General features: G+C 67.3%; 48 protein-coding genes and 1 tRNA gene (1 of these 49 running past the window's edge). 32 read left to right on the top strand and 17 right to left on the bottom strand.

Going from position 1 to position 57,671, the window contains the following annotated elements:
- The 5 genes in view from HMPREF3113_RS02485 to HMPREF3113_RS02465 are tightly spaced (at most 6 nt apart) and all read right to left on the bottom strand, a layout consistent with a single transcriptional unit that may run on beyond the window.
- Nucleotides 1-483, bottom strand: the 5' portion of a protein-coding gene (locus HMPREF3113_RS02485; protein WP_070470627.1) for a 2-dehydro-3-deoxygalactonokinase. It extends 396 nt beyond the left edge of the window; 483 of the gene's 879 nt are visible here — the first part of the coding sequence; it begins with the start codon at nt 481-483; its stop codon lies off the left edge, out of view.
- Entirely contained in the window at nt 480-1,385 is a 906-nt protein-coding gene (locus HMPREF3113_RS02480) for an SMP-30/gluconolactonase/LRE family protein (protein WP_070470625.1), read from the bottom strand. The genes HMPREF3113_RS02485 and HMPREF3113_RS02480 overlap by 4 nt, the downstream gene beginning before the upstream one ends.
- Nucleotides 1,386-1,391: 6 nt before the next feature.
- A complete protein-coding gene (dgoD, locus tag HMPREF3113_RS02475; RefSeq protein ID WP_019183290.1) occupies nt 1,392-2,540 on the bottom strand; it encodes a galactonate dehydratase in 1,149 nt (382 codons plus the stop codon).
- Nucleotides 2,537-3,157: a 2-dehydro-3-deoxy-6-phosphogalactonate aldolase gene (locus tag HMPREF3113_RS02470; protein ID WP_019183289.1), complete on the bottom strand. Its 621-nt coding sequence runs from the start codon at nt 3,155-3,157 to the stop codon at nt 2,537-2,539. Before HMPREF3113_RS02470 ends, dgoD begins: the two co-directional genes overlap by 4 nt.
- Before the next feature lie 2 nt (nt 3,158-3,159).
- Nucleotides 3,160-3,909: an SDR family oxidoreductase gene (locus HMPREF3113_RS02465; protein WP_019183288.1), complete on the bottom strand. Its 750-nt coding sequence runs from the start codon at nt 3,907-3,909 to the stop codon at nt 3,160-3,162.
- A gap of 238 nt (nt 3,910-4,147) precedes the next feature.
- Between HMPREF3113_RS02465 and HMPREF3113_RS02460 the strand changes: the two genes are divergently transcribed.
- From HMPREF3113_RS02460 to HMPREF3113_RS02415, 10 genes are all read left to right on the top strand, one after another.
- Complete coding sequence (locus HMPREF3113_RS02460) at nt 4,148-5,110, top strand: LysR substrate-binding domain-containing protein (RefSeq protein ID WP_026069792.1); 963 nt, start codon at nt 4,148-4,150, stop codon at nt 5,108-5,110.
- Between the two features lie 356 nt (nt 5,111-5,466).
- Nucleotides 5,467-8,073 carry a TonB-dependent receptor gene (locus HMPREF3113_RS02455; RefSeq protein ID WP_254665227.1) on the top strand — a complete coding sequence of 869 codons (2,607 nt, stop codon included), beginning with the start codon at nt 5,467-5,469 and terminating at the stop codon, nt 8,071-8,073.
- 125 nt (nt 8,074-8,198) lie between these two features.
- Nucleotides 8,199-10,436 (top strand): cellulase, encoded by a 2,238-nt coding sequence (locus HMPREF3113_RS02450; RefSeq protein WP_070470620.1) that lies wholly within the window; start codon nt 8,199-8,201, stop codon nt 10,434-10,436.
- Nucleotides 10,433-12,340, top strand: coding sequence for a sialate O-acetylesterase (locus tag HMPREF3113_RS02445; protein ID WP_070470618.1), 1,908 nt, complete (start codon nt 10,433-10,435; stop codon nt 12,338-12,340). Before HMPREF3113_RS02450 ends, HMPREF3113_RS02445 begins: the two co-directional genes overlap by 4 nt.
- Before the next feature lie 17 nt (nt 12,341-12,357).
- Nucleotides 12,358-14,067 carry a DUF5597 domain-containing protein gene (locus tag HMPREF3113_RS02440; RefSeq protein WP_070470616.1) on the top strand — a complete coding sequence of 570 codons (1,710 nt, stop codon included), beginning with the start codon at nt 12,358-12,360 and terminating at the stop codon, nt 14,065-14,067.
- A gap of 46 nt (nt 14,068-14,113) precedes the next feature.
- Complete coding sequence (locus tag HMPREF3113_RS02435; protein ID WP_070470614.1) at nt 14,114-16,960, top strand: TIM-barrel domain-containing protein; 2,847 nt, start codon at nt 14,114-14,116, stop codon at nt 16,958-16,960.
- Nucleotides 16,961-17,061: 101 nt separating this feature from the next.
- Entirely contained in the window at nt 17,062-19,440 is a 2,379-nt protein-coding gene (locus tag HMPREF3113_RS02430; protein ID WP_070470611.1) for a glycoside hydrolase family 95 protein, read from the top strand.
- Nucleotides 19,437-20,960, top strand: a complete 1,524-nt coding sequence (xylB, locus tag HMPREF3113_RS02425; RefSeq protein WP_070470610.1) for a xylulokinase — start codon at nt 19,437-19,439, stop codon at nt 20,958-20,960. Before HMPREF3113_RS02430 ends, xylB begins: the two co-directional genes overlap by 4 nt.
- Nucleotides 20,957-22,297 (top strand): xylose isomerase, encoded by a 1,341-nt coding sequence (xylA, locus tag HMPREF3113_RS02420; RefSeq protein ID WP_070470608.1) that lies wholly within the window; start codon nt 20,957-20,959, stop codon nt 22,295-22,297. The genes xylB and xylA overlap by 4 nt, the downstream gene beginning before the upstream one ends.
- Nucleotides 22,298-22,328: 31 nt before the next feature.
- A complete protein-coding gene (locus HMPREF3113_RS02415) occupies nt 22,329-23,759 on the top strand; it encodes a sugar porter family MFS transporter (protein ID WP_070470606.1) in 1,431 nt (476 codons plus the stop codon).
- A 147-nt stretch (nt 23,760-23,906) separates the two neighbouring features.
- Here the strand turns inward: HMPREF3113_RS02415 and HMPREF3113_RS02410 are convergent.
- Nucleotides 23,907-23,981 (bottom strand) — tRNA-Glu (locus HMPREF3113_RS02410).
- 50 nt (nt 23,982-24,031) lie between these two features.
- Here HMPREF3113_RS02410 and pcnB point away from each other — a divergent pair.
- The 8 genes from pcnB (at nt 24,032) to HMPREF3113_RS02370 (ending at nt 34,276) form a co-directional block, all read left to right on the top strand.
- A complete protein-coding gene (pcnB, locus tag HMPREF3113_RS02405; RefSeq protein WP_070470603.1) occupies nt 24,032-25,399 on the top strand; it encodes a polynucleotide adenylyltransferase PcnB in 1,368 nt (455 codons plus the stop codon).
- A gap of 3 nt (nt 25,400-25,402) precedes the next feature.
- A complete protein-coding gene (gene folK / locus HMPREF3113_RS02400) occupies nt 25,403-25,891 on the top strand; it encodes a 2-amino-4-hydroxy-6-hydroxymethyldihydropteridine diphosphokinase (RefSeq protein WP_070470601.1) in 489 nt (162 codons plus the stop codon).
- A 31-nt stretch (nt 25,892-25,922) separates the two neighbouring features.
- Entirely contained in the window at nt 25,923-26,738 is an 816-nt protein-coding gene (gene panB, locus HMPREF3113_RS02395) for a 3-methyl-2-oxobutanoate hydroxymethyltransferase (RefSeq protein ID WP_019183275.1), read from the top strand.
- Entirely contained in the window at nt 26,735-27,577 is an 843-nt protein-coding gene (gene panC, locus HMPREF3113_RS02390; protein WP_019183274.1) for a pantoate--beta-alanine ligase, read from the top strand. The genes panB and panC overlap by 4 nt, the downstream gene beginning before the upstream one ends.
- Nucleotides 27,578-27,788: 211 nt before the next feature.
- Nucleotides 27,789-28,169, top strand: a complete 381-nt coding sequence (gene panD, locus HMPREF3113_RS02385; protein ID WP_070470599.1) for an aspartate 1-decarboxylase — start codon at nt 27,789-27,791, stop codon at nt 28,167-28,169.
- On the top strand, nt 28,166-29,680 hold the full coding sequence (gene pgi, locus HMPREF3113_RS02380) for a glucose-6-phosphate isomerase (RefSeq protein WP_070470597.1): 1,515 nt from the start codon (nt 28,166-28,168) through the stop codon (nt 29,678-29,680). The genes panD and pgi overlap by 4 nt, the downstream gene beginning before the upstream one ends.
- A 336-nt stretch (nt 29,681-30,016) precedes the next feature.
- Nucleotides 30,017-32,617 (top strand): glycoside hydrolase family 3 protein, encoded by a 2,601-nt coding sequence (locus tag HMPREF3113_RS02375; protein WP_070470595.1) that lies wholly within the window; start codon nt 30,017-30,019, stop codon nt 32,615-32,617.
- A gap of 96 nt (nt 32,618-32,713) precedes the next feature.
- The gene (locus tag HMPREF3113_RS02370; RefSeq protein ID WP_070470593.1) at nt 32,714-34,276 is read left to right on the top strand and encodes a sodium/sugar symporter; all 1,563 of its coding nucleotides are present in this window, start codon (nt 32,714-32,716) and stop codon (nt 34,274-34,276) included.
- 84 nt (nt 34,277-34,360) lie between these two features.
- Here HMPREF3113_RS02370 and HMPREF3113_RS02365 read toward each other — a convergent pair whose 3' ends face one another.
- The gene (locus tag HMPREF3113_RS02365) at nt 34,361-34,945 is read right to left on the bottom strand and encodes a response regulator transcription factor (RefSeq protein WP_019183269.1); all 585 of its coding nucleotides are present in this window, start codon (nt 34,943-34,945) and stop codon (nt 34,361-34,363) included.
- A complete protein-coding gene (locus HMPREF3113_RS02360; RefSeq protein ID WP_070470591.1) occupies nt 34,942-36,168 on the bottom strand; it encodes an ATP-binding protein in 1,227 nt (408 codons plus the stop codon). Before HMPREF3113_RS02360 ends, HMPREF3113_RS02365 begins: the two co-directional genes overlap by 4 nt.
- A 144-nt stretch (nt 36,169-36,312) precedes the next feature.
- Here HMPREF3113_RS02360 and ispG point away from each other — a divergent pair, with 144 nt between their 5' ends.
- The 3 genes from ispG to HMPREF3113_RS02345 all read left to right on the top strand — a co-directional run bounded on the left by ispG (nt 36,313) and on the right by HMPREF3113_RS02345 (nt 39,135).
- Nucleotides 36,313-37,578, top strand: coding sequence for a flavodoxin-dependent (E)-4-hydroxy-3-methylbut-2-enyl-diphosphate synthase (ispG, locus tag HMPREF3113_RS02355; RefSeq protein ID WP_070470589.1), 1,266 nt, complete (start codon nt 36,313-36,315; stop codon nt 37,576-37,578).
- Nucleotides 37,559-38,287, top strand: a complete 729-nt coding sequence (locus HMPREF3113_RS02350) for a phosphatase PAP2 family protein (RefSeq protein ID WP_070470587.1) — start codon at nt 37,559-37,561, stop codon at nt 38,285-38,287. Before ispG ends, HMPREF3113_RS02350 begins: the two co-directional genes overlap by 20 nt.
- A 200-nt stretch (nt 38,288-38,487) precedes the next feature.
- On the top strand, nt 38,488-39,135 hold the full coding sequence (locus HMPREF3113_RS02345) for a response regulator (RefSeq protein WP_019183265.1): 648 nt from the start codon (nt 38,488-38,490) through the stop codon (nt 39,133-39,135).
- Nucleotides 39,136-39,189: 54 nt separating this feature from the next.
- Here HMPREF3113_RS02345 and HMPREF3113_RS02340 read toward each other — a convergent pair whose 3' ends face one another.
- From HMPREF3113_RS02340 to zwf, 5 genes are all read right to left on the bottom strand, one after another.
- Complete coding sequence (locus tag HMPREF3113_RS02340; protein WP_070470585.1) at nt 39,190-39,849, bottom strand: bifunctional 4-hydroxy-2-oxoglutarate aldolase/2-dehydro-3-deoxy-phosphogluconate aldolase; 660 nt, start codon at nt 39,847-39,849, stop codon at nt 39,190-39,192.
- A gap of 193 nt (nt 39,850-40,042) precedes the next feature.
- Nucleotides 40,043-41,959, bottom strand: coding sequence for a phosphogluconate dehydratase (gene edd / locus HMPREF3113_RS02335; RefSeq protein ID WP_019183263.1), 1,917 nt, complete (start codon nt 41,957-41,959; stop codon nt 40,043-40,045).
- A gap of 45 nt (nt 41,960-42,004) precedes the next feature.
- A complete protein-coding gene (gene pgl / locus HMPREF3113_RS02330; protein WP_070470583.1) occupies nt 42,005-42,727 on the bottom strand; it encodes a 6-phosphogluconolactonase in 723 nt (240 codons plus the stop codon).
- On the bottom strand, nt 42,724-43,731 hold the full coding sequence (gene glk, locus HMPREF3113_RS02325) for a glucokinase (RefSeq protein WP_070470581.1): 1,008 nt from the start codon (nt 43,729-43,731) through the stop codon (nt 42,724-42,726). Before glk ends, pgl begins: the two co-directional genes overlap by 4 nt.
- On the bottom strand, nt 43,728-45,167 hold the full coding sequence (zwf, locus tag HMPREF3113_RS02320; RefSeq protein ID WP_019183260.1) for a glucose-6-phosphate dehydrogenase: 1,440 nt from the start codon (nt 45,165-45,167) through the stop codon (nt 43,728-43,730). Before zwf ends, glk begins: the two co-directional genes overlap by 4 nt.
- Nucleotides 45,168-45,521: 354 nt before the next feature.
- On the opposite strand from zwf, the gene ugpC reads away from it, so the two are divergent.
- Nucleotides 45,522-46,613 carry an ABC transporter ATP-binding protein gene (ugpC, locus tag HMPREF3113_RS02315; protein WP_070470579.1) on the top strand — a complete coding sequence of 364 codons (1,092 nt, stop codon included), beginning with the start codon at nt 45,522-45,524 and terminating at the stop codon, nt 46,611-46,613.
- A 197-nt stretch (nt 46,614-46,810) separates the two neighbouring features.
- Here ugpC and HMPREF3113_RS02310 read toward each other — a convergent pair whose 3' ends face one another.
- Nucleotides 46,811-47,680: a CAF17-like 4Fe-4S cluster assembly/insertion protein YgfZ gene (locus tag HMPREF3113_RS02310; RefSeq protein ID WP_070470576.1), complete on the bottom strand. Its 870-nt coding sequence runs from the start codon at nt 47,678-47,680 to the stop codon at nt 46,811-46,813.
- A 39-nt stretch (nt 47,681-47,719) separates the two neighbouring features.
- On the opposite strand from HMPREF3113_RS02310, the gene HMPREF3113_RS18285 reads away from it, so the two are divergent.
- From HMPREF3113_RS18285 to HMPREF3113_RS02265, 10 genes are all read left to right on the top strand, one after another.
- Nucleotides 47,720-47,893: a DUF1674 domain-containing protein gene (locus HMPREF3113_RS18285; RefSeq protein WP_080114829.1), complete on the top strand. Its 174-nt coding sequence runs from the start codon at nt 47,720-47,722 to the stop codon at nt 47,891-47,893.
- A 56-nt stretch (nt 47,894-47,949) separates the two neighbouring features.
- Nucleotides 47,950-48,342, top strand: coding sequence for a succinate dehydrogenase, cytochrome b556 subunit (gene sdhC, locus HMPREF3113_RS02305; protein WP_019183256.1), 393 nt, complete (start codon nt 47,950-47,952; stop codon nt 48,340-48,342).
- Nucleotides 48,339-48,725, top strand: coding sequence for a succinate dehydrogenase, hydrophobic membrane anchor protein (sdhD, locus tag HMPREF3113_RS02300; RefSeq protein ID WP_019183255.1), 387 nt, complete (start codon nt 48,339-48,341; stop codon nt 48,723-48,725). Before sdhC ends, sdhD begins: the two co-directional genes overlap by 4 nt.
- Before the next feature lie 31 nt (nt 48,726-48,756).
- Nucleotides 48,757-50,547 (top strand): succinate dehydrogenase flavoprotein subunit, encoded by a 1,791-nt coding sequence (sdhA, locus tag HMPREF3113_RS02295; protein WP_019183254.1) that lies wholly within the window; start codon nt 48,757-48,759, stop codon nt 50,545-50,547.
- A gap of 163 nt (nt 50,548-50,710) precedes the next feature.
- Nucleotides 50,711-51,496 carry a succinate dehydrogenase iron-sulfur subunit gene (locus HMPREF3113_RS02290; protein WP_019183253.1) on the top strand — a complete coding sequence of 262 codons (786 nt, stop codon included), beginning with the start codon at nt 50,711-50,713 and terminating at the stop codon, nt 51,494-51,496.
- A gap of 193 nt (nt 51,497-51,689) precedes the next feature.
- Nucleotides 51,690-51,938: an FAD assembly factor SdhE gene (locus HMPREF3113_RS02285; RefSeq protein WP_070470574.1), complete on the top strand. Its 249-nt coding sequence runs from the start codon at nt 51,690-51,692 to the stop codon at nt 51,936-51,938.
- Entirely contained in the window at nt 51,889-52,338 is a 450-nt protein-coding gene (locus HMPREF3113_RS02280; RefSeq protein WP_070470572.1) for a hypothetical protein, read from the top strand. Before HMPREF3113_RS02285 ends, HMPREF3113_RS02280 begins: the two co-directional genes overlap by 50 nt.
- 23 nt (nt 52,339-52,361) lie before the next feature.
- Complete coding sequence (locus HMPREF3113_RS02275; RefSeq protein WP_019183250.1) at nt 52,362-53,603, top strand: lipoprotein-releasing ABC transporter permease subunit; 1,242 nt, start codon at nt 52,362-52,364, stop codon at nt 53,601-53,603.
- The gene (gene lolD / locus HMPREF3113_RS02270; RefSeq protein WP_019183249.1) at nt 53,596-54,309 is read left to right on the top strand and encodes a lipoprotein-releasing ABC transporter ATP-binding protein LolD; all 714 of its coding nucleotides are present in this window, start codon (nt 53,596-53,598) and stop codon (nt 54,307-54,309) included. The genes HMPREF3113_RS02275 and lolD overlap by 8 nt, the downstream gene beginning before the upstream one ends.
- Before the next feature lie 105 nt (nt 54,310-54,414).
- A complete protein-coding gene (locus tag HMPREF3113_RS02265; RefSeq protein WP_070470570.1) occupies nt 54,415-54,879 on the top strand; it encodes a DUF6491 family protein in 465 nt (154 codons plus the stop codon).
- Nucleotides 54,880-55,050: 171 nt separating this feature from the next.
- Here HMPREF3113_RS02265 and HMPREF3113_RS02260 read toward each other — a convergent pair whose 3' ends face one another.
- From HMPREF3113_RS02260 to ftsY, 3 genes are all read right to left on the bottom strand, one after another.
- Nucleotides 55,051-55,320, bottom strand: a complete 270-nt coding sequence (locus tag HMPREF3113_RS02260) for an oxidative damage protection protein (protein WP_019183247.1) — start codon at nt 55,318-55,320, stop codon at nt 55,051-55,053.
- 4 nt (nt 55,321-55,324) lie between these two features.
- Nucleotides 55,325-56,464, bottom strand: coding sequence for an A/G-specific adenine glycosylase (gene mutY / locus HMPREF3113_RS02255; protein ID WP_070470568.1), 1,140 nt, complete (start codon nt 56,462-56,464; stop codon nt 55,325-55,327).
- Between the two features lie 132 nt (nt 56,465-56,596).
- Nucleotides 56,597-57,671 (bottom strand): signal recognition particle-docking protein FtsY (gene ftsY, locus HMPREF3113_RS02250; RefSeq protein WP_070470567.1); only part of this gene is annotated, 1,075 nt, incomplete at its 5' end.

Below are 57,671 nucleotides of genomic sequence, written 5' to 3'. Positions count from 1 at the left end.
GGTCATGGCGGTCGCAAAACCGGTGATCGCCCCATCGTGCAGCGTTGCCCACTTGCTGTGCGTACCAGGCAGGCAGACATGGGCGTGGCCTGCGCGGGTGTCCAGGCCGAATAATTGCGTTTCTTCGCCGCGCATCACATCCGGCGTCCCGCCCGCGCCCTGGACGGCCACGCCAGGCACGAACCAGAGATCACGGCCAGGCAGCCGTGCATCGTGATGCAACTGCAGCGCTGCGGCGAGATCGGCCAGCCCGGCCGGGCAGGGCAGGTAGGCCTGCTCGATCCAGCCATTGCGGCTGCCGATCATCCCGCTGAGCAGGATCGTGCTGTCCGGCCAGCCATCGACCAGCCCGGCCAGCACGTCGGCGTAGTTGCCATCGCAGTGCAGTATTCCGCGCGCACTGGAGCGCTGCTCAAGGGTGGCACCGTGCTGGTCCAGCCGGTAGCCGCGCAGGCTGCTGCTGCCCCAGTCAACGGCGATCATCCGCGGATCCGGCTCTCGGGCAGGCCAGGCTGCGCCTGGCGCGCGCTGAACAGGCTGCCGGCGTGCGTGCTTGCGGCCAATTCCTCCGGCGTGTGGTCCAGCCGCGAGCTGATCACGTACAAGGTACGCAGGTCATTGCCGCCGAAAGCCACGCAGGTGGGGTGTTTGACCGGCACCGGCTGGACCTGCAGCAGGGTGCCATCGGGTGCATAGCAGCTGACCTGGCGCGCGCGCCATTGCGCGTTCCATACCCGTCCGGCCGCATCGACGGCCGAGCCATCCGGTTCGGCCGCCGTATCGGCCAGGGCGGTGAATTCGCGCACGTTACGGGTGCTGGCCTGCTCGGGGTCGTAATCGCAGGCCATGATCCGCGGCGATACCGAGTCGCACCAGTACATCGTGCGGCCATCCAGGCTGAAGCTGATCGCATTGGAAATCACGATGCCCGGCAGCGGCAGCTCGCGCAGGCCGTGGCGGGTGGAGTACTGGTAGAAGCGGCCATCGGCAGCGCGCTCGGGGTGCTCGTTCATGGTGCCGAACACGAAATTGCCGTGACGATCGGCGCGGCCATCATTGCTGCGGGTATAGGGCTTGTAGGGCTCCACATCGGCAAGCCACTGCAGGGGCAGGGTGTCGTCGGTGGCGCTGGCAAGATCTGCGCGGTGCAGCGAGCTGACCAACGCCACCAGCAAGGTGCCGTCGTCGAACAGGCCGATGCAGCCGGGGCGGTCAGGCAGCACCCAGTAGCGGCGGGCGCCGCGCGCGGGGTGGTGCTCCCACAGCCGGCGCTCGGCGATGTCGATCCACAACACGCTCTGCCGCTGTTCGCACCAGAGCACGCCTTCGCCATGGGTGCAGCGGCTGTCCACCACCAGCGTGGCCGGGGCCAGCTCAACGCTCATCGCCACTCACCATTCGGCAACGGAGCCGTCGCTGTGGCGCCAGATCGGGTTGCGCCAGTCAGGCGGGTTTTCATGGGCATGGCGCAGGCGCTCCTCATCGATTTCCACGCCCAGCCCGGGTTTGGGCAGGGCGGCGATGCTGCCATGGTCGCAGTGGAAGTCATCCTTGTTCAACACGTAATCGAGCAGATCGGCGCCCTGGTTGTAGTGGATGCCGATGCTCTGTTCCTGCAGCACCGCGTTGTGCGAGACGAAATCCAACTGCAGGCAGGCCGCGAGCGCGACCGGGCCCAGCGGGCAGTGCGGCGCGAGCGCGACATCGTAGGCTTCGGCCATCGCCGCGATCTTCAGGCACTCGGTAAGGCCACCGGCATGCGAGAGATCCGGTTGCAGCAACGACAGACCGCCGTTGGCGAGGACCTGCTTGAATTCGAAGCGCGAGTACATGCGCTCACCGGCCGCCAGTGGAATCGAGGTGGCCGCGGCCAGGCGCGGGTAGTACTCGGCCTGCTCCGGAAGGACCGGCTCTTCAACGAACAGGGGCCGGTAAGGCTCAAGCTCCTTGAGCAGGACCCGGGCCATCGGTGCGCCCACCCGGCCATGGAAATCCACGCCGAAATCGATGCTGTCGCCGAATGCATCGCGCAGCGCGGCGACCTTGGCGATGGCGGCATCCACGCGGCGGGGGCTGTCCAGCAGCTGCATCTCTTCGGTGCCGTTGAACTTGAACGTATCAAAGCCGAGCGCGCGGTACCGATGTACCTGCTCGACCAGATCGGCCGGCCGGTCGCCGCCCACCCAGCGGTAGGTCTTCATCCGATCGCGCACCAGGCCCCCCAGCAACTGGTAGACCGGCACGCCGAGCGCCTTGCCCTTGATGTCCCACAGCGCCTGGTCGATGCCGGCGATGGCGCTCATCAAAATCGCGCCGCCGCGGTAGAAGCCGCCGCGGTACATCGTCTGCCACAGGTCGTTGATCCGGGCCGGGTCCTTGCCGATCAGATACGCCGACAGCTCATGCACGGCGGCGTCCACCGTGCGTGCGCGGCCTTCGATCACGGGTTCGCCCCAGCCGACGATGCCCTCATCGGTCTCGATCTTCAGGAACAGCCAACGCGGTGCGGCGTGATAGGTAACCAGTCGGGTGATCTTCATCCGTGCGTAGTCCGGTAGGCCTGGAGGAACGCCTGGGCCTGCTCGCGGGTACGCTGCAGCGGCTGGGCAGGTTGATAGAGATCGCCCCCGATCCCGGCACCGACCGCACCGGCGGCGAGGTAGCTGGCGAGGGAGTCCGGGGTCACGCCGCCGACCACGTACAACGGCAGCTCGCGCGGCAAGACCGAGCGCAGGGCGCGCACGTGGCCGGGGCCATAGGTGGCCGCTGGGAACAGCTTGAGCATCTGCGCACCGGCATCGATCGCATCGAATGCCTCGCTGGCGGTGGCGAACCCGGCCATCACCTGCAGGCCCCGATCCACCGCGTGGCGGATCAGCGCCGGCCGCGTGTTGGGGGTGACGATGAAGCGTGCGCCGATCTCCACCAATGCGTCCACCTGCTGTTCGCGCAGCACGGTGCCGCCCCCGATCCAGGCCTGTGCACCGAACGCGCGCTGCGCGCCGGCGATGCTGTCTTCCCAGCGTGGCGAGTTCAGCGGGACTTCGATCGCATCGAAGCCGGCATCCACCAGTGCGCCGACGTGAGCGAGGGTGTCTTCGGGGGTGATGCCGCGCAGGATCGCGACAAGCGGCAGATGGAAGGTCGGTGCGGTCATGATTACTCGTGGTAAAGCTGGGAACGGCCACCGTCGATCAGGATGTCGGTGGCATTGATGAAGCGGGCTTCGTCACTGGCCAGGAACAGCGCGGTATGCGCCACCTCGCCGGGCTCGCCGATGCGCTTGCAGGGCAGCAGCTGCTCCTGCGCGTGGCGCGTGGCGGCCGGGTCGGCGCTGTTGGCGAACCAGGCTTCGATCCGCGGCACCAGGATCAGCCCCGGCGAAATCGAGTTCACCCGGATGCCCTGCGCCGCATACTCGATGCCCAGCGCTTTGCTCAGCCCGATCAGCCCATGCTTGGCGACCGGGTAGGGGAAGGCGTGCGGGATGATGCGGTGGCCATGCACCGAGGCGATGTTGACGATGGAACCGGCCTGCTGCGCCAGCATCGCCGGCAGCACTGCACGGCACACGTTCCAGGCGCCTTTGAGGTTGAGGTCCAGGCAGCGTTCCCACTGTGCGTCTTCCAGCTGCAGCGGGTCGGCGAAGACATCGGCCCCGGCATTGTTGACCAGCACGTCCACGCGCCCATGCTCGGCGCGGATGGCCTCCACCAGGGCACGCACGGCGGCGGCATCGGTGATGTCGGCCAGGCGATGGTCGATCCGGGCATCCACGGCATGCGGTGGATTGAGATCCAGTCCGATCACCCGGGCGCCGTGCTCGGCGAACAGCGCGGCGGTGGCCGCACCGATGCCGCTGGCCGCGCCGGTCACCAGCGCGATCTTGTCCTGCAGTCGTTTACTCATCGAACAGTGTGTCCAGGGGAGCCAACGGCAGACGGTACGACAAAGCGGGGACGGACAAAGCAAGCTCCAGGAATCGGCGGGCGCGGGGGGCGCTGGCGGGCTGGCAGCCGGGGGCGGCGCAACCATACGATCAGGGTTGCGTGCGAAGGTATTCTTATCAAATGAAATTTTTCGGGATATCTATTCCCCCGTCGAATACCGTGATTCAATGCGGCGATCAACGCAGAACGGATGTGTGATGACCACCGCGCCTGGCCCCTGGACAAATGCCTCCCGGCTCAAGACCCGGCATTTGATGTTGTTGCTGCACCTGCATGAACATGGTTCGGTCCTGCGCGCGGCCGAGGCCGCCGCCATGACCCAGCCGGCCGCGTCCAAGCTGCTGGCGGAGATGGAAGACATGCTCGGGGTGAAACTGTTCGAGCGCCATGCCCGCGGCGTGGAGCCGACCTGGTACGGCCACGTGCTGATCCGGCGCGCACGCTCGGCAATGTCCGAGATCGGGCGGGCCACGGAGGAGATCGCCGCGCTGCGCAGCGGGCATCGGGGCCAGGTGTCGATCGGCACCGTGGTCAACCCGGGCACCAACCTGGTGCCACAGGCGATCGCCGAGGTGAAGCGCGAGTTCCCGGACATCCTGATCCGGGTCGAGATGGACTACAGCCGGCCCCTGGTGGCCCGTCTGCTGGACGGCCAGCTGGACCTGGTGATCGGCCGGATCCTCGGGCCGGAGGGTGCGGCGGACCTGGCCTTCGAAGCGCTGGCCGATGAACCGCATTCGGTGATCGCCCGTGCCGGCCATCCGCTGGCCAACCGCGATGATCTGCACCATGCCGATCTGGCCCGGCATGGCTGGATCCTGCCCCCGGCCGACAGCGTGCTGCGCGCGCGGCTGGACGCGCTGTTCCTGGAACAGGGCCTGCCGATCCCGCAGAACATCATCGAGACCAGTTCATTGCCGGTGATGACCAGCCTGCTGCGCGGCAGCGATCTGCTCGCCGCGCTGCCGGTGGAATCGGTGGCGCCCTACATCCAGGCCAAGCTGCTGACCGTGCTGCCGATCGATGTGGGCGTCCGCATGGAATCGTTCGGGATCATCTACCGGCGCGGCCACGTGCTGCCGCCCGCCGCCGAACGCATGCTGTTGGCCCTGCGTACCACCGCGCGCTGGCTGTATCCGGGGCTCCGCGGGAGCGGCTGACACGGGCCGGGCCCCTGCTGGTATAGGCACCGTGAATGGTATTCTCCGAAGGAATACATCCGGCCCAATATTTTATTGGCATGGAATGGCTCCCGCTGCCTAAGCTGCCCGCCAGCTACCACCCCTCACGAGGGTGGCCGCGATGATCCCCGGGTCGGTTCCACCGGTGTCGGGGTCACCTTAAAACCTGATTGTTACAGGCAGCGCCGCCTTCGCAGCGCTGTCCACCGTCAGCACATGTGTCCTGGGAGGGAAACATCATGTCAGTACGTTGTTGCCGTGGGGCGACAGGCGCATCCGTGCCTGCACGCACCCCCACCGCTGTGCGCCGCCGCGCGCTGGCGGTCTGCGTTTCGATGCTGGTTGCCGGCCAGGCCATGGCGCAACAGAGTGATATCCAGGACGCCACCGCGGCGACCCAGCTGGACACCGTCCAGGTGACCGGCACCCGCAGCAGCGTGACCCGTGCCCAGCAGATCAAACAGAATGCCGAGCAGATCGTGGATTCGATCGTGGCCGAGGACATCGGCAAGCTGCCCGACAACAACGTCGCCGAGGCACTGCAGCGCATCTCCGGCATCCAGATCACCCGCAACTACGGCGAGGGCAGCACGATCGCCATCCGTGGCCTGACCCAGGTGCGCACCGAGCTCAACGGGCGTGACATCTTCACCGCCAATGACGGTCGCGGCCTGAGCTTCGAGGATGTGTCGGCCGAGCTGCTCGGTGGCGTCAATGTCTACAAGAATCCGTCGGCGGAAATGATCGAAGGTGGCCTCGGTGGCACCGTCGACCTGCGTACGCGGCTGCCCTTCGATTACGAGGGCCGCAAAATCGCCGGCAGCCTGCAGTACAACCATTACGATCTGGCCGATGACAGCAAGCCCGCGTTCTCGGGCATGTTCAGCGACCGCTGGCAGACCGGCATCGGCGAAGTCGGCCTGCTGGTGAACTACTCGCAGCAGGCCAGCCCGTTCCGCCAGGACACGATCTCGCTGGAGCCCTGGTATTCGCAGACGGACCTGCCCGGCTTCGAAGGGACCGAGGTATTCGTCCCGCATGGTGCCGGCGTCAACACCACCGTGGGTGAGCGCAAGCGCCGCACCGGCGCGGTGGCGCTGCAGTGGCGCCCGCGCGATGACATCGAGGTGCAGGCGCAGGTGCTGCGCTCGGACTACGATTTCCGCTGGCAGGACTATTCCTTCTTCGCCTACAGCGGCGGCGATGCCATGCAGGGCGCGCGCGATATCGTGGTCAACGACCGCAACGAACTGGTCAGTGGCGTATTCCAGAATACCCCGGCCGATTCCAACACCAGCCTGACCCAGCGCAAGTCGATCACCACCGACTACTCGCTCGGCGCGAAGTGGACGGTGAGCCCGAGCCTGACCCTGAGCACCGATGTCCAGTACGTCGATGCCACCACCAAGGGGACGCGCTACATCGTGGGCACCGGCATGAACGCCACGCCGTTCTACACGATCGACCTCAGTGGCGACCTGCCGTACCTGGCGGTGACCGATGCAGTCGGCAACCAGGGGTACCTCACCGATCCGGCCAACTACGTTGGCTGGAAGTTCCACCTGGACAACAAGGACGACAACAAGGGCACCGAGTTCGCGTGGCGCTCGGACATGGACCTGGCGTTCGAGGATGGCTTCGCCCGCAGCTTCAAGGCCGGCGTGCGCTACACCGACCGCAAGGCCGAGAACCAGGGCAATGTCTGGCGCTTCATGTGGCTGGGCGCGCCGTTCGCCGATTTCCCGAACGTGGGACTGGTGCCGAACCCGATCACCGACTTCTTCCGCGGCAAAAGCTACACCTTCGGGCCGACCCTGAGTGCCTCCGATGCCGCGGTGGAGAATTACGAGCAGACCCTGGCCGCGTTCGGTGCCGATCCGCTGGAATTCTCGCCGAACAACATCAACAACCAGCGCGAAAAGACCTACGCCGCGTACGGCGTCCTTCGCTTCGGTGCGGATGACTGGGGCGTCCCGTTCGATGGCAACATCGGCGTGCGCGTGGTGCGGACCGAGGTGACCTCCGACGGCGTGCGTACCGGGACCGACATCGAAGGCGGTGGCCTGCTGCCGGTCAATGTCGAGCAGTCCTACACCGATGTGCTGCCCAGCCTCAACCTGCGCTGGATGTTCACCGACCAGCTGCAGCTGCGCTTTGCCGCCTCCAAGGGCATTTCGCGCCCGGGCTTCGACAAGCTCAACCCGAACCTGAGCCTGAGCGCGGCCGATGCCGGGGGTGGCGTGACCCGGCGCACCGGTTCGGCCGGCAATCCCAACCTCAAGCCGATGGAGGCCACCCAGTTCGATACGTCGCTGGAGTGGTACTTCGGCCAAGGCTCGATGATGTACGGCACCGCCTTCTACAAGAAGGTCGATGGGTTCATCGCCAACGCCGTGTTCAACGAGGTCTACGCCGGCGAGAACTGGGAGATCACCCGCCCGGTGAATGGCGATGACGGCAAGATCAAGGGCGTGGAGGTGGGCTACACCCAGTTCTTCGACTTCCTGCCGGGCTGGATGAGCCATTTCGGCCTGCAGACCAACTACACCTATGTCGACTCCAAGGCGCCCAGCCCGAATGCCACCGATACCAATGGCAGCCAGTTGGTGGTGCCGCTGGAGGGGCTCTCCAAGAACAGCTACAACGTCATCCTCAGCTATGAAGTCCCGCGCTTCCAGGCGCGCGTGGCCTACAACTGGCGCAGCGACTGGCTGATCACCACGGCCGGCAACGGCACCGGCAACCTGCCTGTCTACAACAAGGGCTTTGGCCAGCTGGACGCCTCGCTGCGGTTCAACATCAACGAGGTGTGGTCGGTGTCGCTGGACGGCATGAACCTGCTCGATACCCGCAACGAAAGCTACCTGGGCTACACCACGCGCTACCGCGACTTCGTGATCAACGATCGTCGCTACGGCATCACCCTGCGCGCCAGCCTGTAACGCGTGACCGTCTGCGGGCCTTCCTGCTTCGTGGCACCTCCCCAGCACGAAGCAGGGAGGACCGCAGCTTCTGTTCCAGGCGTGTGGACATTGGGCCGCATGCCGCTCCACCGGGAGGCCCGTGCATGACCCCCGCCGATTGGCTGATCTGGACCGTGCGCGCATCGGTCCGCCCGCGTCACTGCCGGGCAGGGTGGCTGGTGCTGCTGCTGGCCGTGTTTCCGGTTCTCGCCACCGCGGCGCCCTACCAGTGGCGCAACGTGGCCATCGGTGGCGGTGGCTTCGTGACCGGGCTGGTCTTCCATCCGGCCGAACCGGACCTGCTGTACGCGCGCACCGATGTCGGCGGTGCCTACCGTTGGGATCAGGCCAGCGGCCGCTGGAGCGCATTGACCGACTGGCTCGGTCGTGACGATGCCAATCTCACCGGTATCGAAAGCCTGGCCGTGGACCCGCGCGACCCGCAGCGTGTCTATCTGGCCGCAGGCACCTATACCAACCCCCGCGTGGGCAATGGCGCGATCCTGCGTTCGTCCGATCGGGGGGCCACGTTCGCGCGCACCGATCTTCCCTTCAAACTCGGTGGCAACGAGCTTTCGCGCGGCAATGGCGAGCGACTGGCCGTGGACCCCCATCAAGGCGGCATTCTTCTGCTCGGCTCACGCAGCAATGGCCTGTGGCGCAGTGACGACCATGGTGCGCACTGGCAGGAAGTGACGACCTTCCCGGCGATCGCGCGCAGCGCGCAGGCCAGCGCGCCGGCCTGGAACGGCACGCAGCAGATCGGCATCGTGTTCGTGCAGTTCGATGCGCGCAGTGGCCGCGCTGGCAGCCCTACACCCGTGATCTACGCTGGCGTATCGACGACGACGGGCCCGGCGATTTTCCGCTCCACGGATGGTGGGCGCGCCTGGCAGCCACTGCCCGGGCAACCGACCGGTCTGCGTCCCACCCGCATGGCGCAGGGCAGCGACGGTCGCCTCTACATCGCCTATGCGGATCTGCCCGGCCCGGACCGCATGGGCAACGGGGCGCTGTGGCGTTTCGACATCAAGCAGGCTCGGTGGCAGGACATCAGCCCGGTGCCGCAGTCCAGCGACACCCAGGGCGATGGCTTCGGCTGGGGCGCGGTCGCGGTGGAGGCCGGCAACCCGGACGTGGTGATGGCCAGCACCTTCAACCGTTTCGGGCCGCACGACGATATCTTCCGCAGTACCGATGGCGGTCGCAGCTGGACCCCGGTCATCGCGGGCGCGAGGTTCGACCACGGCAACGCGCCATGGACCGCGCACGCCTCCCCGCACTGGATCGCCGATGTGCAGATCGATCCGTTCGATCCGCGCCGGGTGCTGTTCGTCACCGGCTACGGCCTGTGGGCGAGCCGCGATGTCCGCGCGGCCGATCACGGCCAGCCCGTGCAGTGGTGGTTCCAGAATGATGGGTTGGAAGAAACGGTCCCGCTGGACCTGGTCAGCCCGGGGCAGGGCGCACACCTGCTGAGCGCGCTGGGCGATATCGATGGCTTCCGCCACGATGACCTGACCGTGTCGCCATTGCAGTACGCCGGTCCGCGCCTGACCAACAGCGAGAGCATCGACGCTGCCGCGCAGTCACCTTCCCACGTGGTGCGCAGCGGCACCGTGCGCCATCGCCTGCATGACGAGGTCCGTGCGGCCTGGTCGAACGATGGTGGGCGTACGTGGCAGGCGTTCGTCAGCGAACCGCCGGACGGCGAGGGCGCGGGCCGCATCCGCATCGGCAGCGATGGCGGCCGGGTGCTGTGGCACACGCTGCGCGGCAGCCATTGGTACACCGATGACCACGGCCGGCATTGGCAGGCCGTGCGCGGCCTGCCCAACACTGCCGTGGTGGTCGCGGACACCCGCTCGCCTGCGCACTGGTATGGGTACGACGCCGCCAGCGGCGCGTTGCTGCGCAGCGACGATGGTGGCGCCTCGTTCGTCGCCGACCGCGAACGCCTGGCGCCGGCCCCGGTGCTGACGGCCGAGCTGCGCGCCGATCCACAGCAGGGTGGGCTGGTGTATGTCGGTGCCGGTCCGCAGGGGCTGCTGCGCTGGCGCGCGGGTGATCTGCAGCGCGTGGCGGGGGTGGATGCGGTTCACAGCCTCGGCGTCGGCAAGGGTGCCCCGGGTCGTGACGTTGCCAGCGTGTTCGTTGCGGGCACCGTCGAGGGCGTCCATGGGCTCTTCCGTTCCGATGATGGCGGTGCCCGGTGGCTGCGCATCGATGACGCCGCGCACCAGTTCGGTCAGATTCAACGCGTCACCGGGGATCCGCGCCTGCATGGGCGCGTCTACTTCGCCACCGGTGGGCGCGGCATCGTCTATGGAGATCCACAATGAAACGAGCGTGTGCGCTGGCGGTATCGCTGTGGATGGTCACCGCCGCCGTGCAGGCCGAGCCGGTCCTGCCCCGGCTGTTTGCCGACGGCATGGTGCTGCAGCGTGACCAGCCGCTGCCGGTGTGGGGTACGGCCACGCCCGGCGCACGCCTGCAGGTCGGCATCGACGGCGAACGTGCCAGTACCACGGTCGGTACGGACGGTAGCTGGAAGGTCGTGCTGCCGCCGCACGCGGCCGGTGGCCCATTCCAGCTGGAGATCACGGGCGACGGGCGCGCGCTGCAGGTGCGCGATGTCCTGTTCGGCGATGTCTGGCTGGCCAGCGGTCAGTCCAACATGGAATGGCCGCTGCACGATACGCAGGACGCGGCGGCGGCCGTCGCCGCTGCGAGCGACGCGCAGCTGCGTCATTTCAAGATTCCCAAATCCTGGTCCGGGCAGCCGGAAACCACACTGGCCGGTGGCCGCTGGCTGCCGGCGTCCCCCGCCAACGCGGGGAGCTTCTCCGCGGTCGCGTACTACTTCGCGCGCGAGCTGCGGCAGCACGCCGGGGTGCCGATCGGCATCATCGACAGCACCTGGGGCGGCAGCACCATCGAAGCCTGGATGGCCGCCGCGCTGCAGGACATTGATGCAGGCGCGCTGGCCACGCGCATGCAGGCGCAACGCGAGACGGATGCACGCACCCTGGCCAAGGTGCGCCAACGCCTTGCGCAGTGGCACACCTTTGACGAGCAGCCGCAGTGGGCCGCAGCCCGGTTCGACGACCGCGATTGGGAAGCCGCCACGCTCCCGGGGCTATGGGAAACCGGCGGCTATGCCGGCATGGACGGGATCGGCTGGTACCGTGCCGAGTTCACCTTGAGCGCGGCACAGGCTGCGCAGGCCGGCACCCTTGGAGTCGGACGGATCGATGACGCGGACCGCACCTTCGTCAATGGCGTGCAGGTCGGCGCGACGACGATGGCCTGGAACACACCGCGTGTGTATCCGCTGCCCGCCGGCCAACTGCAGGCCGGCCGCAACGTGGTCGCGGTGCGAGTGGAGGACCTGGGCGGTGGTGGTGGCATCCACGGTGAGCCGTCCGAACTGTTCGTGCGCCTGGCCGATGGCAGCCAGGTGCAGCTGCAAGGCTGGCGTTTCCGTCCCGGCAAGGTGACGGTCGCCCTGGACGATGACAAGAACCAGATCCCGACGCTGCTGTACAACCGCATGATCCACCCGTTGCCGCCATTCCCGATCAAGGGGGTGATCTGGTACCAGGGCGAGAGCAATGCCACCGATGCCGGAGCGCTGGCCTATCGGGATCAGTTCAAGGCCTTGATCCAGCAGTGGCGGCAGGACTGGAACGCACCGGCGCTGCCGTTTGTCTGGGTGCAGCTGGCCAGCTTCGGCGCGGGCGCCGATCACGGTGAGCAGAGCCCGTGGGCGTTGCTGCGCGAGTCGCAGTCGGCGGCGCTGTCGCTGCCGCATACCGCGCAGGTGGTGAGCATCGACCTGGGCAATGCGACGGATATCCATCCGCGCAACAAGCGCGATGTCGGCGCACGCCTGGCGCTGGCCGCCCGGCACGCGGCGTATGGCGAAACGCTGACGTACAGCGGTCCGGTGCAGCGCGACGTCCGCTTCGATCGCGGCCAGGCCGTCATCACCTTCGGTCCGATGGGCAGTGTGCTGGCGGTGCGCGGCGGTGGGATGCAGGTACAGGGTTTCACCGTGGCCGGTGCCGACCGCCGGTTCCACCCTGCACAGGCGCGAATCGATGGTGATCGCGTGATTGTCCACAGCGAGGCGGTCGCCACGCCGGTGGCAGTGCGCTATGCCTGGCGGGAGAACCCCGCCGACGCCAACCTGATCAATTCGCAACAGCTGCCGGCGTCGCCGTTCCGCAGCGATACCTGGTGACCACAAGGACCCCGTGCATGTCTCCGACCACATACCCGCTTCCGCTGTTCCCGCGCCGCCTGCTGCTGCCGGCCGCCTTGTTTTGTCTGCTGGCCGCCTGTGAGCAGGCACCGACGCCGACACCGGCCGATGGCGCCACGGCTGCACAGCCTTCCGCGACAGGCAAACCGGCGACGAACGATGACGCCAGGCAGGCGCCGATCCCGCAGTTCACCAGCAAGGATGGCAGGCATGCGCTGCTGGTCGATGGTGAGCCCTTCCTGGTGCTGGGCGCGCAGGTCAACAACTCCAGCAACTACGCCGCAGCGCTGGAGGCAGTGTGGCCGGCGGTGAAGATCATCGGTGCCAATACGGTGCAGGTGCCGATCGCCTGGGAACAGATCGAGCCGGAGGAAGGCAAGTTCGATTTCACCTTCGTCGATACGCTGCTGCAGCAGGCGCGTGAACATGACGTGCGCTTGGTACTGCTGTGGTTTGCCACCTGGAAGAACAACGGCCCGGCCTACGCGCCGCGCTGGGTGAAGACCGATAACACCCGCTTCCCGCGCGTGATCACCCGCGACGGGCGCAGCATCGGTTCGCTGTCGCCGCACGCCCCGGCCACGCTGGAGGCGGATCGCAGGGCCTTCGTTGCCTTCATGCAGCATCTCAAGGCGGCCGATCCACAGCGCACGGTGATCATGGTGCAGCCGGAGAACGAGCCGGGCACCTATGGCAGCGTCCGCGATTTCTCGCCGATGGCGCAGCAACTGTTCGACGGCCCGGTGCCGGCCGAACTGCTGCAGAAGCTCGGCAAGTCACCCGGCACCTGGGCACAGGTGTTCGGTGCCGATGCCGATGAGTTCTTCCATGCCTGGTCGATCGGGCGCTTCATCGATCAGGTCACTGAAGCAGGCAAGGCGGTGTATCCGTTGCCGATGTACGTCAACGGCGCGCTGCGCGGGCCGTTCAATCCCGGGCAGCCGGGCCAGTACGCCAGTGGTGGCCCGACCGACAACGTGCTGGATGTGTGGAAGGCCGCCGGGCCCCATATCGATTTCCTGGCCCCGGACATCTACATGCCCGAGTACCGCATGTACACCACGGTGCTGGCGCGCTATGCGCGGCCGGACAATGCGCTGTTCGTCGCCGAGACCGGCAACGCGCCACCGTATGCACGCTACCTGTTCCCGACGCTGGGCCATGACGGCATCGGCTGGTCCACGTTCGGCATCGATTTCAGCCACTACAGCAACTATCCGCTGGGCGCGAAGAAGGTGGACGAGGCAACGCTGGCGCCGTTCGCTACGGGCTTCCAGCTGGTCAGCCTGGGCATGCGCCAGTTCGCCAAGGCCTCGGCCGAAGGCAAGCTGCATGGCGTGGCCGAAGAAGCCGGCCAGGCCGTGCAGGACGTGCCGCTCAATGCGCGCTGGCGCGCCACCGTCACCTATGGCGTGCCGCAGTTCTGGTTCCAGGGCCAGCCGCCGGGCCATCCCGAGCCGATCGGCAGTGCGCTGATCGCCGAACTTGGCCCGGACGAATTCCTGATCACCGCCCAGCACGCGCGGGTCACCCTGCACCCGGCCGGAGAGGCCACCGCGAACATGGTGCTCGATCGTGTCGAGGAGGGGTTCTACAAGGATGGCCAGTGGCAGTTCCAGCGCAACTGGAACGGCGACCAGACCGATTACGGCTTGAACTTCACCACTGCGCCGCAGCTGCTCAAGGTCACGCTGGCGACGTATTGAACCGGGGGTGCCCGCACCCGCGCAACGAATGAGAAGGGAGCACTGAATGCGTTACATGAGCGTACTGAGCGTGCCGCTGCTGGCATTGCTGGCGTCACCGGCGATGGCCCAGAGCCATCGCGTGCTGGACAACGGTGTGGTGGTGGTGCCGGCCCAGGCCGGCGCGGCCCAGGTCCGGCTGGAACTGGTGGACGACAACATCGTGCGGGTCAGCGCCGATCCGGACGGCGACTTCAAGCGCACCCCCAGCCTGATGCGTGTCCCCGTGCAGGGGAAGCCGCGCTTCACGGTGGAGCAGGGCGGCGGCAACGTGCGCCTGGTTGCCGCCGGCATCAGCGCGGAGATCTCCGAAGCCGATGGCCATGTCAGCTTCCGCGATGCCGAAGGCAAGCCGCTGCTGGCCGAGCGCGCCGGTGGCCGCAGCTTCAGCCCGCTCAGCGTGGAAGGCAAGGCGTACTACAGCGTGCGCCAGCGCTTCGAGTCGCCCAGCGATGAGGCGATCTACGGGTTCGGCCAGCACCAGCAGGGCTGGATGAACCAGAAGGGGCGCGACGTCGAGCTGCTCCAGGGCAACATCGACATGGCGGTGCCGTTCATCGTCTCCAGCCGCAATTACGGTCTGCTCTGGGACAACAATGCGATCACCCGGCTGGGTGACCCGCGTGGGCTGCAGCCGCTGCAGTCTTCCCTTCAGGTGTTCGATGCCAAGGGCAAGGCCGGCGCCTTGACCGCCCGCTACATCGTCGATGGCAAGACCCGCGTCGAGCGTCGCGAGCCGGAGGTGAACTACCAGTACATCAAGGACCTCACCGCGTTCCCGGCCAAGGGCAGGAACGCGGCTGCGGGTGGGCGCTCGCAGGTGGTCTGGGACGGTGCGATCGAGGCGAAGACCGCCGGTCGCCATACCTTCTCCCTGTACGGCAGCGAATACATCAAGCTGTATGTGGACGGCAAGCTGGTGATCGATCGCTGGCGCCAGAACTGGAACCCGTGGCATCACGAGTTCGCGCTCGAACTCACGCCCGGCACCCGCCACCAGATCAAGGTCGAGTGGGACCTGATCGACCCCAGCTACATCGCGCTGCTGCACCGTGATCCGCTGCCGCAGGCCGAAGCGGCCGATCTCTCGCTGTGGTCCGAAGCCGGGCAGATGGTCGACTACTACGTGGTCGCCGGCGGCAACGCCGATCAGGTGATCGCCGGCTATCGCGAACTCACCGGCAAGGCCGTGATGCTGCCCAAGTGGGCGTACGGCTTCTGGCAGAGCCGCGAGCGTTACAAGAGCCAGGATGAACTCCTCGGCGTGCTGGACGAGTACCGCCGCCGCAAGCTGCCGATCGACAACATCGTACTGGACTGGTCGTACTGGCCGGAGGATGCCTGGGGCTCGCACGACTTCGACGCCACCCACTTCCCCGATCCGGATGGCATGGTCAAGCACATCCATGACCAGCACGCGCAGGTCATGATTTCGGTGTGGCCGAAGTTCTACCCGACCACGGCCAACTACAAGGAACTGGACGCGGCCGGCTTCATGTACCAGCGCAACGTCGAGGTGGGCGAGCTGGACTGGATCGGCAAGGGCTACAAGAACTCGTTCTATGATCCGTATGCGGCCAAGGCGCAGCAGATCTACTGGCGCCAGATCAACGAGAAGTTGAACAGCAAGGGCTTCGATGCCTGGTGGATGGACGCCGACGAACCGGACGTGCACTCCAATCTGGATATCGGTGAGCGCAAGGCACGTACCACGCCGACCGCGCTTGGCCCGTCCACCGAGTTCTTCAATTCGTATCCGCTGCCCCACACCCAGGGCGTGTATGAAGGGGATCGCGCCGCCGATGGCCAGCGTGTCTTCATCCTCTCGCGCAAGGGCTATGCCGGCACCCAGCGCAACGCCGTGGCGGTGTGGAGCGGGGATATCGTGTCGCGCTGGGATGACATGCTCGAACAGGTCTCGGCCGGCGTGAATACCGCCATGTCCGGCCTGCCCAACTGGACCTTCGACATCGGCGGCTTCTCCACCGAGAAGCGGTATTCCGAAGAGGATCCGGCGCACCTGCCCGAGTGGCGCGAACTGAATACCCGCTGGTTCCAGTTCGGTGCGTTCGTGCCGCTGTTCCGCTCGCATGGGCAGTACCCGTTCCGTGAAATCTGGAACATCGCGCCGGAAGGCACGCCGTACTACGACAGCATGGTGTACTACAGCCGCCTGCGTTACACGCTGCTGCCCTACATCTACACCCTGGCCGCGGACACGTGGCACCGCGACGGCAGCATCATGCGCGGCCTGCCGATGGACTTCCCGTCGGATCCGGCGGTCCGGGACATCAACGACCAGTACCTGTTCGGGCCATCGCTTCTGGTCGCCCCGGTCACCACGTTCGGCGCGACCTCGCGCAAGGTGTACCTGCCGGCCGGCACCACCTGGCTGGATTACTACACCGGCCAGCGCCTGCAGGGTGGCCGGACCATCGATGCCGCCGCGCCACTGGAACGCATCCCGCTGTACGTGCGCGCGGGCGCGATCATTCCAACCGGCCCGGTGCAGCAGTACGTGGATGAGCAGCCGGACGCGCCGCTGACGGTGGTGGTCTACACCGGTGCGGACGGTGCCTTCTCGCTGTACGAGGACGACGGCCGCAGCTATGGCTATGAGAAGGGGCAGTTCAGCCGTATCCCGCTGCAGTGGAACGAGGCCACGCGCGAACTGCGCATCGGCAAGCGCGAAGGCCAGTGGAAGGGCATGCAGGCGCAGCGCACGATCCAGGTCCGCTTCGTGGATGGACTACGTGCCGATGCCGGTGCGCTGGCCCCGGCCATCGACCAGACCGTGCGCTACGACGGCAAGGCGGTGGTCGTGCCGCAGCGCAAGATGGCAGCCGCGCGCTGATCGCCTACGATGCGGATGACTACCGGTGGACATTTCGCCTTGGAGGGCGTTGAAGTGGCAGCAGGCAGCGCGGGCAAGCCAATGCAGAGCAGGGTGATGCTGTGGAACTGAGCCGTCGCGGTCTGTTCAAAGCGCTCGGGGCCGGGCTGACCCTGTCCGCGACCGGGTGGTCGGCGCAGGCCGGTGCGGTGCCAGGGGCTGCAGCGCGGGGCGACGCCGCTGGGGCGACAGGCGACGCCCTGCAGCTCTGGTACCGCGCGCCCGCCACCGAGTGGGTGCAGGCGCTGCCGACCGGGAACGGTCGATTGGGCGCGATGGTCTGGGGCGGAGTCGCGCACGAACGGATCGGCCTCAACGAGGACACCCTGTATGCCGGGGGGCCCTACGATGCGACCAGTCCGGAGGCCCTGGCAGCCCTGCCGGAGGTGCGCGCGCTGGTCTTCGCCGGGCGTTACGCCGAGGCCGAAGCATTGGCCGACGCCAAGCTGCTGTCGCGGCCTGCCAAGCAGATGCCGTATCAGCCGCTGGCCGATCTGCTGCTGGATTTCGACCGTGCCGACCATATCGACGGGTATCGCCGGTCGCTGGATCTGGACACGGCCGTGGCGACCACCGAATTCCGCAGCGGCGGCGCCTGGCACCGGCGCGAGGTGTTCGTGTCCGAACCGGACCAGTGCATCGTGGTGCGGCTCAGCGCCGACCTGCCGGGCCGGGTCTCGCTGCGGCTGGGCGTGGACAGCCCGCAGGCGGGCGAGGTAGCCGCCGACGAGGGCGGTCTGCTGTTCCACGGGCACAATGCGGGCTTCGCCGGTATTGAAGGCAAGCTGCGTTTTGCGCTGCGGGTGCAGCCGCGACTGCGCGGTGGCACGCTGCGGGTCGCACGCGATCGCCTGCAGGTGGAAGGTGCCGACGAACTGGTGCTGGTGCTGACGGCCGCCACCAGCTTCCGCCGTTTCGACGACGTCAGTGGGGATCCGCAGGCGCTCACCGCGGCGCACCAGTCGCAGGCTGATGCCCATGATTATCCGGCGCTGCTGGCGCGCCATCTGGCCGCGCACCAGGCGCTGTTCCGGCGCGTGTCGATCGATCTGGGCAGCACGCCGGCCGCGCAGCTGCCGACCGATCAGCGCGTGCAGGCCTTCGCCAGCGGCAACGATCCGGCGCTGGCGGCGCTGTATCACCAGTATGGGCGCTACCTGTTGATCTGCAGTTCGCGGCCCGGCTCGCAGCCGGCCAACCTGCAGGGCGTGTGGAACGACCTCATGGCACCGCCGTGGGAGAGCAAGTACACGATCAACATCAATACCGAAATGAACTACTGGCCCAGCGAGACCAATGCGCTGCACGAATGCGTGCAGCCGCTGGAGGAGATGCTGTTCGACCTGGCCCGCACCGGCGCGGTCACGGCGCGGCGCATCTACGATGCCCCGGGCTGGGTGGTGCACAACAATACCGACCTGTGGCGCCAGGCGGGCCCGATCGACGGCGCGCAGTGGAGCCTGTGGCCGATGGGCGGTGTCTGGCTGCTGCAGCAGCTGTGGGACCGCTGGGATTACGGCCGCGATCCAGCCTATCTGCGCCGGATCCATCCGCTGTTCAAGGGTGCGGCCGAGTTTTTCGTGGCCACCCTGCAGCGCGACCCGAACACCGGCGCGATGGTCACCAATCCCTCGATCTCGCCTGAGAACCAGCATCCGTTCGGGGCGGCGATATGCGCCGGCCCGGCGATGGACGCGCAGCTGCTGCGCGATCTGTTCGCGCAGTGCATCCAGATCAGTGCAGCCCTCGGTGTTGATACGGCCTTCGCTGCGCAGTTGAAGACGCTGCGCGCGCAGTTGCCTGCCGATCGGATCGGCAAGGCCGGGCAGCTGCAGGAGTGGCAGCAGGACTGGGACATGGAGGCGCCGGAAATGCACCACCGGCATGTCTCGCATCTGTATGCGCTGCACCCTTCCAGCCAGATCAACATCCGCGACACCCCCGCACTGGCGGCTGCGGCCAAGCGTTCGCTGCAGATCCGCGGCGACGAGGCGACGGGCTGGGGCATCGGCTGGCGGCTCAACCTGTGGGCGCGGCTGGGCGACGGCGAGCACGCGCTGCAGATCCTGAAGATGCTGCTCTCGCCCGAGCGCACCTACCCGAACCTGTTCGACGCGCATCCGCCGTTCCAGATCGACGGCAATTTCGGCGGCACGGCGGGCATCACCGAAATGCTGCTGCAGAGCTGGGGCGGGTCGATCTTCCTGCTGCCTGCCTTGCCGCAGGCCTGGCCCGACGGCCAGGTGCGTGGCCTGCGCGTGCGCAACGCGGCCGGCGTGGACCTGCACTGGCGCGATGGCCGGCTGCAATCGGCCCTGCTGCGCAGTGAGCGCGGGGGCACCTATCAACTCGTGCATGGCGACAGCACGCTGACCGTGGCGCTGCGCGCCGGCGGCCAGCAGCGCATCGGCCTGCGCGGCAATCAACTGGTGAAGCAATGAGTCTGTATGCAGGGCTGGATGTCGGCACCCAGAGCGTCAAGCTGCTGGCCTATGACCCGGCGCTGGGCGAGGTGGTGGCCACGGTCGCCCGGCCGATGCAGCTGGTCAGCCACGACGATGGCACCCGCGAGCAGCAGGCGCAGTGGTGGATCGATGGCATCATCGCCTGCTTCGCCGAGCTCACGGCCGCGCAGCGTGGCCGCATCCGGGCGATCGGCGTTTCCGGCCAGCAGCACGGCTTCGTCCCGATCAACGCACGTGGCGAGGTGATCGCCCCGGTGAAGCTGTGGTGCGATACCAGTACCGCGGCGGACTGCGAGCCGATCATGGCGGCCGTGGGCGGCACCGCCGCCTGCATCGCGCTGGCCGGCAATCCCATCCTCGCCGGTTACACCGCCTCCAAGCTGCCCTGGACGCGCCGCCATCGTGCGCAGGCCTATGCGGAACTGGACGGCATCCTGCTGCCGCACGACTACATCAACTTCTGGCTGACCGGGCAGCGTTACGCCGAGTACGGTGATGCATCCGGCACCGGCTGGCTGGACGTGCGCCAGCGGCGCTGGTCACCCGAACTGCTGCAGGCGATCGACCCGCAGCGCGACCTGGCCGCGCTGCTGTCGCCGCTGGTTCCTCTGGAAACGACCTTCCCCCTGGCGCCGCGGATCGCCGCACTGCTGGGTCTGCCGGCCGACGTGCAGGTCTCCACCGGGGGCGGCGACAACATGATGGCGGCGCTGGGCACCGGCAATGTTGCAGCAGGGCGGCTGACCATGAGCCTGGGCACGTCCGGCACGCTGTTCGCGTATGCCGACCACCCGGTGGTCGACGACGCCGGACGCTGGGCTGCGTTCTGCTCCTCCAGTGGCGGTTGGTTGCCGCTGATCTGCACCATGAACTGCACCGTCGCCACCGAGCGCATGGCGACGCTGTTCGACCTCCCGCGCGGCGGTGGCGAGGCGCTGATGGCGCAGACCGAACCCGGCGCCGGCGGGCTGGTGATGCTGCCGTACTTCAACGGCGAGCGCACCCCCGACCTGCCCAACGCGCGCGCCTGCCTGCACGGCATGGACCTGCACAACACCACGCCGGCGCACTTCTATCGGGCCGCGATGGAAGGCGCCACCTACAGCCTGCGCAACGGCTATGACGCCTTCACCAGCGCGGGCCTGTCCTTCGACACCGTGCTGCTCACCGGCGGCGGCAGCAACAGTGCGGCATGGCGGCAATTGATCGCCGATGTGTTCGATCTGCCGGTGAAGTTGCCCACCCAGGCTGAAGGCGCGGCCTTCGGCGCGGCGCTGCAGGCGCTGTGGGCCTCGCAGCACGGGCAGGGCGGAAGCGACAGCCTGGCCGCAACCGTCGATGCGCATGTGCGTTTCGATGCGGCGCTGTCGGCCACCCCGGATCCGCACACTGTGCCGCGTTACGCAGAACACTACCGGCGTTTCCTCCACCATCTTTCCGAGGTTGGTCCGCTGCTGCGCACCGACCCGTCACCACCGCAAGGATCCGAGCAATGAGCACCTCCGTTTACATCGGCGCAAAGGAATACTTCCCCGGCATCGGCCGCATCCCGTTCGAGGGACGCGACTCGGACAATCCGCTGGCCTACAAGGTGTACGACGCGGACAAGCGCGTGGGCGGCAAGACCATGGCCGAGCACCTGCGCTTCGCGGTGGCGTACTGGCACAGCTTCTGCGCGAGCGGGCATGACCCGTTCGGCCCGGGCACCCGGGTGTATCCGTGGGACGCAGGCAATACCCCGCTGGCGCGCGCGGAAGCCAAGGCCGATGCCGCGTTCGAATTCATCACCAAGCTGGGCGTGCCGTACTACTGCTTCCATGACATCGATCTGGCGCCGGACGCCGACGATATCGCCGAGTACGAGGCCAACCTGCAGCACATGGTCGGCATTGCCGGCGAGCGCCAGAAGGCGACCGGGGTCAAGCTGCTGTGGGGCACCGCCAACCTGTTCTCGCACCCGCGCTACATGAATGGTGCCTCGACCAATCCGGACTTCGCCGTGGTTGCCCGCGCCGCGGTGCAGGTCAAGGCCGCACTCGAGGCCACCGTGGCCCTGGGCGGTGAGAATTACGTGTTCTGGGGCGGCCGCGAAGGCTATGCCTGCCTGTACAACACGGACATGAAGCGCGAGAAGGACAACATGGCGCGCTTCCTTACGCTGGCCCGTGACCATGGGCGCAGCATCGGCTTCACCGGCAATTTCCTGATCGAGCCCAAGCCGATGGAGCCGATGAACCACCAGTACGATTTCGATAGTGCCACGGTGGTCGGCTTCCTGCGCGAGCACGGCCTGGACAAGGATTTCAAGCTCAACATCGAGGCCAACCATGCCACGTTGTCCGGGCATACCTTCGCCCATGACCTGCAGGTCGCCTCCGATGCCGGCCTGCTCGGCAGCATCGACGCCAACCGCGGCAACCCACAGAACGGCTGGGACACCGATCAGTTCCCGACCGACCTGTACGACACCGTCGGGGCGATGCTGGTCGTGCTGCGCCAGGGTGGCCTGGCCCCGGGCGGGTTCAACTTCGATGCCAAGGTGCGGCGCGAGTCGTCCGCGCCGGAAGATCTGTTCGAGGCCCACATCGGCGGCATGGATGCGTTCGCACGCGGCCTGGAGGTGGCGCATGCCCTGATCGAGACCTCGCCGCTGGAAGGCTGGCGCCAGGATCGCTACGCCAGCTTCAGCAGCGGCGCCGGTGCCGAGTTCGCTGCCGGTCGCAGCAGTCTGGATGCGCTGCGCAGCCTGGCGCTGGCCCAGGGGGAACCGCAGCAGCGCAGCGGCCGCCAGGAAAGGTATGAGAACCTGATCAACCAGTACCTGCTGCGCTGACCCGCCGTCCCCTTCCGACCCAGGTATCACCATGTCCAGTGCTTCGCTCACCAGTACCCGCGCCGGCAGCGGCGAGAACACCGGCTTCATCGTCCTGATCAGCTGCGTGGCCACCATCGGTGGCTTCCTGTTCGGGTTCGACAGCGGCGTGATCAATGGCACCGTCGATGGCCTCAAGGACACCTTCCAGTCCAGTTCGGCCGGGATCGGTTTCGAGGTCGCCTCGATGCTGCTCGGTTGCGCCATCGGTGCGTTTTTCGCCGGGCGCCTCGGCGACCGGCTCGGCCGCCGGGGGGTACTGATCATCGCCGCGGTGATGTTCCTGTTCTCCGCGCTTGGCGCGGGCGCGGCGCACAGCTCCACGATGTTCATCATCGCCCGGGTGATCGGCGGCTTCGCGGTCGGCGCGGCCAGCGTGATGTCGCCGGCCTACATCGCCGAGGTGGCATCGGCCCGTTACCGCGGGCGGCTGGCCACGGTGCAGCAGATCGCGATCATCAGCGGCCTGTTCTGTGCCTTCCTGAGCAACTACCTGCTGGCCAAGGCGGCCGGGGCCTCCACCCAGGAACTCTGGCTGGGCCAGGCGGCATGGCGCTGGATGTTCTGGATGCAGGCCATTCCCTCGCTGCTGTTCCTGGGCCTGCTGCTGGTGATCCCGGAGAGCCCGCGCTTTCTGGTGGTCAAAGGGCGCCGTGACCAGGCGCTGGCGGTGCTGACCCGCCTGTATGGACCGGCCGAGGCGCAGGCCAAGATCACCGAGATCGAAGGCTCGCTGTCCCAGGACCAGCACCGGCCAACCTTCTCTGACCTGATCAGCAGGACCACCGGCAAGCTGCGCCCGATCGTCTGGATCGGTATCGGCCTGGCCGTGTTCCAGCAGCTGGTCGGCATCAATGTCGTCTTCTACTACGGCGCGGTGCTGTGGCAGGCGGTGGGCTTCTCGGAGAATGACGCGCTGCTGATCAATGTGCTGTCCGGCGCGCTCAGCATCGGCGCCTGCCTGATCACCGTGGTCCTGATCGATCGCATCGGCCGCAAGCCTTTGTTGTGGGTGGGCTCGGTCGGCATGGCGATCTCCCTGGCGCTGGTTACCATCGCCTTTGCCAGCGGCTCGCTGGATACCGCCGGCAAGCTGCAGCTGACCGACAACATGGGCGTGCTGGCGCTGGTGGCGGCCAATGTATACGTGATCTTCTTCAACATGTCCTGGGGCCCGGTCATGTGGGTGATGCTGGGCGAGATGTTCCCCAACCAGATCCGTGGTTCGGGGCTGGCGGTGGCCGGTGCCGCGCAGTGGACCTCCAATTTCGCGATCACCGTGTCCTTCCCGATCCTGCTGGGCAGCATCGGCCTGGCCGGGGCCTACGGCATCTATACGGTCGCGGCGGTGATCTCGGTGTTCTTCGTACTGCGCTTTGTGAAGGAGACCAAGGGCAAGGAACTGGAGCAGATGGAAGGCTGAACCCCTTCGGAGGTGGCCGGAAGCGTCAGGAAGCCTGGCCGGGGAGGGTGCTCCCCGGCCGATGTCTGCCACGGTGCACGCCGCCGCCGGGACCCTGAACGCAAAAAACCCCGCCGTGGCGGGGTTTTTGGCTATCTGCACCGCGACTGGTGCTCCCTAGGGGACTCGAACCCCTGTTTTAGCCTTGAGAGGGCCACGTCCTAACCTCTAGACGAAGGGAGCAGGCTTTGTCGCGAACTGCGCAGCGCGCTAGTATATGGACCTAGATGCCATTGGGCAATCCCGAAAACTCAACCGGAAGCGCCAACATCAATTCCTCTGCTACATCACCGTTCAGCCTGCGCGTGATCCCGCGCGATCAGCACAACATCTCCCGCAAGGACATCAGCCCCAACGCCCTGCGCGTTCTGTACCGGCTGCGTGATTCCGGGTTTGCCGGTTACCTGGTCGGCGGCGCCGTCCGCGATCTGCTGGTGAACGGCCACCCCAAGGATTTCGACGTTGCCACCGACGCGACGCCCGAGCAGGTCAAGCAGTTGTTCCGCAACTGCCGGCTGATCGGCCGCCGCTTCCGCCTGGCGCACGTGGTGTTCGGCCGCGAGATCATCGAGGTCGCCACCTTCCGCGCCAACATCGACGATGGCAGCGGCGACCGTGAAATGGAAAACGGCATGCTCGTGCGCGACAACGTGTACGGCAGCATCGAAGACGACGCGATCCGCCGCGACTTCACCTGCAACGCCCTGTACTACGCGATCGAGGATTTCTCGGTGCGCGATTACACCGGCGGCTTTGAAGACGTGCAGGCCCGCCTGATGAAGCTGATCGGCGACCCCGAGCAGCGCTACCGCGAAGACCCGGTGCGCATGCTGCGCGCGGTCCGTTTGGCGGCCAAACTGGGCTTCCAGATCGAAGAGGCGACCGCCGAGCCGCTGCCGCGCCTGGCCAACCTCCTGGCCGAGGCCGCCCCGGCGCGCCTGTTCGAAGAAGTGCTCAAGCTGTTCCTGTCCGGGCACGGCGTGGCCAGCTTCGAAGGCCTGGAGCGCTATGGCCTGCTCGACGTCATGTTCCCGGAAAGCGCCGCAGCGCTGCGCAGCAACCGCAGTGGCGCGTTGCGCCGGATGGTCATCGAAGGCCTGCACAACACAGACCTGCGCGTGGCCAATGACGAGCCAGTGTCGCCGTCGTTCCTGTTCGCGCTGCTGCTGTGGCCGGCCTTCTGCCGCGCCCTGGCCAGCCTGCAGAAGCAGGGTATCGCGCTGGAAGAAGCCCAGCGCCGCGCCGCTGATCGCGTGACCCTTCACCAGCTGACCACGATCGCGCTGCCGCGCCGCTTCTCGCTGCCGATGCAGGAGATCTGGCTGCTGCAGGGGCGCTTCAGTTCGCGCCAGCGCAAGCGGGTGATCCGCACGCTGACCCATCCGCGCTTCCGTGCCGCCTACGACTTCCTGGTCCTGCGCCAGGTCGCCTCCAGCGAGCACGAAGCCGATGTTGCGTTCTGGCGCGAAGCGCAGCTGCAGTCCGGCACGGAGCTGGATTCGGCGCTGGATGCCGCCCAGGCCGACGGCGAGGGCGAAGACGGTGCGCCGCGCAAGCGCCGCCGCCGTCGTCGTCGTCCCGGTGGAGCGGCAGGCGAGTAAGCCGTGACCCTGGCCTGTATCGGACTGGGCGCCAACCTCGGCGACGCTGCGCAGACCCTGCGCGAGGCGTTCCAGGCGCTGGCGGCGCTGCCGCAGACGACGCTGCAGGCGCGCTCGCAGCTGTACAGCACGCCGGCCTGGGGTAACGAAGACCAGCCGGCGTTCGTCAACGCCGCCGCCGTGCTGGACACCACCCTGCCTGCGCCGGCGCTGCTGGAGGCCTTGCTGGAGATCGAGCGCCGCTTCGGGCGTGTCCGTGACCCGGCGGTGCACTGGGGCCCTCGCGCGTTGGACCTGGACGTGCTGCTGTATGGCGAAGACGTCATCGATCTGCCGCAGCTGCAGGTGCCGCACCCGTATCTGCACGCGCGCGCGTTCGCACTGCTGCCGCTGGCAGAGATCGCGCCGGAGGCCGTCATTCCCGGTCACGGCCGCGTGCGGGATGCTGTGGTGCGGGTCGAGGCCTGCGGGATCGCTTCAATAGGAGGATAATGCGGGGCTTATCGCCACCGGTTATCAGCTCATGAGTACCCACGCAGACAGCAAGCCCTGGACCGTCCCCGCATTGGCGGAGGCCAAGCGCACGGGGCAGAAGCTGGTGATGTTGACCGCATACGATGCCGGCTTCGCGCGCAGCTTCGACGCCAATGGCGTGGACCTGATCCTGATCGGCGACTCCCTGGGCATGGTGGTGCAGGGGCACGACTCGACCTTGCCGGTGACCACCGACGACATGGTCTACCACACCCGCGCCGTGGCCCGCGTGCTGGAGCGCGCGCTGCTGGTGGCCGATCTGCCGTTCGGCGCCGATGCCACCCCCGAGCGCGCGCTGGACGCCTCGCTGCGCCTGCTGCAGGCCGGTGCGGAAATGGTCAAGATCGAAGGTGCCGGCTTCAAGCTGGACATCATCCGTTACCTGGTCGAGCGGGAGATTCCGGTGTGCTCGCACCTGGGCCTGACCCCGCAGTCGGTGCTGCGCCTGGGCGGTTATCGCGTGCAGGGCCGTGGCGACGCCGCCCAGCAGCTGCGCGATGATGCCAAGGCCGTGGTCGCCGCCGGTGCCAGCCTGATCGTCCTGGAATGCGTGCCCACGCCGGTCGCCGGCCTGGTCACCGCCGAGGTCAGCGTGCCCACCATCGGCATCGGCGCCGGCCCGCAGTGCGATGGCCAGGTACTGGTATTGCATGATTTCCTCGGTCTGGACAGCGGCCATCGCCGTCCCAAGTTCGTCAAGGATTTCCTTGCCGAAGGCGGGTCGGTTGCCGGTGCGGTCCGTGCCTACGCCGACGCCGTGCGCGACGGCTCCTTCCCCGACGCAGAACACGCCTACGCCTCATGATCGAAACCGTCACCGAACTGTCCCGTCTGCGCGCCGTCGTCAACGGCTGGAAGCGCGAGGGCCTGCGCGTCGCGCTGGTCCCGACCATGGGCAACCTGCATGCAGGGCATTATTCGCTGGTCACGCTGGCGCGGCAGTACGCCGACCGCGTGGTCTCCAGCGTCTTCGTCAACCCGACCCAGTTCGGCCCGAACGAGGACTTCACCCGCTACCCGCGTACGCCCGAAGCCGATACCACCGGCCTGGAGCAGGCCGGCTGCGATGTGCTGTGGTTGCCCACCGTTGAATCGATGTACCCGTTCGGCGTCGAGCTGGCGGCCAGCGTCAACGTGCCGGGCATCAGCGGCCTGCTCGAAGGGGCGCACCGCCCGGGCCATTTCGATGGCGTCTGCACCGTGGTCTCGCGCCTGTTCAACCAGGTCCAGCCGGACGTCGCCGCCTTCGGCAAGAAGGACTACCAGCAGCTGGCGGTGATCCGCCAGATGGTGGAAGACCTGGCCTTCCCGATCCAGATCGTCGGCGGCGACATCGTGCGCGAAGACGACGGCCTGGCGATGAGCTCGCGCAACCAGTACCTCAACGCCGAGCAGCGCCCGGTCTCCACCACCATCCACCAGGTGCTGCTGGGGATGCGCGAGGGCTTCATCGCCGGCAAGAGCCGCAGCCTGATCGAAGCCGAGGCGGCGGCTGCCCTGCAGGCGGCCGGTTTCCAGGTCGACTACGCGGTGGTCCGCCTGCCGGACCTGTCCGAGCCGGCCGATGCCAACGACGGCACCCGCGTGGCCTTGATCGCCGCCCGGATCGGCAACACCCGGTTGATCGACAACCTGGAGTTCTGAGGGCTGCGCCCCGCCGGGTAGGGCCACCCCATGGGTGGCTGCCGGGCGATGCCGGACGTGCAGCCACCCATGGGGTGGCTCTACCGGGGCGGCGGGGCGGCCTGAAGATGCTGAACGGTGGGCAGCCCCCTCCCGCGACCGGCGCCGCGCGCCCTGCCGCCCGCCCCCCGGGTGCTAGAATTTCCCTTTCCTTTACCGTTGTCCCGTTGCCATGCACCTGTCCCTGCTGAAGACCAAGATCCACCGCGCCACCGTCACTCACTCCGAGCTGAACTACGAAGGGTCCATCGCCATCGATGACAACCTGCTGGCCGCGACCGGCATCCGCGAGTTCGAGCAGGTGCACATCTGGGACGTGACCAACGGTGCGCGTTTCTCCACCTATGCCATCCGCGCCGAAGCCGGCAGCGGCGTGGTGTCGCTCAACGGCGGCGCCGCGCGCCACGTGCAGGTGGGCGACATCATCATCATCGCCGCCTTCGCCAGCATGAGCGAAGAAGAAGCTGACAGCTTCAAGCCGAAGTTGGTATATGTGGACGGCAAGAACCAGATCTCCCCCACCAACGACCCGATCCCGACACAGGCCGCATGACACAACACAACGGATTCGACCCGCTTCATTCCCATGCCCAGCGCCTGCGCGGCGCGAGCATCCCTTCGTTGATCGCCGCCGAACCGGGCCGCGCACAATCGCTGGGCGTGCGGGTCGGTCCGTTGTATGTCAATTTCGCGCGGCAGAAGTACGACCGCGCGGCCTTGGGCGCACTGCTGCAGCTGGCTGCCGAGCGCGATGTCGCCGGCGGGTTCCAGCGCCTGTTCCGCGGTGAAACGGTCAACGTGACCGAGGGCCGTGCCGCGCTGCACACCGCGTTGCGCGGCGATGCCAGCGGTGCGCCGGTGGCCGGTGAGGCGTTTGCCACCGCCGCCCAGGTGCGCCAGCAGATGGGCGAGCTGATCGCCGCACTGGAAGCGACCGACATCACCGATATCGTCAGCGTCGGCATCGGCGGCTCGGACCTCGGCCCGCGGCTGGTGGCCGATGCACTGCGCCCGGTCACCGGCGCGCGTTTCCGTGTGCATTTCGTTTCCAACGTCGATGGCGCCGCGATGCAGCGCACGCTCGCCACGCTGGACCCGGCCACCACGGCCGGCATCCTGATCTCCAAGACCTTCGGCACCCAGGAAACCCTGCTCAACGGGCAGATCCTGCACGACTGGCTGGGCGGCAGCGAGCGCCTGTATGCGGTAAGTGCCAACCCCGAGCGTGCGGCCAAGGCCTTCTCGATCGCCGCTGGCCGCGTCCTGCCGATGTGGGACTGGGTCGGCGGGCGCTATTCGCTGTGGTCGGCGGTCGGCTTCCCGATCGCGCTGGCGATCGGCTTCAGCCGCTTCGAGCAGCTGCTCGACGGCGCTGCGCAGATGGACGAACACGCGCTGACCGCGCCGCTGCCGCAGAACCTGCCGGTGCTGCATGCGCTGACCGATATCTGGAACCGCAACCTGCTTGGCCACGCCACGCATGCGGTGATGACCTACGACCAGCGCCTGGCGCTGCTGCCGGCCTACCTGCAGCAGCTGGTGATGGAGAGCCTGGGCAAGCGCGTGCAGCTCGATGGCAGCCCGGTCGCCAGCGACACCGTGCCGGTGTGGTGGGGTGGGGCGGGTACCGATGTGCAGCACAGCTTCTTCCAGGCGCTGCACCAGGGCACGAGCGTGATCCCGGCCGATTTCATCGGCTGCGTGCGCAACGATGATCCCTACGTGGTCAACCACCAGGCGCTGATGGCCAACCTGTTGGCGCAGACCGAGGCGCTGGCCAATGGCCAGGGAAGCGAAGATCCGCACCGCGAGTATCCCGGCGGCCGCCCGAGCACGCTGATCCTGCTCGATGCACTGACCCCGCAGTCGCTCGGTGCGCTGATCGCCATGTACGAACACGCCGTGTACGTGCAGTCGCTGATCTGGAACATCAACGCGTTCGACCAGTTCGGCGTGGAGCTGGGCAAGCAGCTGGCCAGCCAGTTGCTGCCGGCGTTGCAGGGGGAAGCGCATGCGATCACCGACCCGGTGACGCTGGAACTGCTGGGCCGGCTCAAGGGCTGAGCATCGGCCCCACCGCATGACCACGAACCGCCGGCCTGCCCGGCGGTTCTGCGTTCTGGGGCCTGCTGCTGCGCGTCCGGATCTGCGCAGTGCGCACCGACCGGGATACTGCAGCGCAACACGGAAAACGCTGACAGGACGGAGAGGTATGCCGTGAGCCGCCGGAATTGCAGGGTGGGGCGTCGGTTTGGCTATAGCACAATCCCATATCAGCGCCGGTCGATGGCATAGCCACTCGCCGGATTGACAGCATCGCGCGCAACACCAAAGGTACGTCGTCATGGCGCGGGGAGTCGCGCCATCCGTCTGCTGCTTGTGCGATACCTGGGAGGGTACATGCCGTTGCTTTCGCTTCGCTCCAACCGGCGGTCGATCCGCCACGCTCTCGCGCTGGCCACGTCGGCCACGATGTTGCTGCTGGCCGCTTGCGGCGGTGACCGGCCTGCCGCGACCACGCCATCGCCCGCGGCCGCCACCGCGGCCGACGCCATCCACCCGCAGAACTGGCCCGAGCTGGCGTGGCCGCTGGCCGAAGACCCGGCGCTGGAGAAGCGCATCGATGCGTTGATGGCCGGCATGAGCGTCGAGCAGAAGGTCGGGCAGACTGTGCAGGGCGATATCGCCAGCATGACCCCCGACGACGTACGCCGGTACCACATCGGCTCGGTGCTGGCCGGCGGCAACTCCGATCCCGGCGGCAAGTACGACGCGCCGCCGTCGGCATGGCTGGCGCTTGCCGATGCCTACTACGAGGCCTCGCTGGATCCGGCCAGCGGCGGTCCCGGCATCCCGATCATCTTCGGCATCGACGCGGTGCACGGGCAGAGCAATATCGTCGGCGCCACGCTGTTTCCGCACAACATCGGCCTGGGCGCGACCCGCAACCCGGACCTGATGCGCCAGATCGGCCAGGTCACCGCCGTGGAAACACGCACCACCGGCATGGAGTGGACCTTCGCCCCCACCGTGGCGGTGCCGCAGGACGACCGCTGGGGCCGCACCTACGAAGGCTATTCCGAGTCGCCGGCGCTGGTGGCCAGCTTCTCTGGCAAGGTGGTCGAAGGTCTGCAGGGCATCCCCGGCCAGCCGGGCTTCCTGGACGGGCACCACGTGATCGCCTCGGTCAAGCACTACGCCGGCGATGGTGGCACCACGAACGGCAAGGACCAGGGCGATACCCAGGTCAGCGAAGCGGTGATGCGCGACGTGCATGCGGCCGGTTACCCGCCCGCCATCCAGGCCGGCGCGCAGACGGTGATGGCCTCGTTCAACAGCTTTAACGGCGTCGCCATGCACGGCCACAAGCCGATGCTGACGGACGTGCTGAAGGGCCGCATGCACTTTGGCGGCTTCGTGGTCGGTGACTGGAACGGCCATGGCAAGGTCGCCGGGTGCACCAATGACAACTGCCCGGCCTCGTTCAATGCCGGCGTGGACATGCTCATGGCGCCCGACAGCTGGAAGGGGATCTATGAGAGCAATGTCGCGGCGGTGAAAGCCGGCGTGATCAGCATGGAACGGCTGGACGAGGCCGTGCGTCGCATCCTGCGGGTCAAGCTGCGGCTGGGCCTGTTCGAGGCCGGCAAGCCCTCCACGCGTCCACTCGGCGGCAAGTTCGAGCTGCTCGGCGCGCCGGAACACCGCGCGATCGCGCGCCAGGCGGTACGCGAATCACTGGTGCTGCTGAAGAACCAGGACGGCGTCCTGCCGCTGGCGCCGAAACAGCGCGTGCTGGTCGCCGGGGATGGCGCAGACGACCTGGGCAAGCAGTCCGGTGGCTGGACACTCAATTGGCAGGGCACCGGGACCAAGCGTGCGGACTACCCGAACGCGGACAGCATCTGGGATGGGCTGAAGCAGCAGGTCACCGCCGCCGGTGGCAGCGCCGAGCTGGCGATCGACGGCAGGTACCGCACCAAACCGGATGTCGCGGTGGTGGTGGTGGGCGAGAACCCGTATGCCGAGTTCCAGGGCGATATCGCCACACTGGCCTACAAGCCGGGCGATGACAGCGACCTGCAGCTGATCAAGCGGCTCAGGAGCGAGGGCATCAAGGTGGTCACGGTGTTCCTCAGTGGCCGTCCGCTGTGGGTGAACCGCGAAATCAACGCATCCGACGCCTTCGTTGCCGCCTGGCTGCCGGGCTCGGAAGGGGCCGGCATCGCCGACGTGCTGCTGCGCAAGCCCGACGGCAGCGTGCAGCACGACTTCAAGGGCACGCTCAGCTTCTCCTGGCCGCGTACCGCCGTGCAGTACCAGAACAATGTCGGCCAGAAGGACTACGACCCGCAGTTCGCGTTCGGCTTCGGCCTGCGCTATGCCGACAACGGCAACCTCGCCGCACTGCCGGAAGCCTCGGGCATCACCGGTGAGCAGGGCGATGCCGGCGTGTATTTCAACAAGGGCAAGCCGGCCGCGGGCCTGGCGATGCGCTTGAGCGGGGTCAAACAGTCCGAGCTGCCGGCCCTGACCTTCCCGGCCGTGCTCAGCGATGCCAGCCTGAAAGTGACGGCCGTCGATCACAAGGCGCAGGAAGACGCGCGCCGCCTGCAGTGGTCGGGGAGTGGCAAGGCGGACATGGCGCTGCTGTCGACGCGACCGCTGGATCTCACCCGCGAGAGCAATGGCGATGTGCAGTTGCTGCTGACCGTGCGCCGCAGCGGCACGATCAGCGGGCCGGTGGGGCTGGCGATCGGTTGCGGCCAGGGGTGCGAGGGTCGGCTGGATCTGGCGGCGACGTTGGGCGCGATCGGCGAGGACGAATGGCAGACGATCGGCGTGCCGTTGAAGTGTTTCGCCGCGGCCGGTGCTGACCTGTCGAAGATCGAGCGCCTGCCGGTGCTGGAGTCTTCAAACGCGCTGGACCTGTCGGTATCGCGCATCGCGCTGGGCACCGGCAATGATGCCCAGACCGTGGTCGCCTGTCCGACCCGGTGAGCCACAGGGCCCCTGCCGCTGGGCAGGGGCTGATCGCCGCCGCGCGCCGCACTTGCCGGCACGCGGGCCGGTGCAACGCTGCACAAGGAGCATGACGTGGGATTGGCAACACTCGATGTGGCAATCGTACTGGTCTACCTGGCCGGCATCTTCGTGCTGGCGCAATGGGTCTCGCGTGAGAAGGCCGGGCACAGCAAGAGTGCCGAAGACTATTTCCTGGCCGGGCGCTCGCTGCCGTGGTGGGCGATCGGCGCGTCGCTGATTGCCGCCAACATTTCGGCCGAACAGATCATCGGCATGTCCGGCTCCGGCTACGCGATCGGCCTGGCCATCGCCTCCTACGAATGGATGGCTGCGCTTACCCTGCTGATCGTGGGCAAGTACTTCCTGCCGATCTTCCTGCGCAACGGCATCTACACGATGCCGCAGTTCCTGCAGCAGCGGTACGGCAACAGGATCCGTACGCTGATGGCGGTGTTCTGGCTGGGCCTGTACGTTTTCGTCAACCTGACCTCGATCCTGTGGCTGGGCTCGATCGCGGTGACCGAGGTCACCGGCATGGACCAGATGCTGGCGCTGGTGCTGATCGGCGTGTTCGCGCTGCTCTACCAGTTGTATGGCGGCCTCAAGGCGGTGGCGCTGACCGATATCGTGCAGGTTTCGCTGCTGATCCTCGGTGGCCTGCTGGTGACCGCGCTGACGCTCAACGCGGTGGGCGGCGACGCCGGCATCCCCGGTGGTTTCCAGAAGCTGTGGGACCAGCACCCGGAACACTTCCAGATGATCCTGCACCCGGACAACCCGTTCTACAAAGACCTGCCGGGGTTGAGCGTGTTGATCGGCGGGCTGTGGATCATGAACCTGAGTTACTGGGGCTTCAACCAGTACATCATCCAGCGCGCGCTGGCGGCCAAGGACATCGGCGAGGCGCAGAAGCGCGTGCTGTTCGCGGCCTTCCTGAAGCTGCTGGTGCCGTTGGTGGTCGTGGTGCCGGGGATCGCGGCGGTGGTGCTGGCACCGGATCTGGGCAAGCCGGACCGCGCCTACCCGGCGATGATGAGCCTGCTGCCCAGTGGCATCCTCGGCCTGGTCTTCGCGGCGCTGGTGGCGGCGATCGTGGCGTCGCTGGCGTCCAAGATCAACTCGGTCGCAACCATCTTCACCCTGGATTTCTACGCCAAGGCACGCCCGCAGAGCAGCCAGGCCACGCTGGTGCGCGTGGGTCGCATCGCAGCAACGGTGTCGGTGCTGGTGGCGATCGCCACGGCACGGCCGCTGCTGGGCAGCTTCGACCAGGGCTTCCAGTACATCCAGGAATTCACCGGCTTCTTCACCCCGGGCATCACGGTGATCTTCCTGCTCGGGCTGTTCTGGAAGAAGGCCAGCGAAGCCGGCGCACTGGCCGCGGCCATCGGCTCGTTCGCCTTGTCGATCGTGCTGAAACTGGTGTGGCCGACGCTGCCCTTCATCGACCGCGTCGGCCTGGTGTTCCTGCTGGCGCTGGTGCTGGCCGTGGTGACGTCGCTGTGGAAGCCGGCGCGCACCGGGCAGGACCTGATCCGTACCGATGACGTGCGCTATGCCACGCCGATGAGTTTCAACATCGGTGGCGCGGCGGTGATCGCGATCCTGATCGCGCTGTACACGGTGTTCTGGTAACCGCGCTGCCCGCATGCGGCCAACGAAAACGGCGGCCTCGCGGTCGCCGTTTTCGTCTTCATGCGCGGTGCTGCAACGGGCCGGTCACCGGCTCGGATCGCGCTCCGGGCTGGGCCGCTTGGCCAGCTTGCGCTGCAGCGAGCGCCGGTGCATGCCGAGCAGGCGCGCGGCGGCGGAGACGTTGCCGCCGGTCTCATGCATCGCCTGCTGGATGTGCTCCCACTGCAGCCGGCTGATCGGCGTCATCGCATCGGGCGGTTCCATGTCGCCATCATCGGCCGGGCCGTCGTCTTCCTCGCCGAGTGCGCGCAGGATCATCGGCACCGTGGCCGGTTTGGGCAGGTAATCGTCGGCGCCGAGTTTGATCGCTTCCACCGCGGTCGCGATGCTGGCATAGCCGGTCACCAGCAGGATCCGCATGTCTTCGCGCAGGGCGCGCAGCGGCTGGATCAAGGCCAGGCCGGACTCGGTGCCGAGCTTGAGATCGATCAACGCGTAGGCGGGCGGCTGCTGGCGGGCCAGCAGCAGCGCCGAGGCGGTGTCGCTGGCGGTGACGGTTTCCAGCCCCTTGCGGGCCAGGCTGCGCTGCAGCGTGCGCAGATACAGTTCGTCGTCGTCGACCAGCAGGCCGTGGCTGGCCTGACCGGGCGCGGGGGTGAAGGCGGTCATGCGGAAGTCTCCCGTGGGGACAAGGGCAGGCGGAAGCCGACGCGGGTGCCGGCACCATTGGCCGGGCGCATCCACAGCTCGCCGTCCAGGCGTTCGATGGTGGCGTGGGACAGCGCCAGGCCGACACCCATGCCGTCGGTCTTGCCGCTGTTGAACAAGGTGCCGGGCAACACGGCCTGGCGGGCATCGAACCCGTGGCCGTAGTCGCGCACTTCGCCGATCAGGTCATCGCCTTCGATGCGCAGCGACAGGTCCACCTGCGGGCGGTCGGCTTTCTCGCCGGCGTCGGCGGCATTGTTGAGCAGCACCATCAGCAGGTGCCCGATACCCGGGTCCAGCGGCAGGGTCAGCGGGGCATCTTCATTGCGATGCAGTGCGATGGTCGGCCGCACCAGCCGCCACTGTTCCAGCACCTGCGGCAAGGTCACCGCATCGCGGTCGGGGGCATCGCCTGCGGCGGGGCGGGCCAGTGCCAGCACGCGCTCGCGGCACTGCACCAGCAGCTCGCGCAGGGTTTCCACGTCATCACGGACCTCGCTGCTTTCGGTCTGGTCGGCGATGTCGTCGGCCAGCAGGGTCATGGTCGCCAGCGGGGTATTGAGTTCATGCGCCACCGAGGCGGCGTGGGTGGCCAGGGCGACGATGCCTTCGTTGCGGACGAAGCGCTCGCGCAGCAGGGCCAGTTCGTGCTCGCGCTGGCGCAGGGCGATCGCCAGCCGGGTGGCGAACACCAGCACCACCGTTGCCGACAGCAGGAAGTTGCAGACCACGCCCCACTGCTGCATCTGCGCACCGGTGAAGTAGCCGCTGGGCAGTGGCAGGCCGAACACGCCGCTGACCGCGTAGCCGATCAGGCAGGCCGCCGCCACGGCCAGGGTCCAGCGCAGGGGCAGGGCGAGCGCAGCCAGGGCGATCAGGATCAGGAACAGCGAGCCGAAGGGGTTGGCGATGCCGCCACTCCAGCCGACCATCCAGGTCAGCACGGTGACATCCACCAGGATGTGGCCGAAGGCGGTGACCGGCGCGGTATCGGGGCCTTGCACACGCAGCTGCGCGTACAGGTTGAACAGGGTCAGCGCGGCGACGCCGGCCCACAGCGGCAGCTGCGGCAGTTCCAGGCCCAGCACCCAGGTGGCGACCAGGATCGTGGCGGCCTGGCCGGCCACGGCCAGCCAGCGCAGGCTGCACAGGGTGCGGAGAAAGGGGGCGTCGGTACCGGTCATCACCGCACATCCTATGCGCTCCCGACAGCGCCTGCCTGCGACAATCGGCCGCATCGGGGCGGGGCGCCGTGCGGCGGGCGCTGAACATGAGCGCCGAGCAACGACAGACACCTACGTGCGCGCTGGGCGCGCTAAAATACGCCGATGCATGACGCCGTGACCCGACCGACCCACCCCGCCGACTCCGCCGTGTGGGCCCGCCGCCAGACCCAGCCCGTCCGTATCGGCGGCGTGGTCGTGGGTGGCGGCCATCCCGTGGTGGTGCAGTCGATGACCAACACCGACACCGCCGATGTCGCCGCCAGCGTGAAGCAGGTGGCCGAACTGTGGCGCGCAGGCTCGGAGATGGTGCGGCTGACCGTCAACAATCCCGAGTCGGCTGCGGCCATCCCGCGGATCGTGGAAAAGCTGCAGATGATGGGGATCGATGTCCCCCTGATCGGCGACTTCCATTACAACGGCCACCAGTTGCTGACCCAGGAGCCGGCCTGCGCCGAAGCCCTGGCCAAGTACCGGATCAATCCGGGCAACGTCGGCTTCGGCAAGAAGAAAGACACCCAGTTCGCGCAGCTGATCGAATTTGCGATCCGCTACAACAAGCCGGTCCGCATCGGCGCCAACTGGGGCTCGCTGGACCAGTCGCTGGCGGCGCGCCTGATGGACGAGAACAGCCAGCGCGCGCAGCCCTGGGATGCCGGGCGCGTGCTGCGTGAGGCGCTGATCCGCTCGGCGCTGGATTCGGCCGAGACCGCCGTGGAACTGGGCCTGCCGCGCGACCGCATTGTGCTGTCGGCCAAGGTCAGTGGGGTGCAGGAGCTGATCGCGGTGTACCGCGACCTGGCCCAGCGCTCGGATTTCGCGCTGCACCTGGGCCTGACCGAAGCCGGCATCGGCAGCAAGGGCATCGTCGCCTCGTCGGCGGCGCTGGCGGTGCTGCTGCAGGAAGGCATCGGCGACACCATCCGCATTTCGCTGACCCCCGAACCGGGCCAGTCGCGCACCGCCGAGGTGATCGTCGCCCAGGAACTGCTGCAGACCACCGGGCAGCGGGCCTTCACGCCGCTGGTCACGGCCTGCCCCGGCTGCGGCCGGACCACCTCGGAGTTCTTCCAGGAGCTGGCCAAGGTCGTGCAGAACCATGTGCGCGAGAAAATGCCGCTCTGGAAGGTGAACCACCCCGGCGCCGAAAGCATGACCCTGGCGGTCATGGGCTGCATCGTCAACGGGCCGGGCGAGTCGCGCCACGCCAACATCGGCATCTCCCTGCCGGGGACCGGCGAGACGCCGGCGGCGCCGGTCTTCGTGGACGGTGAAAAGACGGTCACCTTGCGCGGCGAGAACATCGCCCAGGACTTCGTGGCGCTGATCGACGATTACGTCGAACGCACCTATGTCCGAACGCTCGGATAAGCCGGCGGTGCTGGCTGCCCCGGAGGCGGCGGCCGGTTTCCGCCACTGGATGGGCCGCAACGCCTGGCGCTTCGTGCTGCTGTTCGTGGGCGTGCTGCTGCCCCTGGCCGGGTTCGTCGCCCTGGCCGATGAAGTCCATGAGCTGGAATCGATTTATTTTGATGCGCCGCTGCTGTGGAAGATGCATGGCCTGCATTCGCCGGGGCTGGACCAGTTCTTCGTGCTGCTCTCCAAACTGGGCTACGAGTGGTTCCTGATCCCGGCCGATGTGCTGATCGTGGTCCTGCTGGCCTGGCGCAAACGCTGGCGCGAGGCCAGTTTCGTGGCGATCTGCTTTGCCGGCTCGGCGCTGCTCAACCTGGGCAGCAAGCGCTTCTTCCAGCGCGACCGGCCCAGCCTGTGGGAATCCATCGCCCCGGAAAGCACCTTCAGCTTCCCCAGCGGCCATGCCATGGGCTCGATGACCCTGGCCGTCACCCTGGTGCTGTTGGCCTGGAACACCCGCTGGCGCTGGCCGGTCGCCTTCTCCGCGGTGACCTTTGCGGTGCTGGTCAGCCTGTCCCGGGTCTACCTCGGGGTCCATTACCCCTCCGACATCCTGGCCGGCTGGTGTGCCGCCCTGGTCTGGGTGGTAGGGTGCTTCCTGGTCATGTTCCGCCGTCGCCATCCGTGGCGGCATGCCGCTGAGACGAATACGGCGGTAAACTAGCCGAAAGCGGCATGAAAACGGGCGGCATCCATAGGCTGTTCCACTGGAACGGAAGAGGATGAGAGGCACAGGGGGGAGGGGCAGACAGCACGTCTGTGATGCGTGGAGCAGAACGCGATGATGGGGAGCCTGGTTCCTTGTGATCGACACATCCCGCGGCTAGGCTTGCCCCCGTTCACAGTGTTTGACGAGGTTGGCGGATGACGATTCGAGTGTATCTGGTGGACGATCATGCTCTGGTGCGCACGGGCATGAAGATGATCCTCTCCAACGAGACCGACATCGAGGTGGTCGGTGAGGCGGAGAGTGGCGAAGATGCATTGCCGGATATCCGCCGACTGCGGCCCGACGTCGTGCTGTGCGATCTGCACCTGCCTGGCGTCAGCGGCATGGAAGTGACCGAGCGCGTGGTCCGTGGCGACCACGGTACCCGCGTGGTGATCGTCTCCGTCCTTGAAGATGGGCCGATGCCCAAGCGCCTGCTCGAAGCCGGTGCCTCCGGCTACATCGGCAAGGCCTGCGATGCCCAGGAACTGCTGCGTGCCGTGCGCGATGCAGCGCTCGGCCGTCGTTATCTCGGCAACAGCATCGCGCAGAACCTCGCGTTGTCGAACGTGGAAGGCAACCACTCGCCGTTCGACACCCTGTCCCCGCGCGAGCTGGAAGTGGCGCTGCTGTTGACCCAGGGCCTGCGCCAGGAAGACATCGCCAAACGCCTGAGCCTGAGCGCGAAGACCGTCAACACGCACAAGGCGCGCCTGTTCGAGAAAATGGGCATCAACGACAACATCGCGCTCGCGCGCATGGCCAGCCAGTACGGCCTGGTGGATCCGGCGCGCCCGATGTAATCCACGCGTGGGATGCACGTAAAAAAACGCCCGGGCATGCCCGGGCGTTTTCGTTCAGTGCGCGCGGACCCGCGCCACGATCTTCGCGGCCTGGGCCGCGCTTTCGCGCACCTTGTCCCACTCGCCACGCTCGATCCAACCCCCCGGCACCATCCACGAACCACCGATGCAGACCACGTTTTTCTGCTCCAGGTATTCGGCGGCGGTGTCTTCGGTGATGCCGCCGGTCGGGCACAGCTTCAGATCCGGAATCGGACCGGCCAGGCCCTTGATCATTGCGAGCCCGCCCACGGCCGAGGCCGGGAACAGTTTGCACACCCGGAAGCCGCGCGCATACAGCGCCAGCATCTCCGTCGGCGACGCCGCACCCGGCACCACCGGCAGCGGCGCCTGCGCCAGCGCATCGGCCATGTGCGCCGGCGTACCAGGCGTGACCAGGAAATCGGCGCCCGCATCGATGGACTGCTGCATCTGCTCCACGGTCAACACCGTGCCCGCACCCACCACCACATCCGGCAGCTCGCGCTTGAGCATGGCGAGCGCTTCCATCGCCACCGGCGTACGCAGCGTCAGCTCGATCGCCGGCAGCCCGCCCTCCAGCAACGCCGCACTGACCGCACGGGCCTGGTCCAGCGTATGCACGGTCACCACCGGCAGAATGCCGGTAGCCTTCAACAGGGTTTCAGCGCGTTTCTGATGTTCGGCGATGCTCATGCGTTTCCAATCCTTCTTCCAATAAGTGCGACGCCACAACGCGCCGAAATGTGTCCGGAGGCAGCGGATGGCCCCAACCAGGACCGTAAAGCGGCATGGACGCCGCTTTACGAGCCCCCATGGATGGGTTCACGGCGCGTCCTGGTTGGGGCCGTCCGCTGCCTCAACCAGGACACCTTACCGCTGCGTCAGCTCAGGCGTCCTTCGCCTCATGCGGCGCATCCGCCGCCGCCGCATCATGCCCAAGCTCGTATTCCGCATCGTAGTTCCAGATGCTGCCGTCATCGGCGGCCGGCCCACACGAAATCGACATCGCGCCCTGGTCGGCCGGGCCTACCAGACGGCGGCTCATCGCGAACAGATTGCGGCCCAGATCGTGCCCGGCCGGCGCAGTATTCGGCGCCGGCTCGCGTGCGGCGAACTCCGCCGCATCCACCAGCAGCTCCAGCGTGCCGGCCTCACCATCCAGACGGATGATGTCGCCCTCGCGCACCCGCGCCAGCGGACCGCCGCGCGAGGCTTCCGGCGTCATGTGGATCGCGGCCGGGAACTTGCCCGAGGCACCGGACAGGCGACCATCGGTGACCAGCGCCACGCGGCGGCCCTGGTTCTGCAGCAGGCCCAGCAGCGGCGCCAGCGAATGCAGCTCCGGCATGCCGTTGGCGCGCGGGCCCTGGTAACGCACCACCGCCACGAAATCGTGCGGCAGCACACCGGCGGCGTGCAGCTTGTTCAGCACCTGCGGTGCATCGACCACCACGGCCGGCGCTTCGATCGTGCGGAACTGCGGCTTCACCGCTGACAGCTTGATCAGCGAACGGCCAAGGTTGCCGCGCAGCAGGCGCAGGCCGCCCTGGGCTTCGAACGGATCGGCCACGCCACGCACCACGTCCGGATCGGCGCTCTCGCGCACGCCATCGATGTAGGTCAGCTTGCCGTCGCGCAGCGCCGGTTCCTGGCCGTACTGGTGCATGCCGCCTTCGGCCACGGTCTGCAGGTCGGCGTGCATCAGCCCGGCCTCCATCAACTCGCGGAACACGAACGCGGTGCCACCGGCGGCGGCGAAGCGGTTCACGTCGGCTTCGCCGTTCGGATAGACGCGGGCCAGCAGCGGGATCAGCTGCGAGAGCTGGTCCATGTCGTCCCAGGTCAGCACGATGCCGGCCGCACGCGCCACCGCGATCCAGTGGATGGTGTGGTTGGTCGAGCCGCCGGTGGCCATCAGCGTGACCACCGCATTGACGATCGCGCGCTCGTCGATCAGCCGGCCGAGCGGACGGAAGTCATCGCCCAGTGCGCTGATTTCCAGCGCACGCACCGCTGCCTGGCGGGTCAGCGCATCGCGCAGCGGCGTATCGGGGTTGACGAACGAGGCGCCCGGCAACTGCACGCCCATCGCTTCGAGCAGGGTCTGGTTGGAGTTGGCGGTGCCGTAGAAGGTGCAGGTACCGGCGCCGTGGTACGAGGCGGCCTCGGCCTCCAGCAGTTCCTCGCGGGTCGCCTGGCCGGCCGCATAGCGCTCACGCACTTCGGCCTTCTGCTTGTTCGGGATGCCCGGGGTCATCGGGCCGGCCGGCAGGAAGATCGCCGGCAGGTGGCCGAAGGCCAGCGCACCGATCAGCAGGCCGGGCACGATCTTGTCGCAGACGCCGAGGTAGACGCTGGCGTCGAACATGTCATGGCTCAGGCCGATCGCGGTGGACTGGGCGATCACATCGCGCGAGAACAGCGACAGCTCCATGCCGCCACGGCCCTGGGTGACACCGTCGCACATCGCCGGCACGCCACCGGCCACCTGTGCGGTCGCGCCGAGTTCGCGCGCGGTTTCGCGCAGGATCTCCGGGTAGTGCTCGAACGGCTGGTGCGCCGAGAGCATGTCGTTGTACGCGGTGATGATGCCCAGGTTGGGCGTCACGCCGCCGCGCAGGCGCGACTTGTCGGTCGGGCCGCACGCGGCGAACCCGTGGGCGAGGTTGCCGCAGCTCAGGCGCGAACGGAACGGACCGTCGCGCAGCGCCGCGTCGACACCGGCCAGGTAGGCGGCGCGCGAGGCGACGCTGCGCTGGACGATGCGCTCGGTGATGGCATGGAGTTTGGGATGCAGGCTCATTGGCTACCGGCTATGAGAAGGCGAACGGAACAACACCGGGGCAACTCAGTCACACCAGTGGACGCGCAGTTTCGCGCCGTCGAGATCGATCGCGTTGAGGATGGGATACAGCTGCGGATTGTTGCTTTCCAGCGCGTGCTTGAGCACTTCCAGCTTCTGCTTGCCGCGCAGCAGCAGCAGGCGCTGGCGGCTCTGCTTCAAGCCGTGCGGGGTGAGGGTGATGCGCAGCGGCCACTGGTTGGCACCGGGGCAGCCGGTGGCATCCAGCGCCGCGTAGGGCAGGGTGCTTTCCAGTGCCCGGGTCAGGTCCTTCGACCCCGGGAACAGCGACGCAGTGTGGCCGTCGTTGCCCATGCCCAGCACGCTCAGGCACGGCCGCTGGCTGTGCTGGGCCTGCAGGTTGGCGCTGTAGACGCACTCGGGCAGCGGTTTGCCGACCCGCACCAGCGGATCGAAATGCGCACCGTCGGCACGGTTGAGGAAGCTCTCGCGTACCAGCCAGGCATTGCTGTCGCGATCCTGTGGCGACAGCCAGCGCTCATCGACCAGGCTCACTTCCACCCGGTCCCATTGAACATCCAGCTCGGCCAGTGCCTGGTAGATCGGCGCCGGCGTGGTGCCGCCGGAGAGCAGCATGCGCGCCCGGCCGAATTCGGCGATGTCGCGGTTGAGTTCGGCGGCCATTTCAGCGGCCACGGCCTCGATCCAGCCATCGGCATCGCCGTGACGGATCAGGGTGAAACGGTCGGACGTATCCAGGGTATTCATGCGGTGCCTCCCGGCAGATCGCGTTCCACATCCGCCGCATACGCGGCCGCGCCGAGCAGGCCGGGGCTGGGGTGCATCACGGCCAGTGACGGCACCTTGGACATGATCGAAGAGAAGCGGCCCTTGTGTTCAAAACGCTGGCGGAAGCCGGAATGCTGCAGCGAATCGAGCATCTTCGGCACCAGGCCGCCGGTCAGGAACACGCCGTCCCAGGCGCCCTGCATCAGCACCAGGTCGCCGGCGATCGCGCCGAACACCGCGCAGAACACATCCACGGTCCGCATCGCCTGCGGGTCGCCATGCAGTGCACGCGCGGTGACGTCCACCGGCTGCAGCTGGCCAGGGTCGATGCCGGCCATCTCGCACACGGCGCGATGGATGTTGACCAGACCGGGGCCGCAGATCAGGCGCTCGTTGGAAACGCGCCCGAACTGCTCGGACAGGATCTCCAGAATGCGGATTTCCTCCGGCGTGCCCGGCGGGAAGCTGACGTGGCCACCCTCGGTTTCCAGTGGATAGCAGCGGCCGTGGCGCAGGATCAAGCCGCCCACGCCCAGCCCGGTGCCCGGACCGATCACCGCATAATTGCGCGGCTGGCCGGGCTTGCCCGGCACCCATGCCGCGCCGCCAACCTGGATCACGTCGTGCGGCTGCAGCAGCGAGATCGCCATTGCCTGCGCGGCGAAGTCGTTGATCAGGTGCAGTTCGTCGAAGCCGAGCATGTGCGCGGTGCGCATGCGCGAGATTACCCACGGGTGATTGGTGATGCGTGCCTCGTCACCGTCGACACGGCCGGCCACGGCGAACACACCGCGCTTGGCTTCGGCGCCGATCTGCTCGAGGTAGTGCCGTGCGGCTTCACCGAGCGAGGGGAAGTCAGCGACCGCGAATTCGCGGATGCTGTCCTGCTGCAGCGGCGCGGCCAGCGAGGTATCGGCCAGGGCGAAGCGTGCATTGGTACCGCCGATATCCGCGACGAGGACCGGCTGGGACAAGACCGTCATGCCTGGCCACCGCGGGTTGCGTCGGCATCGGCGTCGGCAGGCAGGAAGCCTGCGGCTTCTTCTGGACCCCACTGACCGGCCGGGTAGGGCTGCAACGGCAGCTTGGCTTCCTTCCACGCATCGCTGACGCTGTCGATCCACGCCCAGGCCGCGCGCACTTCGTCATCGCGCACGAACAGCGCATGGTTGCCGTTGAAGGCATCCAGGAACAGGCGTTCATAAGCGATGCGGCGGTGCAGGCCGGTCGGCACGGACAGTTCCAGTTCCAGCGGATGCAGTTCCAGCGCGCCCCATTCCGGGCCGGCCAGCGAGCTCATCAGGCCCAGCTCGATGTTTTCCTGCGGCTGCAGCTGGAAGGTGATGCGGTTGGGGGTGGCATTGCCGCGGTGCGGGCGCTCGAACAGCCAATGCGTGACCGGCTTGAGCGTGACCACCACGCGGGTGGTGCGCTCGGCCAGGCGCTTGCCGGTGACCAGGTGGAACGGCACGCCGGACCAGCGCCAGTTGTCGATATGCGCGGTGACGCCGGCGAAGGTTTCCACATCGCTGCCTTCCGGCGGCTGGTAGGCCTGCGCAGGCTGGCCGTTGATGGTGCCGGCGGTGTAGCGGCCCCGCACGCTGTCACGCGCGGCATGCTTGGCATCGAGCGGGCGCAGGGCGCGCAGCACTTTGACCTTCTCGTCGCGGATGCGGTCGGCTTCCAGCGACGCCGGCGGTTCCATCGCGACCAGGCACAGCAGCTGCAGGATGTGGCTCTGGACCATGTCGCGCAGCGCGCCGGAGCGGGCGTAGTACGCATCGCGGCCATCCACGCCTTCGCTCTCGGCCACCAGGATGTGCACCGATTCGATGTAGTTGCGGTTCCAGACCGCCTCGAGCAGCGTATTGCCGAAGCGCAGCGCGATCAGGTTCTGCACCGCGGCCTTGCCCAGGTAGTGGTCCAGGCGGAACACGCGGTCTTCGTCGATCCACTGGCCGATCGTGGAGATGATCTCCTCGGCGCTGGCACTGTCGCTGCCGATCGGCTTTTCCAGCATCAGGCGGTGCGGGGCGGCCAGCGCGCCGCCCTTGGCCAAGCCTTCGCAGGTGGAGATGTACAGGCCCGGCGGGATCGCCAGGTAGCTCACGCAGTTGCGGTCGACCAGGTCGTGGACCGATTCGGCCACGGACTCGGGATTGCGCAGGTCCACCGAGCGGTAGTCGATGCGCTGCAGCAGCGAGTGGATATCGTCCTGGCTGGCCATCGGCATGGCCTGCTGCAGGCGCGGGCGCAGGATCTCGCGGAAGGCGTCGGTGTCGTGCGGCGACAACGCCAGCGCACGAACCTTGAAGTCTTCGGGGAGCAGGCCGTCGCCCAGCAATCGCAGCAGCGAGGGGAACAGGTAGCGCTGGGCCAGGTCACCTGTGGCGCCAAACAGGAAAAGGGTGTCGTGCATCGCTCGAGTTTCAGATCCGGGTGACATCGTTGTCAATCGCTTCTCGTCTATGTTCTCGGGGGTCGGGCGGGGTCCTTTGTCTGCTTGTTGCAGGTGCAGCACGCCCCATGGATTCCGCCCGGCATGATGGCCTGCCAACCCGGTGTCGTGGGGGATATCGCATCCTCCCCGGCATCCAGGTCACGGCCGACTATCGGATAGTGCCACGTGAAAACGTTTACATGGCAGAATGCGCAGACTGTATTCGATTGCAGTGGTCGCCGTCATGCGGCACCACGCCATCGACCTGCCATCGGGAGGGCCGAAGGCAGTTCCGCATAACAGCCCGGAGACCGGGCGGACTGGAATGGTGATATGGCAAAAGTGCAGTTGCAGGGCGTTCGCAAGGTCTACGACAACGGTCAGGTGGCCGTGCAGGGCGCGACCTTCGAAGTGGCCGATGGTGAATTGATGGTGCTGGTGGGGCCGTCCGGGTGTGGCAAGTCCACACTGCTGCGCATGGTCGCCGGCCTGGAAGAAATCAGTGGCGGCACGCTGACGATCGGCGACCGCGTGGTCAACGACGTGGCGCCCAAGGATCGTGACATCGCCATGGTGTTCCAGAGCTATGCGCTGTATCCGCACATGACCGTGGCCGAGAACCTGGCCTTCGGTCTGAAGCTGCGCGGCCACGACAAGGCCACGATCAGCAAGCGGGTCAGTGAGGCGGCCCAAACGCTGGGCCTGACCGAGATGCTCGACAAGCTGCCCAAGGCGATGTCCGGCGGCCAGCGCCAGCGCGTTGCGCTGGGCCGCGCGCTGGTGCGCGAGCCGGCGGTGTTCCTGCTCGATGAGCCGCTGTCCAACCTGGACGCCAAACTGCGCCACAGCGTGCGGACCGAAATCGCGCAGCTGCACCGCAAGCTGGGCACCACCATGATCTACGTGACCCACGATCAGGTGGAAGCGATGACCCTGGGCCAGCGCATCGTGGTGCTCAAGGATGGCGTGATCCAGCAGATCGATACCCCGATGGCGCTGTACGACCGCCCGGCCAACCTGTTCGTGGCCGGCTTCCTCGGCAGCCCGGCGATGAACGTGCTGCGCGGCACCCTGCAGCGCACCGACAGCGGCTATGCCGTACAGGACACCGGGCTGACCGCGCCGCTGGGCCAGGCCCGGATCGATCAGGCGTGGGTCGGCAAGGCGATCGCCGTGGGCGTGCGCCCGGAGCATCTGCAGCCGGCCGCGGCCGGGGATGCGGCGGCATTCGAGGCGATGATCGATGGCATCGAGCCGGTCGGCAACGAGATTTTCGTCAACATGACCAGTGGCGGCCAGCCGTTGGTGATGCGCGTGGCACCGCAGGGGTTGCCGTCGGTCGGCGAGCCGATCCGCGTGGCGATCCATCCGCAGGGCCTGCATTTCTTCGATGCAGAGACCGGCGAGCGCTTGAACGACGCGTAAGGCGCGGACGGGTACGGGGTTGCCGGCCAGCGGCCGGCACTACCCGTGCGCGAATCCGGCAGTGCCACCAGATCCGGTAGTGCCACCAGATCGGGCAGTTCCACCAGATGCGGTAGTGCCGGCCGCTGGCCGGCTCCACGCACACCCATCAACGTTCATGGCGTACCGCATCGATCAACGGTCGATGCCTACCGGGTCTACCGCGCCAGACCATCCAGCAACGGCAGGTGGGCGGCCTGGACCCCGCCGACGCTCAACGGCTCCGGCGCGATCTCCAGCGGCAGCACCGCCAGGGCCAGATCACCGGCCACCGAGGCCACCGTGCCGATCGCTGCGTCCTTCTGATGTACCTGCGTGCCGCTGGTCGTGCCCTCCACGACCCGCAGCAGCTGCAGGGCGCGCTTGGCCTTGCCCAGGAAGTGGGTGCGGGCCACGATTTCCTGGCCCGGGTAGCAGCCTTTCTTGACGCTGTACCCGTTCAGGCGGTCCAGGCCCAGCTGCTGCGGCGTCCACTGCTCGCGCTGATCGGCATCCAGGCGCGGCAGGCCGTAACGCAGATCGGCCTGGCGCCAGGCCAGCGCGATATCCGCGCTGTCGGCGTGGGTCGCCACGGCGTCGGCGGCACCGATGCGCAGGCTGCGCGGAAGTGCGTCGCTGCCCAGGTCCAATTCGATGTTTTCGCCGCCAAGTTGCGCAATCGCGCCGCCGGAGGCCGATTCCGGCGCGGTGAAGCTTGCCGCCACGGCAAGATCATTGCGGACCTCGATCCGCACCTTGCGGCGGAAGACAAAACGCTGCAACTGCGACGCAATCGCATCGGCGTCGCCATCGGCGAGCACCACCACGATGCGCTCCTGGTCCAGCCGCAACAGCTGGAACACAGCAATGGTGCGGCCCTTGGCCGTCAGCCAGGCACTCCACTGCCAATGCCGCAGGGGCAGGGCGGTGACATCGCTGGAGAATTGGGCATGGGCGAACGCGGCCGCATCGGCACCGCTGAGACTGAGCAGCTGGTGACCGGGGAGGCGCGAAAAGCCGGCGAAATCGGAGGGCAGGTTGTCAGGCACGTGAACGGGGTCTAAAATTTGTGCGTTGCGAGACCACCCATGATAGGCCAAACAACCCCCTCTCCAGATTCTGAAGCTGAAGGCACGCTGGTACCCGAGGAGCAACCGCTTCCCGAGACTCCGGCATTGCCCTTGGAAATCGGCGGCCGCGGCGGACTTGATCCGGTGCGGTACGGAGATTGGGAGAAAAACGGACGCTGCATCGATTTCTGATCAGCATTGAGCCAACGCGGCATTGCGCCGCCCAGCCGAGACAACGAGCCCAGCGAATGGCCGCCAGAGAACGTCCCCTTTCCCCGCACCTTCAGGTGTATCGCTGGCAGATTCAGATGGCCACCTCGATCCTGCATCGAGCCACCGGCATCTTTCTGTCTGTTGGAGCCCTGATCATTGCCGGCGGCCTGCTCGCCCTGATGATGGGTCCTGAATCCTGGAACTGCTTCACCGGCCATGCCGGCAGCTGGTACGGCAAGCTGTTCCTGTTCGCATGGACCTGGTCCTTCGCCTACCACCTGTGCAATGGCATCCGCCATATCGTGCAGGACTTCGCGATCGGCTTCTCCATTCCCGCCTTCGTGCGCAGCAGCTGGGTCTCGGTCTTCGCCAGCCTGGTGATCACCGCCCTGGTCTGGGCCTACGTCTTCATGGGAGCGGCCGCATGAACAAGTACCGTACCCCGCTGAAGAACGTGCGTGGCCTTGGCGCTGCCAAGACCGGTACCGAGCACTTCGTGATGCAGCGCCTGACCGCCACCGCGCTGGTCGGCCTGACCATCTGGTTCCTGGTGTTCGTGCTGAGCCTGATCGGCGCCGATTACGTGACCGCGACCGACGCGGTGTCCAAGCCGTGGAACGCGGTGCTGCTGGTCGGCTTCCTGGTCGCGATGTTCTGGCATGCCCAGCTCGGCCTGCAGGTCGTGCTGGAAGACTACATCCACAATTCGCTGCTGGCCCTGGCGCTGCAGACCACGGTGAAGTTCATCGCCGTGCTCGGCGGGATCGTCAGTGTTTTTGCGGTCGCCCGCATCGCGCTCGGCGTCGCCTGAGTCCAGGCACCAAGACAGGAATCCAGATTAGATGTCCGCTTACAAGATTACGGAACACAAGTACGATATGGTCGTGGTCGGCGCCGGCGGTGCTGGCCTGCGCGCCACGTTCGGCCTTGCCGCCAAGGGCCTGCAGACGGTCTGTCTGACCAAGGTCTTCCCGACCCGTTCGCACACCGTGGCCGCGCAGGGCGGTATTTCGGCCGCGCTGGGCAACATGGGCGAAGACGACTGGCGCTACCACTTCTTCGACACCATCAAGGGCTCGGATTGGCTGGGTGACCAGGACGCCATCGAGTACATGTGCCGCGAAGCGATCCCGGCCATCATCGAACTGGAACACTACGGTGTGCCCTTCAGCCGTACCGAAGAGGGCAAGATCTACCAGCGCCCGTTCGGTGGCATGACCACCAAGTACGGCGAAGGCCCGTCCGCGCAGCGCACCTGCGCCGCCGCCGACCGTACCGGCCACGCCATGCTGCACACGCTGTACCAGCAGTCGCTGGCGCACAACGCGCGCTTCATGATCGAGTACTTCGCGCTCGACCTGATCTTCGATGACGAAGGCGTCTGCCGCGGCGTGCTCGCGCTGGACATGGCCGACGGCTCGCTGCACCTGTTCCGCGCCCACGGCGTGGTGCTGGCCACCGGCGGCTACGGCCGCGCCTACTTCAGCGCCACCTCGGCCCACACCTGCACCGGCGACGGCGGCGGTCTGGTCATGCGTGCCGGCCTGCCGATGCAGGACATGGAGTTCGTGCAGTTCCACCCGACCGGTATCTACGGCGCGGGCTGCCTGATCACCGAAGGCGTGCGTGGCGAAGGCGGCATCCTGCGCAACAGCAACGGCGAGCGCTTCATGGAGCGCTATGCCCCGCACTACAAGGATCTAGCTTCGCGCGACGTGGTGTCGCGTTCGATGACCATCGAGATCCGCGAAGGCCGCGGCGTTGGCGAGCACAAGGATCACATCCTGCTCGACCTGACCCACCTCGGCCCGGGCGTCATCGACGACAAGCTGCCGGGCATCGCTGAAAGCGCCCGCATCTTCGCCGGCGTGGACGTGCACAAGCAGCCGATCCCGGTCATCCCGACCGTGCACTACAACATGGGTGGCATCCCGACCAACTACCACGGCGAAGTCGTGCGCAAGGTCGGCGACAACCCCGATGCGGTCGTGCCGGGCCTGTACGCCATCGGCGAAGCGGCCTGCGTGTCCGTGCACGGTGCCAACCGCCTGGGCTCCAACTCGCTGCTGGATCTGGTCGTGTTCGGCCGTGCGGTGGCCAACCGCTGTGCCGAGACCATCAAGTCCGGCGCGCCGCACAAGACCCTGCCGTCGGATGCGTGCGACAAGGCGCTGGGCCTGCTGGACAAGCTGCGCTACGCCAACGGCGACACCCCGACCTCGGTCATCCGCGATCGCATGCAGCGCACCATGCAGAACGACGCGGCGGTGTTCCGGACCAGCAAGACCCTGGAAGAGGGCTGCGCCAAGATGGCCGAGATCTTCGACTCCTTCCAGGACGTCAAGGTCTCCGACCGTTCGCTGGTGTGGAACTCGGACCTGATCGAAACCTACGAGCTGAACAACCTGCTGCTCAACGCGGTGGCGACGATCAACTCGGCCGAACAGCGCAAGGAAAGCCGCGGCGCGCATGCGCATGAGGACTTCCCGGACCGCGACGACGTCAACTGGCAGAAGCACACGCTGGTCAACGTCGACGAGAACGGCAAGTGCGAGTTCGACTACCGCCCGGTCCACATGTACACGCTGAGCAAGGACGTGGACGTCGTCCCGCCCAAGCCGCGCGTTTACTAAGAGACCTGCGGCATGACCTCCGTCCACGCAGCGCCCGCGACCGCCGTCCCCCGCAAGGGTGGGGTGGCGCGTGCGCCGCTGGCCGGTGGTGTCGACTTCCTCATCTTCCGTGCTACCCGCGCCTGCCCCGCAGCGCGAGCCGCCTGAGCCAACGAGAACAGCCATGGCCGAGTTTTCCCTCCCCAAGAATTCCAAGATCGGAAAGGGCAAGCACTTCCCCGCCAAGAGCGGTGCGAAGAACACCCGCACCTTCAAGATCTACCGCTGGAGTCCCGACGACGACAGCAACCCGCGCACCGATACGTACGAGATCGATCTGGACGCCTGCGGCCCGATGGTCCTGGACGCGCTGATCAAGATCAAGAACGAGATCGATCCGACCCTGACCTTCCGTCGTTCGTGCCGTGAGGGCATCTGCGGTTCGTGCGCGATGAACATCGACGGCACCAACACGCTGGCCTGCACCCGCGCCATCGCCGACTGCGGCAAGGCCGAAGTGCCGATCTACCCGCTGCCGCACATGAGCGTGGTCAAGGATCTGGTGCCGGACCTGACCCACTTCTACGCGCAGTACGCCTCGATCAAGCCGTGGATCCGCACCCAGACCCCGCCGCCGCCGGATCGCGAGCGCCTGCAGTCGCCGGAAGACCGCAAGAAGCTGGACGGCCTGTACGAGTGCATCCTGTGCGCGTGCTGCTCGACCAGCTGCCCGAGCTACTGGTGGAACGGCGAGCGTTACCTGGGCCCGGCCATCCTGCTGCAGGCCTACCGCTGGATCGTCGACTCGCGCGATGAAGACACCGGTGCGCGCCTGGACGAGCTGGAAGACCCGTTCAAGCTGTACCGCTGCCACACCATCATGAACTGCTCGCGGACCTGTCCGAAGGGCCTGAACCCGGCGCTGGCCATTGCCGAGATCAAGAAGTTGATGATGGCGCGTCGCGCCTGATCCAGACGTGCCCGGTAGCGCCACGCCATGCGTGGTCCTGCAACAGAGGATCGAAACGGTAGCGCCACGCCATGCGTGGCGTCTCAGAAAATGATCGAAATGGTAGAGTCATGCCATGCGTGGCTTCTCAGAAAATGATCGAAACGGTAGAGCCACGCCATGCGTGGCTTTGCCTTATCTGGAAACGCAGAAAATGGATGAAGCAACCGAACTGAAAAAGCTGCGCTGGCGCTGCCGCCGCGGCATGCGCGAGCTGGATCAGCTGTTCGGCCGTTACCTGGACCGGTGCTGGCTGCGGGCACCGACAGACGAGCGCGAGGTTTTCCTGTTCCTGCTGGAAAGCGAAGACGATAAGTTGTGGCGCTGGTTCATGGGTTACGAGGAATGCCCGCATGCCGCGCCCGCTGCCCTCATCGCCAGGATCCGCGCCCTGCCAGCTTGAGTGGCACCCCTCGCGCTGGCAGTGCCGCGCGCTGATCGCCATGGGCGCGCTGATGCCCTGGGCCCTGTGGGCCACCGAGCTTCCGGCGCCGTGGGGCCTGGCCTTGGGCCTGGTGGCGATGGTGGGCACGTGGCTGGAGGCGTGGCGGTATGCGCGCGGCCCGGGCTGCGCCTTCCTGATCCCCCTGGATGATGAGCCGGCCCAGGTGGATGGCGAGGCGGTCGAGGACCTGCAGATGCGTCGCCGCGGCCCGCTGCTGCAGCTGCGCTGGCGGTATGAAGGGCGTCGCCACTGGCGCCTGTTCTGGCCCGATACCCTTTCGGCGGCGCAGGCACGTGAACTGCGACTAGCCGTCCGGGCACACTGCATTTCCCGTTCACCCCCTGCAGTGGCACCATAGCCTGAATTGTCCGGCGTACCTGCATGTTCAAACCCATACCTGTCTCGATTGGCCTGCGCTACCTGCGCGCCAAACGCCGCAACGGCTTCATCTCCTTCATCTCCATGGCCTCGATCCTCGGCATCGCGCTGGGCGTGACCGTGCTGATCACCACGCTGGCGGTCATGAGCGGTTTCCAGAAGGAAATCCGCGACCGGCTGCTGCAGATGACCGCGCATACCACCATCACCACCGACGGCGCCCCGATGGCCGATTGGGCGCATGCGGTGGATGTGGCGAAAAAGGACCCGCGTGTCGCCGGCGCGGCGCCGTACATCGAAATCCAGGCCATGCTCAGCGGCCCCCGCGTGCAGGGCGCCATCGTGCAGGGCATCGACCCGGCGCTGGAGCCGAACGTCTCGGTCATCAACCAGAAGGTCAAGAAGGGCAGCTTCGACAGCCTGACCGCAGGCAGCTACAACCTGCTGGTGGGCCAGGAACTGGCGATCTACCTCGGCGTCGGCGTGGGCGATACGGTGCTGGTGACCCTGGCGGAAGTGCAGGGCACGCCGATCGGCGCGATCCCGCGCATGAAGCGCTTCACCGTGAGCGGCATCTTCGAGGCCGGTTACAACGAGGTCGACCGCGGCGTGGCCTACGCCAACATGGCCGATCTGGAAAAGGTGCTGCGCATCGATGGCGTCACCGGTGTGCGCCTGAAGCTGCACGACATGGACAAGGCGCTGGACGTCGGCGTCGATCTGGCCCACAACCTGACCGGTGCCTACCGCGTCAGTGACTGGACCCAGCAGAACGCCAACCTCTACCACTCGCTGCGCATGGAGAAGGTGGTGATGGGCATCCTGCTCTCGCTGATCATCGCCATGGGCGCGTTCAACCTCGTTTCCTCGCAGGTGATGCTGGTCACCGACAAGCAGGCCGACATCGCGATCCTGCGCACCCTGGGCCTGACCCCGGGCGGGGTGATGCAGGTGTTCATGGTGCAGGGCTCGCTGATCGGCATCTTCGGCACCGTGCTGGGCGTGATCGGTGGCATCACCCTGACCTTGAACCTGGAGCGCATCCTCGGCGCGATCGAGACGCTGTTCAACGTCAAGCTGCTGCCGGAGGACGTGTACTACATCACCGGCCTGCCGACCGACATGCAGACCCCGGACATCATCATGATCACCGCCGTGGCGCTGGTCATGAGCTTCCTTGCCACCCTGTATCCCGCCTGGCGCGCGGCACGTACCCAGCCGGCGGAGGCCCTGCGTTATGAATGAAGCACTCACCCTGGGCCAGGAAGTCATCCGCGCCGAAGCGCTGGCCAAGACCTATGCCGAAGGCCGCATGCAGACCCCGGTGTTCAACGGGCTGGACCTGCGCGTGGCCGCCGGCGAGACCGTGGCCATCATCGGTGCCTCCGGCGCCGGCAAGAGCACCCTGCTGCACCTGCTGGGTGGCCTGGATACGCCGACGGCGGGCGAGGTCTATGTGGCCGGCCAGCGCATGTCCGGCCTGTCCGACAGCCAGCGTGGCCGCCTCCGCAACCGCGCCCTCGGCTTCGTCTACCAGTTCCATCACCTGCTGCCCGAATTCACCGCGCTGGAAAACGTGATGATGCCGGTGCTGCTTGGGGGCGAAGAAGTGGCTGACGCGCGCAACCGTGCGCAGGCGTTGCTGGAATCGGTCGGCCTGGGGCACCGGGTGGACCACAAGCCGGGCGAGCTCTCCGGCGGTGAGCGCCAGCGTGCCGCCGTGGCCCGCGCCCTGGTCAACCGCCCGGCCTGCGTGCTCGGCGACGAGCCCACCGGCAACCTGGACGACAAGACCGCCGCGACCGTGTTCGAGCTGATGCTCGAGCTCAACCGCGCGCACCACACCAGCCTGGTGCTGGTGACCCACGACCGCTCCCTGGCGCGCAAGCTGGACCGCGTGCTGGAGTTGCGCGAAGGGCGGCTGCACAGCCTGGCGCACAGCGAGGTCTGAGCAGGCAGCAGCGCCTGCCTGGGCGCTGAACACCCGGCGGGTTCCTCTCGCCGGGACCACGCCGGGCGGCGCATGATCGGCGCACAGTCCCCAGCAGGAGGCGTCATGAAGCAGACCCTCGCCATCGCGGCCCTGTGCCTTGGGCTGGCCGCGTGCGCCAGTACCGGCCGCCTGTCCACCGCGCAGAAGCTCGATCTCTACCGCGCCCACGCCGGGCCGCCGCAGCAGGACATGCCGCTGTACGGCTCACTGTCCGGCTGGACCGAGCTGGGCGACAGCGCGCTGGCGGTGTGGACGCGCCCCAGCGAAGGCTATCTGCTGGAGCTGGCCGGCCCCTGCCAGGGGCTGGACTACGCCCCGGCGATCGGCCTGACCAGCCGGGTCGGCCGTGTGTCGGCCCGCTTCGACAAGGTGCTGGTGCACGACCCCACGCCGGGACCGATGAACATGCCGTGCTTCATCAGCAGCATCCGCAAGCTCGATACCAAGGCGCTGCGCGCCTCCGAGCAGGAGCTGCGGCAGGCGCAGCTGCAGGAGCGCGAAGAAGGCCAGCAGGCGCCGACCCGGTAGTGCCGGCCGCTGGCCGGCCAAGGCCTATCGAGGATGCACCGCGATCTCGCCGTCGGCATAACCTCGCGGTCGCCACAACCTGGCGATCGCCAACAACCTCGCTATCGCCAACAACTTCACGGTCCCCCATCCTCGCGGTAGATACCGACCGTTGGTCGGTATCAGACCCGGTCACGCCTCCGGAACAAACCCGGCCGGCTTCTCCGCGCCACCGCTGAAGAGATACTTCACCAGTTCCTCTTCCAGGAACGCACGGTGCTTGGGATCGCGCGGCGACAGCCGGTTTTCGTTGATCAGCATGGTCTGGTGCGCCAGCCACGCGGCCCAGGCCGGCTTGCCGATGTGGTTGAAGATGCGCTGGCCCAGCTCGCCGGGGTAGGGCACGAAGTCCAGGCCTTCGGCGTCGCGTTGTTCGTACTGGCAGAAAACGGTGCGGGGCATAGCGTTACTCGTTGTCTTGGGATGTTGCTGCGCGCCGCATTGTACGGCGCTTGGGCTGAGCGGGCGGTGCACCGGTCTGGAGCAGCTTGCGGATCGGTGCGGGCAGGCCCAGCTTTTCCAGCTCTTCGGCAGCGACCCAGCGTACGCCGGCATCCTCGCCGCGCGAGCCCTGAACCGTCGCCACCAGTACCTGCAGATGCAGCCGGTAGTGGCTGAAGGTGTGCTCCAGCACCGGCAGCGGCTCGGCATCGTCCAGCGAGCCCTCGATATGCGCATCGAACCAGTCCTGCAGGGCGATGCCGCTGTCAGCCTGGGGCAGGGTCCACAGCTGCGCCCAGATGCCGGTGTCCGGCCGCTTCTGCAGCAGCACACGGCCGCGCGCATCGCGCAGCAGCAGCGCCACCGCCTCGCGTTCGGGCAGGGTCTTGCCCGGCTTCGGTGTCGGCAGCTGATCGGTACGGCCTTCGCGCCGTGCAACGCAGGTCGCCTGCAGCGGACAGATCACGCAGGCAGGCCTGCTGCGGCTGCAGACGCTGGCGCCCAGGTCCATCTGCGCCTGGGTGTAATCGACCATGCGCGTGCCAGGCACCTGCGCTGCGTGCGCCTCGGCGACCGCCCACAGCTGCTTTTCGATCGCCGGCAGGCCGGGAAAGCCCTCGATGCCGTGATAGCGGGTCAGTACGCGCTTGACGTTGCCATCGAGAATCGCGAACCGGTCACTCCAGGCCTGGCTGAGGATCGCGCCCGCAGTGCTGCGGCCTATGCCCGGCAGCGCATGCAGTGCATCGAAATCACGCGGCAGCTCGCCGCCATGCAGGTCCACGCAGCGCTGCGCGGCGGCATGCAGGTTGCGTGCACGGGCGTAGTACCCCAATCCCGCCCACTGCGCCATCACCGCGTCATTGCTGGCGGCGGCCAGGTCGGGCAGGGTCGGGAATACGTCCAGGAACTTCAGGAAGTACGGGATGACCGTGCTGACCTGGGTCTGCTGCAGCATGATCTCCGACAGCCACACCCGGTACGGCGAGCGCGGGTGCTGCCAGGGCAGGTCGTGCCGGCCATGGTCATCGAACCAGTGCAGCAGCCGGGAAACGAACACATCGTCGGCAGGCAATACGGCGCTGGCGGGAGGCTGGCGGGTCATGCAGATTCCGGAGAAGGACGGGAGCCACGCCATGCGTGGCTGCATCGGCAGCCGGGGAGACCGGTCCCGGAGGTGAAGCAGCCACCCATGGGGTGGCTCCACAAGTGAAGCCGCTGCCTGGCCCGGCGGTGATCAGGCGCCGAGTGCTTCCGGCAGCAGTGCGTCGACGAAGGCTTCCGGATCGAACACGCGCAGGTCTTCCGGGCGCTCGCCGATGCCGCAGAAGCGGATCGGAATGCCGAACTCGCGGGCCAGCGCGAACACCACGCCGCCCTTGGCGGTGCCGTCCAGCTTGGTCACCACCAGCCCGGTCACGTTGACCGCGGCATGGAACTGACGCAGCTGCGAGAGCGCGTTCTGCCCGGTGGTGCCATCGATGACCATCAGCACTTCGTGCGGTGCATTGGCTTCGATCTTGCCGAGCACGCGGCGGATCTTGCCCAGCTCGTTCATCAGGCCAGCCTGGGTATGCAGGCGGCCGGCGGTATCGGCGATCAGCACTTCCGTGCCGCGCGCCTTGCCGGCCTGCAGCGCATCGAAGGCGACCGAGGCCGCGTCGGCATTCTGGCCCTGGGCGACCACGGCCACACCGTTGCGCTCGCCCCAGGCCTGCAGCTGCGCGACAGCGGCGGCACGGAAGGTATCGCCGGCGGCCAGCATCAGGCTGTGCCCGTCGTCCTTGAAGCGCTTGGCCAGCTTGCCGATGGTGGTGGTCTTGCCGACGCCGTTGACGCCGACGGTGAGCACCACGAACGGCTTGGCGGTGCGGTCGATCACCAGCGGCTTGGCGACCGGCTGCAGGATGGCGATCAGCTCGGCGCGCAGCGCGGTGAGCAGCGCATTGGCATCGGCGAACTCGCGCGCCTTCATGCGCTTGCGCAGGCCTTCCACCAGCGCGGTGGTCGCACCGACGCCGACATCGGCGGTGATCAGCGCAGTTTCCAGCTCATCGAGCAGGTCATCATCGAGCTTGGGATTGCGCGAGAACAGGCCGCCGAAGCTGCGGGCGATCACGCTGTTGCGCAAGCGCTCGCGCCAGCCGCTCTTGCCGGCCGCGGCGGGGGCGATGTCCTGGGAGGACGGGCGCTCGGTCACGATGATCGGGGCAGCCGGAGGAGCCGGAGCAGCCGGGGGTGCCGGAGCTGCCGGGACGGCCGGAGCGAGCGCGGCGGGCACGGCCGGAGCAGCCACCGGCGGCGCGACGACG

This window comes from Stenotrophomonas sp. HMSC10F06, assembly GCF_001807865.1.
Taxonomy (GTDB): Bacteria; Pseudomonadota; Gammaproteobacteria; order Xanthomonadales; family Xanthomonadaceae; genus Stenotrophomonas; species Stenotrophomonas bentonitica_A.
Note: the sequence above shows the minus strand (reverse complement) of the source record. Positions and strands in the feature narration are given on the sequence as shown.

Bases quoted from the DNA above. Each gene is read 5' to 3' on its own strand.
- zwf (WP_019183260.1), bottom strand. From the start codon at position 45,167: ATGCACGACACCCTTTTCCTGTTTGGCGCCACAGGTGACCTGGCCCAG.
- xylB (WP_070470610.1), top strand. From the start codon at position 19,437: ATGAGTCTGTATGCAGGGCTGGATGTCGGCACCCAGAGCGTCAAGCTG.
- HMPREF3113_RS02450 (WP_070470620.1), top strand. From the start codon at position 8,199: ATGACCCCCGCCGATTGGCTGATCTGGACCGTGCGCGCATCGGTCCGC.
- HMPREF3113_RS02365 (WP_019183269.1), bottom strand. From the start codon at position 34,945: ATGACCGCCTTCACCCCCGCGCCCGGTCAGGCCAGCCACGGCCTGCTG.
- HMPREF3113_RS02460 (WP_026069792.1), top strand. From the start codon at position 4,148: ATGACCACCGCGCCTGGCCCCTGGACAAATGCCTCCCGGCTCAAGACC.
- xylA (WP_070470608.1), top strand. From the start codon at position 20,957: ATGAGCACCTCCGTTTACATCGGCGCAAAGGAATACTTCCCCGGCATC.
- HMPREF3113_RS02480 (WP_070470625.1), bottom strand. From the start codon at position 1,385: ATGAGCGTTGAGCTGGCCCCGGCCACGCTGGTGGTGGACAGCCGCTGC.
- HMPREF3113_RS02445 (WP_070470618.1), top strand. From the start codon at position 10,433: ATGAAACGAGCGTGTGCGCTGGCGGTATCGCTGTGGATGGTCACCGCC.
- lolD (WP_019183249.1), top strand. From the start codon at position 53,596: ATGAATGAAGCACTCACCCTGGGCCAGGAAGTCATCCGCGCCGAAGCG.
- HMPREF3113_RS02415 (WP_070470606.1), top strand. From the start codon at position 22,329: ATGTCCAGTGCTTCGCTCACCAGTACCCGCGCCGGCAGCGGCGAGAAC.
- panB (WP_019183275.1), top strand. From the start codon at position 25,923: ATGAGTACCCACGCAGACAGCAAGCCCTGGACCGTCCCCGCATTGGCG.
- HMPREF3113_RS02280 (WP_070470572.1), top strand. From the start codon at position 51,889: ATGCCGCGCCCGCTGCCCTCATCGCCAGGATCCGCGCCCTGCCAGCTT.
- HMPREF3113_RS02265 (WP_070470570.1), top strand. From the start codon at position 54,415: ATGAAGCAGACCCTCGCCATCGCGGCCCTGTGCCTTGGGCTGGCCGCG.
- HMPREF3113_RS02350 (WP_070470587.1), top strand. From the start codon at position 37,559: ATGTCCGAACGCTCGGATAAGCCGGCGGTGCTGGCTGCCCCGGAGGCG.
- HMPREF3113_RS18285 (WP_080114829.1), top strand. From the start codon at position 47,720: ATGATAGGCCAAACAACCCCCTCTCCAGATTCTGAAGCTGAAGGCACG.
- HMPREF3113_RS02470 (WP_019183289.1), bottom strand. From the start codon at position 3,157: ATGACCGCACCGACCTTCCATCTGCCGCTTGTCGCGATCCTGCGCGGC.
- HMPREF3113_RS02340 (WP_070470585.1), bottom strand. From the start codon at position 39,849: ATGAGCATCGCCGAACATCAGAAACGCGCTGAAACCCTGTTGAAGGCT.
- HMPREF3113_RS02275 (WP_019183250.1), top strand. From the start codon at position 52,362: ATGTTCAAACCCATACCTGTCTCGATTGGCCTGCGCTACCTGCGCGCC.
- glk (WP_070470581.1), bottom strand. From the start codon at position 43,731: ATGACGGTCTTGTCCCAGCCGGTCCTCGTCGCGGATATCGGCGGTACC.
- pgi (WP_070470597.1), top strand. From the start codon at position 28,166: ATGACACAACACAACGGATTCGACCCGCTTCATTCCCATGCCCAGCGC.
- edd (WP_019183263.1), bottom strand. From the start codon at position 41,959: ATGAGCCTGCATCCCAAACTCCATGCCATCACCGAGCGCATCGTCCAG.
- HMPREF3113_RS02345 (WP_019183265.1), top strand. From the start codon at position 38,488: ATGACGATTCGAGTGTATCTGGTGGACGATCATGCTCTGGTGCGCACG.
- sdhA (WP_019183254.1), top strand. From the start codon at position 48,757: ATGTCCGCTTACAAGATTACGGAACACAAGTACGATATGGTCGTGGTC.
- HMPREF3113_RS02375 (WP_070470595.1), top strand. From the start codon at position 30,017: ATGCCGTTGCTTTCGCTTCGCTCCAACCGGCGGTCGATCCGCCACGCT.
- mutY (WP_070470568.1), bottom strand. From the start codon at position 56,464: ATGACCCGCCAGCCTCCCGCCAGCGCCGTATTGCCTGCCGACGATGTG.
- dgoD (WP_019183290.1), bottom strand. From the start codon at position 2,540: ATGAAGATCACCCGACTGGTTACCTATCACGCCGCACCGCGTTGGCTG.
- pgl (WP_070470583.1), bottom strand. From the start codon at position 42,727: ATGAATACCCTGGATACGTCCGACCGTTTCACCCTGATCCGTCACGGC.
- ispG (WP_070470589.1), top strand. From the start codon at position 36,313: ATGCATGACGCCGTGACCCGACCGACCCACCCCGCCGACTCCGCCGTG.
- HMPREF3113_RS02260 (WP_019183247.1), bottom strand. From the start codon at position 55,320: ATGCCCCGCACCGTTTTCTGCCAGTACGAACAACGCGACGCCGAAGGC.
- HMPREF3113_RS02360 (WP_070470591.1), bottom strand. From the start codon at position 36,168: ATGACCGGTACCGACGCCCCCTTTCTCCGCACCCTGTGCAGCCTGCGC.
- panC (WP_019183274.1), top strand. From the start codon at position 26,735: ATGATCGAAACCGTCACCGAACTGTCCCGTCTGCGCGCCGTCGTCAAC.
- HMPREF3113_RS02435 (WP_070470614.1), top strand. From the start codon at position 14,114: ATGCGTTACATGAGCGTACTGAGCGTGCCGCTGCTGGCATTGCTGGCG.
- HMPREF3113_RS02455 (WP_254665227.1), top strand. From the start codon at position 5,467: ATGCTGGTTGCCGGCCAGGCCATGGCGCAACAGAGTGATATCCAGGAC.
- HMPREF3113_RS02465 (WP_019183288.1), bottom strand. From the start codon at position 3,909: ATGAGTAAACGACTGCAGGACAAGATCGCGCTGGTGACCGGCGCGGCC.
- HMPREF3113_RS02440 (WP_070470616.1), top strand. From the start codon at position 12,358: ATGTCTCCGACCACATACCCGCTTCCGCTGTTCCCGCGCCGCCTGCTG.
- HMPREF3113_RS02285 (WP_070470574.1), top strand. From the start codon at position 51,690: ATGGATGAAGCAACCGAACTGAAAAAGCTGCGCTGGCGCTGCCGCCGC.
- HMPREF3113_RS02290 (WP_019183253.1), top strand. From the start codon at position 50,711: ATGGCCGAGTTTTCCCTCCCCAAGAATTCCAAGATCGGAAAGGGCAAG.
- sdhC (WP_019183256.1), top strand. From the start codon at position 47,950: ATGGCCGCCAGAGAACGTCCCCTTTCCCCGCACCTTCAGGTGTATCGC.
- panD (WP_070470599.1), top strand. From the start codon at position 27,789: ATGCACCTGTCCCTGCTGAAGACCAAGATCCACCGCGCCACCGTCACT.
- ugpC (WP_070470579.1), top strand. From the start codon at position 45,522: ATGGCAAAAGTGCAGTTGCAGGGCGTTCGCAAGGTCTACGACAACGGT.
- sdhD (WP_019183255.1), top strand. From the start codon at position 48,339: ATGAACAAGTACCGTACCCCGCTGAAGAACGTGCGTGGCCTTGGCGCT.